At 70.5% G+C, this 57,671-nt stretch carries 50 protein-coding genes and 1 riboswitch (2 of these 51 running past the window's edge); of the genes, 23 read left to right on the top strand and 27 right to left on the bottom strand.

The window, feature by feature from the left end; all coding sequences use genetic code 11:
• Positions 1-50: the 5' end (the start) of a phage holin family protein gene (locus OG407_RS26670; RefSeq protein ID WP_327402826.1), read on the bottom strand. The gene continues 328 nt to the left of window position 1, outside the view; only the first 50 of its 378 coding nucleotides appear in the window; its start codon is at positions 48-50; its stop codon lies beyond the left edge, outside the window.
• 48 nt (positions 51-98) lie between these two features.
• Between OG407_RS26670 and OG407_RS26675 the strand changes: the two genes are divergently transcribed.
• The 4 genes from OG407_RS26675 (at position 99) to OG407_RS26690 (ending at position 2,665) form a co-directional block, all read left to right on the top strand.
• Positions 99-416 carry a cupin domain-containing protein gene (locus tag OG407_RS26675; protein ID WP_262060822.1) on the top strand — a complete coding sequence of 106 codons (318 nt, stop codon included), beginning with the start codon at positions 99-101 and terminating at the stop codon, positions 414-416.
• Positions 417-612: 196 nt separating this feature from the next.
• Complete coding sequence (locus OG407_RS26680; RefSeq protein ID WP_328681535.1) at positions 613-825, top strand: DUF5326 family protein; 213 nt, start codon at positions 613-615, stop codon at positions 823-825.
• 568 nt (positions 826-1,393) lie between these two features.
• Complete coding sequence (locus OG407_RS26685) at positions 1,394-2,128, top strand: IclR family transcriptional regulator (protein WP_405868614.1); 735 nt, start codon at positions 1,394-1,396, stop codon at positions 2,126-2,128.
• A 99-nt stretch (positions 2,129-2,227) separates the two neighbouring features.
• Positions 2,228-2,665 (top strand): SsgA family sporulation/cell division regulator, encoded by a 438-nt coding sequence (locus tag OG407_RS26690; protein ID WP_328681540.1) that lies wholly within the window; start codon positions 2,228-2,230, stop codon positions 2,663-2,665.
• A gap of 248 nt (positions 2,666-2,913) precedes the next feature.
• Here the strand turns inward: OG407_RS26690 and OG407_RS26695 are convergent, their stop codons facing one another.
• On the bottom strand, positions 2,914-4,437 hold the full coding sequence (locus OG407_RS26695; RefSeq protein WP_405861829.1) for a YibE/F family protein: 1,524 nt from the start codon (positions 4,435-4,437) through the stop codon (positions 2,914-2,916).
• A gap of 71 nt (positions 4,438-4,508) precedes the next feature.
• Positions 4,509-4,698: riboswitch (TPP riboswitch) on the top strand.
• Between OG407_RS26695 and thiC the strand changes: the two genes are divergently transcribed.
• Entirely contained in the window at positions 4,691-6,529 is a 1,839-nt protein-coding gene (gene thiC, locus OG407_RS26700) for a phosphomethylpyrimidine synthase ThiC (protein WP_405861831.1), read from the top strand. It overlaps the preceding riboswitch by 8 nt.
• Positions 6,530-6,595: 66 nt before the next feature.
• On the opposite strand, the gene OG407_RS26705 is transcribed toward thiC, so the two are convergent.
• Complete coding sequence (locus OG407_RS26705; RefSeq protein ID WP_405861833.1) at positions 6,596-7,825, bottom strand: serine hydrolase domain-containing protein; 1,230 nt, start codon at positions 7,823-7,825, stop codon at positions 6,596-6,598.
• Between the two features lie 240 nt (positions 7,826-8,065).
• Here OG407_RS26705 and OG407_RS26710 point away from each other — a divergent pair, with 240 nt between their 5' ends.
• The gene (locus tag OG407_RS26710; protein WP_405861835.1) at positions 8,066-9,094 is read left to right on the top strand and encodes a hypothetical protein; all 1,029 of its coding nucleotides are present in this window, start codon (positions 8,066-8,068) and stop codon (positions 9,092-9,094) included.
• A gap of 158 nt (positions 9,095-9,252) precedes the next feature.
• Here the strand turns inward: OG407_RS26710 and OG407_RS26715 are convergent, their stop codons facing one another.
• Together OG407_RS26715 and OG407_RS26720 are read right to left on the bottom strand one after the other, a co-directional pair.
• The gene (locus OG407_RS26715; protein WP_405861837.1) at positions 9,253-10,113 is read right to left on the bottom strand and encodes a hypothetical protein; all 861 of its coding nucleotides are present in this window, start codon (positions 10,111-10,113) and stop codon (positions 9,253-9,255) included.
• Positions 10,114-10,305: 192 nt separating this feature from the next.
• Positions 10,306-11,421: a metallophosphoesterase gene (locus tag OG407_RS26720; protein WP_405861839.1), complete on the bottom strand. Its 1,116-nt coding sequence runs from the start codon at positions 11,419-11,421 to the stop codon at positions 10,306-10,308.
• A gap of 553 nt (positions 11,422-11,974) precedes the next feature.
• On the opposite strand from OG407_RS26720, the gene OG407_RS26725 reads away from it, so the two are divergent.
• A complete protein-coding gene (locus OG407_RS26725) occupies positions 11,975-12,127 on the top strand; it encodes a hypothetical protein (RefSeq protein ID WP_405861841.1) in 153 nt (50 codons plus the stop codon).
• A gap of 359 nt (positions 12,128-12,486) precedes the next feature.
• Here OG407_RS26725 and OG407_RS26730 read toward each other — a convergent pair whose 3' ends face one another.
• Positions 12,487-13,599 carry a LacI family DNA-binding transcriptional regulator gene (locus tag OG407_RS26730; RefSeq protein ID WP_403589605.1) on the bottom strand — a complete coding sequence of 371 codons (1,113 nt, stop codon included), beginning with the start codon at positions 13,597-13,599 and terminating at the stop codon, positions 12,487-12,489.
• A gap of 626 nt (positions 13,600-14,225) precedes the next feature.
• On the opposite strand from OG407_RS26730, the gene hisC reads away from it, so the two are divergent.
• From hisC to OG407_RS26760, 6 genes are all read left to right on the top strand, one after another.
• A complete protein-coding gene (gene hisC, locus OG407_RS26735) occupies positions 14,226-15,305 on the top strand; it encodes a histidinol-phosphate transaminase (RefSeq protein ID WP_405861843.1) in 1,080 nt (359 codons plus the stop codon).
• A gap of 233 nt (positions 15,306-15,538) precedes the next feature.
• On the top strand, positions 15,539-17,047 hold the full coding sequence (locus OG407_RS26740) for a cytochrome ubiquinol oxidase subunit I (RefSeq protein ID WP_405861845.1): 1,509 nt from the start codon (positions 15,539-15,541) through the stop codon (positions 17,045-17,047).
• A gap of 21 nt (positions 17,048-17,068) precedes the next feature.
• Positions 17,069-18,073 (top strand): cytochrome d ubiquinol oxidase subunit II, encoded by a 1,005-nt coding sequence (gene cydB, locus OG407_RS26745; protein WP_403589611.1) that lies wholly within the window; start codon positions 17,069-17,071, stop codon positions 18,071-18,073.
• An 82-nt stretch (positions 18,074-18,155) separates the two neighbouring features.
• Positions 18,156-21,662: a thiol reductant ABC exporter subunit CydD gene (gene cydD, locus OG407_RS26750; protein ID WP_405861848.1), complete on the top strand. Its 3,507-nt coding sequence runs from the start codon at positions 18,156-18,158 to the stop codon at positions 21,660-21,662.
• Between the two features lie 61 nt (positions 21,663-21,723).
• Entirely contained in the window at positions 21,724-23,412 is a 1,689-nt protein-coding gene (locus OG407_RS26755; protein WP_405861850.1) for a GAF domain-containing sensor histidine kinase, read from the top strand.
• A gap of 461 nt (positions 23,413-23,873) precedes the next feature.
• Positions 23,874-24,917, top strand: a complete 1,044-nt coding sequence (locus OG407_RS26760; protein ID WP_405861852.1) for a M23 family metallopeptidase — start codon at positions 23,874-23,876, stop codon at positions 24,915-24,917.
• A gap of 80 nt (positions 24,918-24,997) precedes the next feature.
• Here the strand turns inward: OG407_RS26760 and OG407_RS26765 are convergent, their stop codons facing one another.
• The 8 genes from OG407_RS26765 to OG407_RS26800 all read right to left on the bottom strand — a co-directional run bounded on the left by OG407_RS26765 (position 24,998) and on the right by OG407_RS26800 (position 32,917).
• Complete coding sequence (locus tag OG407_RS26765; RefSeq protein ID WP_365301115.1) at positions 24,998-25,885, bottom strand: Cof-type HAD-IIB family hydrolase; 888 nt, start codon at positions 25,883-25,885, stop codon at positions 24,998-25,000.
• A 99-nt stretch (positions 25,886-25,984) separates the two neighbouring features.
• Positions 25,985-26,887 (bottom strand): LLM class flavin-dependent oxidoreductase, encoded by a 903-nt coding sequence (locus OG407_RS26770; protein WP_405861854.1) that lies wholly within the window; start codon positions 26,885-26,887, stop codon positions 25,985-25,987.
• Positions 26,888-26,929: 42 nt separating this feature from the next.
• The gene (locus tag OG407_RS26775; protein WP_405861856.1) at positions 26,930-27,388 is read right to left on the bottom strand and encodes a hypothetical protein; all 459 of its coding nucleotides are present in this window, start codon (positions 27,386-27,388) and stop codon (positions 26,930-26,932) included.
• 58 nt (positions 27,389-27,446) lie between these two features.
• Complete coding sequence (locus OG407_RS26780; protein WP_405861858.1) at positions 27,447-27,995, bottom strand: RNA 2'-phosphotransferase; 549 nt, start codon at positions 27,993-27,995, stop codon at positions 27,447-27,449.
• A gap of 122 nt (positions 27,996-28,117) precedes the next feature.
• Positions 28,118-29,044, bottom strand: coding sequence for a MerR family transcriptional regulator (locus OG407_RS26785; RefSeq protein ID WP_405868616.1), 927 nt, complete (start codon positions 29,042-29,044; stop codon positions 28,118-28,120).
• Between the two features lie 392 nt (positions 29,045-29,436).
• Positions 29,437-30,324 (bottom strand): metal-dependent hydrolase, encoded by an 888-nt coding sequence (locus OG407_RS26790; protein WP_405861860.1) that lies wholly within the window; start codon positions 30,322-30,324, stop codon positions 29,437-29,439.
• Positions 30,321-32,078 carry an SDR family oxidoreductase gene (locus OG407_RS26795; RefSeq protein ID WP_405861862.1) on the bottom strand — a complete coding sequence of 586 codons (1,758 nt, stop codon included), beginning with the start codon at positions 32,076-32,078 and terminating at the stop codon, positions 30,321-30,323. Before OG407_RS26795 ends, OG407_RS26790 begins: the two co-directional genes overlap by 4 nt.
• A complete protein-coding gene (locus OG407_RS26800; RefSeq protein ID WP_403589635.1) occupies positions 32,075-32,917 on the bottom strand; it encodes a M24 family metallopeptidase in 843 nt (280 codons plus the stop codon). The genes OG407_RS26795 and OG407_RS26800 overlap by 4 nt, the downstream gene beginning before the upstream one ends.
• Positions 32,918-33,163: 246 nt before the next feature.
• On the opposite strand from OG407_RS26800, the gene OG407_RS26805 reads away from it, so the two are divergent.
• From OG407_RS26805 to OG407_RS26825, 5 genes are all read left to right on the top strand, one after another.
• Complete coding sequence (locus tag OG407_RS26805) at positions 33,164-34,168, top strand: ABC transporter ATP-binding protein (RefSeq protein WP_405868618.1); 1,005 nt, start codon at positions 33,164-33,166, stop codon at positions 34,166-34,168.
• Entirely contained in the window at positions 34,158-35,066 is a 909-nt protein-coding gene (locus OG407_RS26810) for an ABC transporter permease subunit (protein ID WP_405861864.1), read from the top strand. The genes OG407_RS26805 and OG407_RS26810 overlap by 11 nt, the downstream gene beginning before the upstream one ends.
• Positions 35,063-35,974, top strand: coding sequence for an ABC transporter ATP-binding protein (locus OG407_RS26815; protein ID WP_366096692.1), 912 nt, complete (start codon positions 35,063-35,065; stop codon positions 35,972-35,974). The genes OG407_RS26810 and OG407_RS26815 overlap by 4 nt, the downstream gene beginning before the upstream one ends.
• An 11-nt stretch (positions 35,975-35,985) precedes the next feature.
• Entirely contained in the window at positions 35,986-36,705 is a 720-nt protein-coding gene (locus OG407_RS26820) for an ABC transporter permease (RefSeq protein ID WP_405861866.1), read from the top strand.
• 79 nt (positions 36,706-36,784) lie between these two features.
• On the top strand, positions 36,785-37,024 hold the full coding sequence (locus OG407_RS26825; protein WP_019055074.1) for a hypothetical protein: 240 nt from the start codon (positions 36,785-36,787) through the stop codon (positions 37,022-37,024).
• Positions 37,025-37,412: 388 nt separating this feature from the next.
• Here OG407_RS26825 and OG407_RS26830 read toward each other — a convergent pair whose 3' ends face one another.
• The 9 genes from OG407_RS26830 to OG407_RS26870 all read right to left on the bottom strand — a co-directional run bounded on the left by OG407_RS26830 (position 37,413) and on the right by OG407_RS26870 (position 47,410).
• Entirely contained in the window at positions 37,413-38,216 is an 804-nt protein-coding gene (locus tag OG407_RS26830; protein ID WP_405861868.1) for an HAD family hydrolase, read from the bottom strand.
• Entirely contained in the window at positions 38,213-39,490 is a 1,278-nt protein-coding gene (serS, locus tag OG407_RS26835; RefSeq protein ID WP_403589645.1) for a serine--tRNA ligase, read from the bottom strand. Before serS ends, OG407_RS26830 begins: the two co-directional genes overlap by 4 nt.
• 562 nt (positions 39,491-40,052) lie before the next feature.
• Positions 40,053-40,985 carry a prephenate dehydratase gene (gene pheA / locus OG407_RS26840; protein ID WP_405861871.1) on the bottom strand — a complete coding sequence of 311 codons (933 nt, stop codon included), beginning with the start codon at positions 40,983-40,985 and terminating at the stop codon, positions 40,053-40,055.
• Positions 40,986-41,057: 72 nt separating this feature from the next.
• Positions 41,058-42,356 carry an iron uptake transporter deferrochelatase/peroxidase subunit gene (gene efeB / locus OG407_RS26845; protein WP_405861873.1) on the bottom strand — a complete coding sequence of 433 codons (1,299 nt, stop codon included), beginning with the start codon at positions 42,354-42,356 and terminating at the stop codon, positions 41,058-41,060.
• Positions 42,357-42,364: 8 nt separating this feature from the next.
• Positions 42,365-44,470 (bottom strand): copper resistance CopC/CopD family protein, encoded by a 2,106-nt coding sequence (locus OG407_RS26850; RefSeq protein WP_405861875.1) that lies wholly within the window; start codon positions 44,468-44,470, stop codon positions 42,365-42,367.
• A 16-nt stretch (positions 44,471-44,486) separates the two neighbouring features.
• Entirely contained in the window at positions 44,487-44,930 is a 444-nt protein-coding gene (locus OG407_RS26855) for a copper chaperone PCu(A)C (protein ID WP_403589651.1), read from the bottom strand.
• The gene (locus OG407_RS26860) at positions 44,927-45,577 is read right to left on the bottom strand and encodes an SCO family protein (RefSeq protein WP_405861877.1); all 651 of its coding nucleotides are present in this window, start codon (positions 45,575-45,577) and stop codon (positions 44,927-44,929) included. The genes OG407_RS26855 and OG407_RS26860 overlap by 4 nt, the downstream gene beginning before the upstream one ends.
• 93 nt (positions 45,578-45,670) lie before the next feature.
• Positions 45,671-46,399, bottom strand: coding sequence for a YcnI family protein (locus tag OG407_RS26865; protein WP_405861879.1), 729 nt, complete (start codon positions 46,397-46,399; stop codon positions 45,671-45,673).
• A 174-nt stretch (positions 46,400-46,573) separates the two neighbouring features.
• Positions 46,574-47,410, bottom strand: coding sequence for a hypothetical protein (locus tag OG407_RS26870; RefSeq protein WP_405861881.1), 837 nt, complete (start codon positions 47,408-47,410; stop codon positions 46,574-46,576).
• A gap of 236 nt (positions 47,411-47,646) precedes the next feature.
• Between OG407_RS26870 and OG407_RS26875 the strand changes: the two genes are divergently transcribed.
• The 3 genes from OG407_RS26875 to OG407_RS26885 all read left to right on the top strand — a co-directional run bounded on the left by OG407_RS26875 (position 47,647) and on the right by OG407_RS26885 (position 50,007).
• Positions 47,647-48,093: an ATP-binding protein gene (locus OG407_RS26875; RefSeq protein ID WP_019055063.1), complete on the top strand. Its 447-nt coding sequence runs from the start codon at positions 47,647-47,649 to the stop codon at positions 48,091-48,093.
• Positions 48,094-48,237: 144 nt separating this feature from the next.
• The gene (locus OG407_RS26880; RefSeq protein WP_405861883.1) at positions 48,238-49,164 is read left to right on the top strand and encodes an intradiol ring-cleavage dioxygenase; all 927 of its coding nucleotides are present in this window, start codon (positions 48,238-48,240) and stop codon (positions 49,162-49,164) included.
• A gap of 9 nt (positions 49,165-49,173) precedes the next feature.
• Positions 49,174-50,007, top strand: coding sequence for a triphosphoribosyl-dephospho-CoA synthase (locus OG407_RS26885; RefSeq protein ID WP_405861885.1), 834 nt, complete (start codon positions 49,174-49,176; stop codon positions 50,005-50,007).
• Positions 50,008-50,035: 28 nt separating this feature from the next.
• Here OG407_RS26885 and OG407_RS26890 read toward each other — a convergent pair whose 3' ends face one another.
• From OG407_RS26890 to OG407_RS26905, 4 genes are all read right to left on the bottom strand, one after another.
• Positions 50,036-51,292 (bottom strand): MFS transporter, encoded by a 1,257-nt coding sequence (locus tag OG407_RS26890; RefSeq protein ID WP_405861887.1) that lies wholly within the window; start codon positions 51,290-51,292, stop codon positions 50,036-50,038.
• Between the two features lie 111 nt (positions 51,293-51,403).
• A complete protein-coding gene (locus tag OG407_RS26895) occupies positions 51,404-52,795 on the bottom strand; it encodes a PLP-dependent aminotransferase family protein (RefSeq protein ID WP_405861889.1) in 1,392 nt (463 codons plus the stop codon).
• A 129-nt stretch (positions 52,796-52,924) separates the two neighbouring features.
• Complete coding sequence (locus OG407_RS26900) at positions 52,925-54,391, bottom strand: aminopeptidase P family protein (RefSeq protein ID WP_405861891.1); 1,467 nt, start codon at positions 54,389-54,391, stop codon at positions 52,925-52,927.
• Between the two features lie 93 nt (positions 54,392-54,484).
• Positions 54,485-56,038, bottom strand: a complete 1,554-nt coding sequence (locus OG407_RS26905; protein ID WP_405868620.1) for a PP2C family protein-serine/threonine phosphatase — start codon at positions 56,036-56,038, stop codon at positions 54,485-54,487.
• Positions 56,039-56,500: 462 nt separating this feature from the next.
• Here OG407_RS26905 and OG407_RS26910 point away from each other — a divergent pair, with 462 nt between their 5' ends.
• Together OG407_RS26910 and OG407_RS26915 are read left to right on the top strand one after the other, a co-directional pair.
• Complete coding sequence (locus OG407_RS26910; RefSeq protein ID WP_405861893.1) at positions 56,501-57,166, top strand: bifunctional DNA primase/polymerase; 666 nt, start codon at positions 56,501-56,503, stop codon at positions 57,164-57,166.
• 56 nt (positions 57,167-57,222) lie between these two features.
• Positions 57,223-57,671 carry the 5' portion of a hypothetical protein gene (locus OG407_RS26915; RefSeq protein WP_405861895.1) on the top strand. 118 nt of this gene lie beyond the right edge of the window, so the window shows 449 of its 567 coding nt (coding positions 1-449); it begins with the start codon at positions 57,223-57,225; its stop codon lies beyond the right edge, outside the window.

The following is a 57,671-nucleotide window of genomic DNA, read 5'->3' on the forward strand; positions in this document are numbered from 1 at the left end:
ACCGCCAGGGCACCCGCGTTGGCGATCGTCTTGACTAGAAAATTCTTCATGTGTCTGATCGTGACAGAAGAGATCGACTCCGAGCGTGGACGAGGGCGATGAAGGCATTCCGGTTGGACGAACTGGAGGCGGAGCGCGCCGCCAACGATGGTGCGTACCTGCAGTTCCTGCGCGAGAAGAACATGTCGGTCGGCCTGTACGCGCTCGATTCCGGTGAGCACGACCGGCAGCAGCCGCACAACCAGGACGAGGTGTACTTCGTGGTGAGCGGCCGGGCCGCGATCACCGTCGGCATGGAGACCACCCAGGTGGCGCGTGGCAGCGTCGTCTATGTGCCGGCCGGGGTGGCCCACAAGTTCCACCACATCAGCGAGGACCTGCGGGTGCTGGTCGTGTTCTCGCCCCCGGAGGCCTGACTCTCCACCCGAAGCCTGACCCGCGTCTCAGGGTTCCCTAGGGGAACGGTCAGGGGTGGACAAGGGATGCGAGGCCCCCGTTTCGCCTTCGCCCGCCCTAGCATCGAGTGCAGGACATCAGAGATCCGGTACGGGAGTGCCGGACACAGACCGGACCCGGTACGAGCGACGGGCGGAGAGGTACAGGACGAGGACAATGCGAGAGATCTTCGCGGGACTGCCGTGGTGGGTGAAGTGGGTCGCGGTGCCGGTCATCGCCCTGGTCGTGTTCGGCGGGCTGATAGCGACCGTCGTGGGCTTTGTCATCGGACTGCTCTTCAAGGCGCTGGTCTTCGTGGCCCTGGTGGGCGGACTGGTCTACGTCGTGCGGAAGTTCACGTCGAGTTCCTCCTCACGCAGCGACTGGTGAGGTCCCGCTGGGGCGACCGGTGATCGGTAACAGGAATCACCGGTTCCCTCGGGCGGGGGAAGTTTCCCGGACAGGTGGTCTACGGGCGGTGACGGGCGGTTAAAGTCCGGAATTCGACGCGGGGACGAACCCCGCGGGCGGCGCACCCCCTCCCCGTGTTCCCCGCACGGGCTGCCCCCTCGCGCTCCGGGAGTGACCCTTGGCCACGGTTGACACCGCACCCGTAGAACCACACGCACGCCCCACCCTGCCCGTCCCGCCCACATGGCCGCGCTCGGTGGCGGTCCCCGCACACCTGCGGCCGGTGGCGCAGCCGGGTCCGGTGGAACGGTCCGGTGCGGTGGCTCAGCCAGTTTTGGTGGAACGTTCGGGTCCGGTGCCACAGTTGCGTCCGGTGTCACAGCCAAGGCCGGTAGTACAGCCAAGTCCGGTGGTACAGCAGCGCCCGGTGCCGACTCCGCCGAGGCAGCGCTCCGCGAGGGCCACCGACCAGCAGCCCTTCACCGCGGCCCCTGACCGGCGGCCCTCCGCGACGGCCGACGGCCCGCAGCAGTCCGCCGTCACCCTCATCGGCTCCGTCCAACGGGCGATGCGCCTGCTGGAGTCCGTCGCCGGACACGAACATGGCGCCCCCGCCAAGCAGTTGGCCCGCGAGACCGGCCTCGCCCTTCCCACGGCGTACCACCTGCTGCGCACCCTCGTGCACGAGGGATATCTCCGGCGCGACAAGGGGCTGTTCTTCCTCGGGGAGGCGGCCGAGCGGCTGAGCAGCAGCGGGGCGCAGGAGAAACGTCGCAGCACGATCGTCGACGCGTTGGCGCGGTGGCGGGATTTGATCGGTGCGCCTGTGTACTACGCGATGTACCGCGACGGCGAGATCGAGGTCCTGTGTGTCTCCGACACCTCCGGCAGTCCGGCGGTCGAGGAGTGGGCGGACTTCCGTGAGACGGGGCACGCGCACGCGATCGGCCAGTGTCTGCTGGCCCAGTTGGACGAGGACGTCCGCCGCGACCACCTCGACCGCTACCCCGTGCTGTCCCTCACGCCGTACACCGTGCGCGACGGCCATGCCCTGGTGCGGCGCCTGGACCGGATGCGGCGGACGGAGCTGGTGGTGGAGCGTCAGGAGTACGCGCTGGGGACGGTCTGCGCGGCGATTCCGATCACGCTCGGCGCCACGGCCGCCACGATGGCCCTCTCCCTGCCCGCGCATCAGGCCGACCGACTGCCGGGCGCGGCGCGGCAGTTGCAGGCCGAGGTCGGCAGGCTTCTGGGGTCGCTCGCGCTCTCTATCAGTATCTGAAAACTTACTCCTTGTGATCTAACGTGTACGTTAAGCAATATTCCTTCAGTGTCACGGGGATCATTCCCAGCCAGGCGACGGCAGTTGACGGGATAGGCGATGCGCGAGTCCGTACAGGCAGAGGTCATGATGAGCTTCCTCGTTTCCGAGGAGCTCTCCTTCCGTATCCCGGTCGAGCTGGGCTACGAGACGTGCGATCCGTACGCCGTGCGGCTGACCTTCCATTTGCCGGGGGACGCACCGGTGACCTGGACCTTCGGCCGCGAGCTGCTGATCGACGGGGTGGGTATGGCGTGCGGGGAGGGCGACGTGCGGATCGAGCCCGTCGACCCCGAGACGCTGGGCGAGGTGCTGATCCGGCTTCAGGTGGGCAGCGACCAGGCGCTGTTCCGCACCGGCGCGGCACCGCTCGTGGCGTTCCTCGACCGCACCGACCGGCTGGTTCCGCTCGGTCAGGAGGGCGCCCTCGCCGACTTCGACACCCACCTCGACGAGGCGCTGGACCGCATCCTGGCGGAGGAGCAGAGCGCGGGGTGAGGTGTCGTGTCGGCGGCGGGGTCGGGAGTTGGCGTAACGCTTCGCCACGGACTCTGAAGCCGCACGGGCCGTGAAGCCGCTGGAAGCGCCGGGAACCCTGAAGGGCCCTGTGGAGTTCTGAAGGCCTCGGGTGAGGTTGAAGTACCGCGGGTCCGGGGATCCGCAGTAACGCTTCTGCGTGGCTCCCTGGGGCGGTTCTCGCCGCCCGCCGCAGTGCCTGCGGTGAATCAATCAGCGCCCACGGCGTCTCAGTGCTTGCGGCGCCGGCCCTTCCCGCCGCGCGCCGGAGCGGGCTTGGCGTTCGGCGCCGCCGTGGCCGACGCGGCTGTCGTAGCCGAGCCCGGTCCAGCCGCACCCGCCGGAACCGCCTCGCGCCCCGGTCGGTCCGCCGAGACCACCAGGGCCGCGAGGGCCGTGGTGACCGGTACCGATGCGACCAGGCCGATGGAACCCACCAGCGTGCGCACGATCTCCTCGGCGACCAACTCGCTGTTGGCGACCGCGCCCACGCTGCTCTGCGCGATGGAGAAGAGCAGCAACAGGGGCAGCGCGGCGCCCGCGTAGGCGAGGACGAGCGTGTTGACGACCGACGCGATGTGGTCGCGGCCGATGCGGATGCCGGCGCGGTACAGCCCGCGCCAGCCCATCGCGGGGTTCGCCTCGTGCAGCTCCCAGACCGCCGATGTCTGGGTGACCGTCACATCGTCGAGCACGCCGAGCGAACCGATGATGACGCCGGCGAGCAGCAGACCGCTCATGTCGATGGACGGGTACAGCCCGTGGATCAGGCCCGTGTTGTCGTCCGTGTTGCCGGTCAGCGCGGCCCAGCCGATGAACACCGAGCCCAGGACGCCGATCAGCACCAGCGACATCAGGGTGCCGAGCACCGCCACCGATGTTCGGGCCGACAGGCCGTGGCACATGTAGAGGGCGATGAGCATGATGGCGCTCGATCCGACCACCGCCACGATCAGCGGGTTCGAGCCGTGCAGGATCGCGGGCAGGATGAAGAAGTTCAGGATCATGAAGCTGATGGCCAGCGCGACCAGCGCCATGACACCGCGCAGCCGGCCCACCACCACGACGGCCAGCGCGAAGATCCCGGCGAGCAGTGCCATCGGGAACTTACGGTTCACATCGGTGACGGAGTACTGCAGATCCCTGGGCGCGGAGGGCTCGTACGCGACCACGACCTTCTCGCCCTGATGCAACTGCCGTGACTGGTCGGGCTGCACGATCTCCGTGAACGTACGGCCCTTGTCCTTGCCGGTGGAGACCGTGACCGTGGCCTTCTTGCAGGTGCCGCCCGCTTCCTGCGCCGCAGAGGAGCCCTCGGCGGTGGAGGTGTCCCCGGTCGAGCCTCCGCCCGATGCGTTCACCGAGGCGCAGCTCACGCTGATGACCTTGGTGACCGTCGCCTGCTGTGTCTGCCGGTCGAAGCCGACCCCGGTGCGCTTGTGCGACGGGGCGCCGCCGGGCCAGAGCACCACCATGCCGACCACGACCGCCACCGTGAACGGGATCAGGATCGCCGCGATGACCTTCCGCAGATGCCGGGAGACGGGGGCGGCGGGGCCGTGGTTGTGCGAGTGACCGTGTCCTCCACCGCCTGCTCCGGAACTGTGCCCGCCGTCGCCACCCGGGCCGTGTCCACCGTCCCCACCCGAGCCGTGGTCGTGCCCGGAACCGGAGCCGTGGTCATCGCTGGGTCCGTGGTCGTGGCCATGCGGCCGCCCGGTCGGCGGGTACGGGGGCTGCTGTGTGGTGGTCACCGCCCGATCATCGCAAGAACGCCGGAGGCCCACTGTTCAGCGCGCCACTTATGACGCTAGCGTGGAGGCACCTTTGCACACGCGGGAGCTCGGAGCACCGGGCTGAGAGGGCGCTGACCTTCGTCTTTGCGCTGTTTCACGTGAAACGTCACCTGAATCGAGTGATGTTTCACATGAAACATCGACTGACGGAAGCCGCTGCGTCGACCGCCGAACCTGTTACCGGGTAATGCCGGCGTAGGGAGTAGGTCTCATGACCAACAAGGACGCACACACGTCTGCCGTCAGCCAGGACGAACAGCCCATTCCGGGCGAGGAGTTCGCGCGGGCCGAGCAGCCCACGGCGGCCGGAGAACCGGCGGAGGCCGAGCAGTCCATCGGCTGGCACAAGGGGTACGTCGCGGGCTCGCGCCCCGATCTTCGGGTGCCGGTCCGTCAGGTGCACCTCACCAATGGGCAGTCCGTGACGCTGTACGACACCTCCGGCCCGTACACCGATCCGCTCGTCGACACCGACGTCCGCAGGGGGCTGGCGCCGCTGCGGGAGAACTGGATCATCGCCCGCGGCGACACCGAGGAGTACGCGGGCCGGCCCGTCCGCCCCGAGGACGACGGGATCAAGCACACCTCACCGCGCGGTGGACTGCGCAACCTCGACGCGGTGTTCCCCGGCCGGCCGCGTCAGCCGCGGCGCGGGCGGGACGGCACGGCGGTCACGCAACTCGCCTACGCGCGACGGGGCGAGATCACGCCGGAGATGGAGTTCGTGGCCGTAAGGGAGAAGGTTTCGCCCGAGGTGGTCCGGGAGGAGATCGCGGCCGGGCGGGCGGTGCTGCCGGCCAACGTCAACCACCCCGAGATCGAGCCGATGATCATCGGTAAGCGGTTCCTGGTGAAGGTCAACGCCAACATCGGCAATTCCGCGGTCACTTCCTCCATCGAGGAGGAGGTCGAGAAGATGACCTGGGCGACCCATTGGGGCGCCGACACGGTCATGGACCTGTCCACCGGCCGCAATATCCACACCACCCGTGAGTGGGTGCTGCGCAACTCCCCCGTCCCCATCGGCACGGTGCCGCTCTACCAGGCGCTCGAAAAGGTCGACGGCCGCGCCGAGGAGCTGACCTGGGAGATCTACAAGGACACGGTCGTCGAACAGGCCGAGCAGGGCGTGGACTACATGACCGTCCACGCGGGCGTGCGGCTGCCGTTCGTACCGCTCACGGCGAACCGCAAGACGGGCATCGTCTCGCGCGGCGGCTCGATCATGGCGGCCTGGTGCCTCGCGCACCACAAGGAATCGTTCCTCTACGAGAACTTCGAGGAACTGAGCGAGATCCTCGCCGCCTACGACGTCACGTACTCGCTCGGCGACGGCCTGCGGCCGGGGTCGATCGCGGACGCCAACGACGAGGCGCAGTTCGCGGAGTTGCGGACGCTCGGGGAACTCAACACGATCGCGAAGCGTTTCAACGTACAGACCATGATCGAGGGCCCGGGACATGTCCCGATGCACAAGATCAAGGAGAACATCGACCTTCAGCAGGAGATCTGTGATGAAGCTCCGTTCTATACGCTCGGCCCGCTGACGACGGACGTCGCGCCGGCGTACGACCACATCACCTCCGGCATCGGTGCCGCGATGATCGCCTGGTGGGGCACGGCCATGCTCTGCTACGTCACGCCCAAAGAGCACTTGGGCCTGCCCAATCGTGACGACGTCAAGACCGGCGTCATCACCTACAAGATCGCCGCCCACGCAGCCGACCTCGCCAAGGGGCACCCCGGTGCGCAGGAATGGGACGACGCGCTGTCCGACGCCCGCTTCGAGTTCCGCTGGGAGGACCAGTTCAACCTGGCCCTCGACCCGGACACGGCACGGGAGTTCCACGACGAGACGCTTCCGGCGGAGCCGGCCAAGACGGCGCACTTCTGCTCCATGTGCGGGCCGAAGTTCTGCTCGATGAAGATCTCCCACGACATCCGGCGTGAGCACGGCGGGAGTCGGGAGGAGATCGAGGTCGGGATGGAGCAGAAGTCGAAGGAGTTCGCCGCGGCGGGCAACCGGGTGTACCTGCCGATCGCCGACTGACGGCGACCGGCCCGGCTCTCGCTCGGCTCTTGCTCAGCTCTCGATCGGCTCTCGGCCAGTTCTCGGTCAGTTCTTGGCGGGGTTCTCGCACAGGGCGTGGTCGACGAGGGTGCCTGTCGCGCGGTTGAGGGCGGTCAGGTCCGGGGGTGCGGTGGTGGTCGTGATGGAGACCGTCACCGCGCGCCTGCCGTCCGCGCTCACCGCGGGGCGGGTGTTGACGCCCGCGCCGTCGCCCTCGTGCGTGTAGTAGAAGCCGCCGCAGGTCAGCGGGATCTTGCGGAGGCCGAGACCGTAGGTTCCCTCGGGCATCTCGGCGACGTCCTCCGGGTCGTCGGTGCGCTGGACGGTCTGCCGCATCTCGCGCCACTGCTCGGCGGGCAGCAACCGGCCGTCGGCCAGGGCGCGGAAGAAGGTGTTCAGGTCGGCGGTGGTGCTGACCACACCGGAGTCCGCGGTGTGCTGGTAGCTGTGCTCGGTGACGTCGAGACGCTTGCCGTCGGCGGTCGTCAGATAGGCGTTCACATGTGGGTCGGGCAGGAACGGGTTGAGCCCGGGAATGGAGGTGTTCCGCAGTCCGAGCTTCGCGATGATCCGGTGCGCGACCAGGTCCTGCCAGCTCGCGCCGCCGGCCTTCTCGGCGATCATCCCGGCCAGCAGGTAGTTGGTGTTGGAGTACGCCCAACGGGTGGGCCCGCCCGGCCGGGGTACGAACACCGGCCGGTGCTTCATCGCCACCGCGACCAGGTCGGCCGTGGAGGTGGTGTCGTAGCGGTTCTCGTCGAAGTGGTTGATCAGCGCGTCCTGGATTTCCGGGTCGTCGATGTAGTCGTACAGGCCGCTGGTCTGGCGGAGGAGGTCGCGGACGGTGATGCGGCTGCCGTCGTTGCCGTTGCCGGCGACGACTCCGGGCAGCCAGTGTTCGACGGTGTCGTCGAGCGACAGGCGCTTCTCCGCGACGAGTTGGAGGACGACGGTCGCCACGAAGGTTTTTGTCGTGCTGGCCACGCGGAAGTGCGCGTTCCAGGGGATCGGGGCCGTGGAGCCGGCCGTGCGGGTGCCGATGCGGGCCATGAGCGGGGTGCCGTTCGGGCCGTCGACCCTGGCCAGCACGTTCACGTCGCCGCCGCCGGCCTTTCGTACGGCTGCGAGGTCCTGGCGGAGCGTGTGCTCGGTGTAGGACGACGGCTTCGGCGCGGTGTGCCCGGTGGTGGCGGTCGCGGCCAGGGGTGAGCCCAGGGCGAGGAGCGCTGCTGCCAGCACGGTTGCGCCGGTCTTCTTCGGCGACGGCATCTGCATGGTCGTATCCCCCGGTGTTCTGGTTCCTGGTCGGTGACGATCACCAGCCAACCGGATCTGTCGGCGCGAGGGGATGGGACTGTCCTCCGGATGGGGGGTGCACCTGGCCCCCCTTACGGCCTACGGGTTTGCCCCCGCCCGTAGATTCGTCTGTGGAGTGGAACTGCTCCGGGGGATGTTGGGTTGTGGGTTGTGGGTTGTGGGTTGTGGGTTGTGGGTTGTGGGTTGGGGGACTGGGGGATGGGGACCGTGATTTTTCTGCAGGTGACGGACGAGGCGCAGTCGCTGGCGTGGGACGGCGATGATCTGGTCGATGTCGTGGGTGGTCGGCGCTGGGGGCCTGATGGGGTGGAGCGCCAGGTCTCGGACGATCATGGGTATTCCTTCGACCGGAGCGTCAGCTCTCCGTCCGGCCGCTTCACCGTGGTCTACGACGAGCGGGGCACCGGGGCACTGTTGCTGGAGGGCGACCGGCCGGTCCGTGAGCTGGAGCGCAATGACGACTACGCCGAGGACTTCGACTATCCGGTCGCCCTCGGGGTCCTGCCGGACGGCCGTGAGGTACTGGTGCACTGCCCGGACCAGTACGACCTGCTTGAGATCGAGGACGCGGAAACGGGCGAGCGGCTCACGGTCGGCGACCGTACGCAGAACGACGTCCTCCACTCGCGGCTGGCGGTGTCTCCGGGTGGCACTCATCTGTTGTCGGCGGGCTGGGTGTGGCATCCGGACGGGATCGCCGAAGTCTTCGACCTGGACCGGGCGTTGAGGGATCCCGCTGTGCTCGACGCCCTTGGCGTGCCGTCCTTCTACCCGGGCAACAGTTCCGAGGTGATCTCGGCCTGCTGGCTCGACGGTGACCGCGTGGCGGTGGCGACCGGGGAGGAGTTCGTCGACGAGGAGCAGAGCGCGGAGACCGAAGGCCTGGGCAAACGGCAGTTGGGCGTGTGGTCGCTCTCCGGGAAGCGGTGGGTGCATCGCAACAGGGTCGACTTCCACATCGGCACGCTGATCCCGCGGGGTGACACGCTCGTCTCGCTGTACGGGCATCCGCGGCTGATCGATGTCACGACGGGGGCGTCGATGGCGGAGTGGCCGGCTGTGGAAGTGCCGAGCAGGGAGGGGAGTTACGGGGTCACCCACATCCCGACGCCCGTCGCGGCCCTGCACCCGGACGGCCGGCGGCTGGCTGTCGCGCAGGCCGAGAGCATCGCGGTCATCGATCTTCCTGAGAGGCGTCCTGAGGAGGCGTCCTCAGAGGAGTCCTGAGTGGAGTCCTGAGTGGAGTCCCGGCAGGGCTTACCGACGGGGCGTCCTGAGGGACTTGCTGTTCGAGGCGCGCAGCACTCGGCCGCCCCTGTGACCTGGTCACCCGGTGACCGGGCGTTCGGCTTGCGCTCCCCTGGTTGGGGGCGCAAGCCGAGGGGCTAGTCCGGCTGGTGTTCGGGCCCCCCGAAGTCCGGGCTGCTGAAGTCCGGGCTGGAGAAGCTCGGGCGGTGACCCGGCTCCGGGCCGTCGTCCGGGCTGGAGAAGCCCGGGCGGTCGTAGCCGAGGTTCGGCATGCGACTCGGGGCCTTGGGTGTCGTACGGCGGAGTGTCGCTGTGCTCGGCGCCGCGAGCGCCTCCTGGAGGAACGGCAGGAGGCCGCGTTCCAGGAGGGCGTCGTGCCAGGCATCCCTGGCGCGGGCCACTTCGCCGCCCGACTCGCCGTAGGGGCCGGTGTCGAGCGAGGGCCTGTTGCGCAGGGCGGTGAGCAGTAGGCCGACGGCGGCGACCAGGATCGCCGCGGCGGTCATGGCGCCGAACACCCAGCCGGCGGTGAGCATGGTCTTGGCGAACGCCGGCTCGGGGCTGAGCATCTTGAGGATGTAGCCCACGAGCAGGAATATCGCCGCGGCCGTGCCGGCGAGGACGGGGGTGAGGACGGCGGCGACGGCGATGGCGCCTGCACCCTCGGCCGCCTCCCCCAGGGTGGTGGCGAGCCCCATCGCGCCCACGCCGCCCGGCTCCGCGGAGTCGGTCTCGTGGACGGCCGACGGGGTGGACGGCGCCGGCCGGCGCAGTTCCTCGCGGACCTTCACATAGTGCTGGTACTCGGTCGCCGCGGCCGCCGTGATGAGCGCGGTGGCGTTCAGCGCCATGGTGCGCAGCTGTTCGGGGTTGAGCCGCTTGCCGACAGCGGCCAGTTCCGGGCGGGTAGGGGCGGAGCGCAGCGCCTCGTCGAGGATCCGCTCGTACTCCTGGCGGTCCTCGCTGTGCAGGTGCTGCGGAACGCTGTTCATGTGCATCCCCCGATGCTCCGTAGGGCTTGGGGCTCGCATGCCAACGAGCCGTCGGGCAGAAACGGAGGGGAGCCTGCTACGGATAAGCCGATGGTAGAGCGGCGACGGCATACGGTGACAGGGGGTTTCCAGAAATTGGCCCCTGGCCAGCGCTGTCGTCCGCCGGTCCTCCGGAGGGGACGACTGCCCGATAAACGCTCAGATATCCAGGGGCAGTTGCTGGACCAGCAGTTTTCCGGCCATGGTCACGCCGCCGTCCATCGCGATGGCCAGTCCCTCGGCGTAGACGTGCGGTCCCTCGACCACGGGACCGGCGGTGTCCTCGCCGTCCTCGGAGCCCACGTCGCCCAGGAGATACGGAATCGGGCTGTGGCCGTGCACGATCCGGGTGCCGCCGTACATGCCGAGCAGGGAACGGACGTGCTCGGCGCCGCCCTCGTCGCGGAAGGAGAAGCGCTTGGTGAGCTTGCGGAACACGTCCCAGACCTCGTCCGCGTCGTTGCGCGTGAGGGTCTCGCGGACGTTGTCGTTGACCGCCTCGATCGAGTCGCCGTAGTCGAGGTACGCGGTGGTGTCGGAGTGGACGAGCAGGTGGCCGTCGACCTGCTCCATGGCGTCCAGGCGGGCCATCCACTGCAGGTGGACGTCCTGGAGGCGGTCCATGTCGGTCTTCTGGCCGCCGTTGAGCAGCCAGGCCGCCTGGAAGGTGGCGGTGCCCGCGCCGGAGTTGACCGGGGTGTCGCCGAAGCGCTTCGCGCCGAGCAGGAGCAGCTCGTGGTTGCCCATGAGCGCCTTGCAGTAGCCGCCGGCCGCGGCGGCCTCGGCGGACAGCCGCATGACGAGGTCGATGACGCCGATGCCGTCGGGTCCGCGGTCGGTGAAGTCGCCGAGGAACCAGAGCCGCGCGGTGCCCGCGCACCAGCTGCCGGCCGCGTCGATCAGGCCCTTCTCCCGCAGGGCGGCCACCAGTTCGTCCAGGTAGCCGTGCACATCCCCTACGACGAACAGCGGACCGGGGCCCTCCGTCTGCTGCGGGACGGCCATCGACGCCGGGTCCACCGCGACCTGAACCGTGTCACCCCGACGGATGACGGGCAGATCGCGCTGCGTGGGCGTGTAGCCCTCCGGATAGACCTCGTCGAAGGCCTCGTCAAAGGCCTCCTCGTCGGGTCGTACGGCCTCGCCGGGCTGCGCGCTGTCGGCGTACGGACCGGTCTCGTGGACGTACGCGGGTACCCGGAAGTCGCGCAACGTCGCCGTCCGCTCCGTCTCGGGTCCCTGACCGGCCCCCTGAGTCATCGACCCCTCCACCATCGCGCCGCAGCTGCACCGCGTCGGACTGCCTGGTCGCAGCGGCCCGCGGTGTCGTGGGCCCATCATAGGAATGCGGATCGCGCCATGTGATGACCCAGGGGTGCTGAATCGGACCAGGACTCCGGTCCACCGCGGCTTTCGCCCCGATTGGGCAGGGGTTCGGCTGTTGGCCTTCTGCTTGACGGGGGGTGGGCGGGGGTTGGTTCGCGCCGTTGGGGCGGCTGGAAATCGTCGGTGGTGGTTGGTTGCGGTGGGGTGGGTGGGGGTGCGGGGGTGGTTGCACAGTCTCTGGTGAGGGATGTGGGGTGAGGGGCCAGGGGGGTGCAGGATGCCTGCGCTTTGGCGGTGCTCGGTATGCGCCCCGCCCGCCACGGTGCCGGTCTCATCGCCGGACCGGTCGGCCCTCGCGCCCGTGTCGACCGCGTGCCCGGCGCTGTGACGGTCGCCCGTTGCGTCGCCGGTCCCCACGGCACCCTGCCCGCCAGGGTGCCGATTCCACGGTCCGCCTTGCCGGCTCCGGTACGACCGTCAGTCCCGCCCGGGTACTGACCGAATGTCCGATGCCGGTACGGTCTCCACCGCCGGCCCTGCCCGGGAGGGCGCAGGCATCACCGTCCGCCCGGCCGACCCCGGCGCCGGGTGGGAGTCCCGGCACCGTTCGGCCCGCCACGGGCACTTGAGGGGGGTCCTGCGCGCCGCGGGCTGAGGGGAGTCCCCAGGTACCGCTCCGGCCATCCCCATGGCGCCTGGCGGCACCGCCTCGGCCGCGCTCGTGGCGTCCGGCGCGAGTACTCCGGGTCCTGCCTCGGCCGGATCGGGGTGGCGGGTGGGAGTCCCGGCCCCGTTCCGCTCGCGCCGGGTGCCGAGCCCGCCGGTCACGCCCACACCCACCCGGCGCGAGCGGAACGGCACCGACCCCACCCTGCCCCCCGGCACGCGACGGAACTCCGGACACCCCCGCATCCCTCACCCCGCCGAAGCCCACACCCACCGGAACAGCACCGACACCGACACGGACACCGGCGCCAGCACAGACTCTGCCTCCCGGGGTCACCCCGGCCGCCCCTACTTCCCCTCAGGCGACCGAGGCGGACTCACCGTCGTCCTCGGCGGGCGCCGCTGGGACGACGTCCGCACGATCAGTTCCGTCGGTATCACCTGCTCGATCGGCAGGTCGGACTCGACCCCCTCGATCGCGTCGATGAGGAGCTGCACCACCGCCGTACCGATCCGCCGCGGCTTCAGCGACAGCGTGGTGACCGGTGGCTCGGTGTTGGCGTACACCGTGGACTCGCTGCAGCACACGAGCAGCAGATCCTCCGGCACCCGCATCCCGTAACGCCGCGCCGCCGCCAGCAGATCCGTGCCGTTGGGGTCGAACAGGCCGTAGACCGCGTCGGGCCGGTCGGGCCGGGCGAGCAACCGGTCGGCGGCGACGGCCCCCGCGCACGGATCGTGCGCCGGATAGGACTCGTACACCGGATCCTGGCCCACCCGCTCACACCAACGCAGGTATGCGGTCGTCGAGAGGCGCGTGTACGTGTCCGTGCTCGTGCCCGTGAGCAGGCCGATCCGGCGGGCGCCGGCGTCGGCCAGGTGATCCAGGATGCCCAGGACCGCGGCCTCGTGATCGTTGTCGACCCAGGCGGTCACCGGGAGCGAGCCGGCCGGGCGGCCGTCGGAGACGACCGGTAAACCCTGCCGGACGAGCTCGCTGACCACCGGGTCCTGGTCGGACGGGTCGATGACGACCGTGCCGTCCAGGGCGACGTTCGACCACACGTCGTGGCGCGAGGTCGCGGGGAGGATCACGAGGGCGTAGCCGCGGGCGAGCGCGGCCGAGGTGGCGGCCCGCGCCATCTCGGCGAAGTACGCGAACTCGGTGAAGGTGAAAGGTTCATCCCCGTACGTCGTCACGGTCAGGCCGATGAGGCCGGACTTGCCGGTACGGAGTGTGCGAGCCGCCGCTGAGGGCCGATAGCCCAGCCGGTCGGCGACTTCGCGGACATGGCGTCGGGTGGCGTCCGGGAGCCGGCCCTTGCCGTTGAGGGCGTCGGAGACGGTCGTGATGGAGACTCCGGCCGCGGCGGCCACGTCTCTGATTCCCGCCCGGCCCGGCCGGCTTCCTCGACGAGAGGTTTCCGCGCGGCTCACCTGGTGCTTCCCTGCTGCTGTCATGGCGAGCCGATAGTAGGGCTCATGCGGTGGGGTAGTGCGGACGCATATGCACGCGTTGACAGGCACGTTTCTGCAAGGTCAAAAGCCGTCAACTACCTTAGAAACAAAGTCAGTTAAACGATGTGATGGCATTACGTGACTTGTCGACGCGCATGGGCCTGCCAAGCCCCCCATGTTTCGAAGAGGTCTCAACTCACCTGCACGAGGGATGCGCGCCACGGCGCGAGCTACCGGCGCATAGATATATGTACAGCGCGCCCCCGGTTCGTGCGCCTTCGTACGGTGTTGCCCCTGATGCGGATGGGACACGTGGGGCGACCCCGAGGCGACCCGGCAGACACCTGGCGACTGCTCACGCGGACTCCGGAGGTCGGCCACGCGGATCCCCGAGGCCGCTCACGCGGACGCCGATGACTCCTCACCCGTACGTCGATGACTGCTCACTCGTACGTCGATGCCGGGTTGCCCGTACATCGATGACGGGTTGCCTGTACGCCTGCGACCGCTCGCCCGTACGCCGGAGACCGCTCACCCGCACCGGACCTGTACGCCCCGGCGGCGAATCCTCATAAGGTGAGCAGTATTGATAGCCGGTGGTGCCGGTGGTGGTCACAAGGAGGACTGCGGTGAGCGAGACGAGCCCGAAGCTGCGCGCCGAGCTGGAGGGTATCCCCACCTACAAGCCGGGCAGGCCTGCCTCGGCGGACGGTCCGGTGGCCTACAAGCTGTCCTCCAACGAGAACCCGTACCCCCCGCTGCCCGGCGTGATGGAGAGCGTCACCGCGGCGGCCCTGAACTTCAACCGGTACCCCGACATGGCGTGCACCGGCCTGATGAACGAGCTGGCGGAACGGTTCGGCGTCCCCGTCTCCCACCTGGCCACCGGCACCGGCTCGGTCGGCGTCGCCCAGCAGCTGATCCAGGCGACCGCCGGACCCGGCGACGAGGTCATGTACGCCTGGCGCTCCTTCGAGGCGTACCCGATCATCACGCGGGTCAGCGGTGCCACGGCCGTGCAGGTGCCGCTGACCCCGGGCGACGTGCACGACCTGGACGCGATGGCCGACGCCGTCACCGACCGCACCCGGCTGATCTTCGTCTGCAACCCCAACAACCCGACGGGCACGGTCGTACGCCGGGCCGAGCTGGAGCGCTTCCTGGACCGGGTGCCCGGCGACGTGCTCGTCGTACTGGACGAGGCGTACCGGGAGTTCATCCGCGACATGGACGTGCCGGACGGCGTCCAGCTCTACCGCGACCGGCCGAACGTCTGCGTCCTGCGAACCTTCTCCAAGGCCTACGGCCTCGCCGGGCTGCGGGTCGGTTTCGCGATCGCCCACGAGCCGGTGGCGGCGGCGCTGCGCAAGACGGCCGTGCCCTTCGGGGTGAGCCAGCTCGCGCAGGACGCGGCGATCGCCTCGCTGCGCGCCGAGGACGAACTGCTCGGCCGCGTCGGCTCGTTGGTCGGCGAGCGCATCCGCGTGGCCGGCACGCTGCGCGCCCAGGGCTGGACGGTCCCGGAGACCCAGGCCAACTTCGTGTGGCTACGGCTGGGGGAGCGCACGCTCGACTTCGCGGCGGCCTGCGACCGGGCGGGCGTGGTGGTGCGGCCGTTCGCGGGCGAGGGCGTGCGGGTCACGATCGGGGAGACCGAGGGCAACGACATCTTCCTGAAGGTGGCGGAGGGGTTCCGCAAGGAGCTCTAGCCCTCGCGGATGTGAGGGTTCGTAACGAGTGACGTCAGGGGGGTTGCCATATGGGGACCCCCCTCCGTAATGGACTCCCGAAGGGGACCCCCCTTCCCCTGTCGAAAATCCGTACGTCATAATAGCTTGTGAATGTGAACGCGTTCACAAGCGTGTCCCGGTTCGTCCCATGATGTGTGCGACAAAAGGGGCAAACTGCCGCTGTACCACGGCGACGTAAGGAGACTGACGACGTGGAATTGGCTCTGGCGCCGGAGACACTGGCGCGATGGCAGTTCGGCATCACCACCGTCTACCACTTCCTGTTCATCCCCCTGACGATCTCGCTCGCCGCTCTCACGGCCGGGCTGCAGACCGCGTGGGTGCGCACGGAGAAGGAGAAGTACCTCAGGGCCACCAAGTTCTGGGGCAAGCTCTTCCTGATCAACATCGCCATGGGCGTCGTCACGGGCATCGTCCAGGAGTTCCAGTTCGGCATGAACTGGTCCACCTACTCGCGGTTCGTCGGTGACATCTTCGGTGCCCCGCTCGCCTTCGAGGCGCTGATCGCGTTCTTCTTCGAGTCCACCTTCATCGGGCTGTGGATCTTCGGCTGGGACAAGCTGCCCAAGCGGATCCACCTGGCCTGCATCTGGATGGTCTCGCTCGGCACGATCCTGTCGGCGTACTTCATCCTCGCGGCCAACTCGTGGATGCAGCACCCCGTCGGCTACAAGATCAACAAGGCGAAGGGCCGTGCCGAACTCACCGACTTCTGGCACGTGCTGACCCAGAACACCGCGCTCGCGCAGGCCTTCCACACGCTCTCCGCGTCGTTCCTGACCGGCGGCGCGTTCATGGTCGGCATCGCGGCCTTCCACCTGTTCCGCAAGAAGCACATCGCGGTGATGAAGAGCTCGCTGCGGCTGGGCCTGATCACCGTCGCCATCGCCGGCCTGCTCACCGCCGTCAGCGGTGACACCCTCGGCAAGGTCATGTTCAAGCAGCAGCCCATGAAGATGGCCGCCGCCGAGGCCCTGTGGAACGGCCAGGACTCCGCGCCGTTCTCGATCTTCGCCTACGGCGATGTCAGCAAGGGCCACAACAGCGTCGAGCTGTCGATCCCCGGGATACTGTCCTTCCTCGCCGACGACGACTTCAGCTCCTACGTCCCCGGCATTAACGACACCAACAAGGCCGAGCAGGCCAAGTACGGTCCCGGCGACTACCGGCCCATCATCCCCGTCACCTTCTGGGCGTTCCGCTGGATGATCGGCTTCGGCATGGCGTCCTTCGCCATCGGCCTGGCCGGACTCTGGCTGACCCGCAAGAAGTTCATGCTGCCCCAGCATCTGCGGGTCGCCGAGGACGAAGTGCCGAACATCGTCCTCTTCAAGAAGAAGGCCCTCGGCCCGAAACTCACCAAGCTCTACTGGCTCGTGTCGATCTGGACCCTCGGCTTCCCCTTGATCGCTAACTCCTGGGGCTGGATCTTCACCGAGATGGGCCGCCAGCCCTGGGTCGTCTACGGCCTCTTCCAGACCCGTGACGCGGTCTCCCCCAGCGTCTCCCAGGGCGAGGTCCTCACCTCGATGATCGTCTTCACCTCGCTCTACGCCGTCCTCGCCGTCATCGAGGTCAAGCTGCTCGCGAAGTACGTCAAGGCCGGCCCGCCCGAACTCACCGAGGCCGACCTCAACCCGCCCACGAAGATCGGCGGCGACTCCCAGGACGCCGACAAGCCGATGGCCTTCTCGTACTAGGCCGAGGGAGCTGCAACAGTCATGGAACTGCACGACGTCTGGTTCGTCCTCATCGCCGTCCTGTGGACCGGCTACTTCTTCCTGGAGGGCTTCGACTTCGGGGTCGGCATCCTCACCAAGCTGCTCGCCCGCGACCGCACCGAGAAGCGGGTCCTGATCAACACGATCGGCCCGGTCTGGGACGGCAACGAGGTCTGGCTGCTCAGCGCCGGCGGCGCGACCTTCGCCGCCTTCCCCGAGTGGTACGCCACCCTCTTCTCCGGCTTCTACCTCGCCCTGCTGATCATCCTGGTCTGCCTGATCGTCCGGGGCGTCGCCTTCGAGTACCGGGCGAAGCGGCCCGAGGAGAACTGGCAGCGCAACTGGGAGACGGCGATCTTCTGGACCTCGCTGCTCCCCGCGTTCCTGTGGGGCGTCGCCTTCGGCAACATCGTGCACGGCGTGAAGATCGACAAGAACTTCGAGTACGCCGGCACCTTCTGGGACCTGCTCAACCCGTACGCGATCCTCGGCGGCCTCGTCACGCTGACGCTCTTCACCTTCCACGGCGCGGTGTTCACGGCACTCAAGACCGTCGGGGACATCCGGGTGCGGGCGCGGAAGCTGGCCCTTCAAGTCGGCCTCGTCACCGCCCTGTTGGCGCTGGCCTTCCTGATCTGGACCCAGGTCGACAGCGGTGACGGCAAGAGTCTGGTCGCGCTGGTCGTGGCCGTCGTCGCCCTCGTCGCGGCGCTGGGGGCGATCCAACTCGGCCGTGAGGGCTGGTCGTTCGCGTTCTCCGGCCTCACCATCGTGGCCGCCGTCGCGATGCTCTTCCTGTCGCTCTTCCCGAACGTCATGCCGTCCTCGCTCAACCCGGACTGGAACCTCACGGTCACCAATGCCTCGTCGAGCCCGTACACCCTGAAGATCATGACCTGGTGCGCGGGGATCGCCACGCCGATCGTGCTGCTCTACCAGAGCTGGACGTACTGGGTGTTCCGCAAGCGGATCGGCACGCAACACATCGCCGAAGCCGCGCACTGAGTCCGAAGGGGAGGGTGCCTCACGTGTCCCGCAACTCGCGCGGTGATGTTTCACGTGAAACACCCTCCCCGGACCGAAGGGCATGTTTCACGTGAAACCAATCGATCCGCGCCTCCTCCGGTACGCCCGTGCCACCCGCTTCTTCCTGGTGGCAGTCGTCGGGCTCGGCGCCGTCGGGGCGGTGCTGGTCATCGCACAGGCGATGCTCATCGCCGAAGTGGTGGTCGGCGCCTTCCAGCACCACAAGTCGGTCACCGAACTCGGCACTCCCCTGCTGCTGTTGGCGTCAGTCGCCGTCGGCCGGGCCCTCGTCTCCTGGCTCACCGAACTCGCCGCCCACCGCGCCAGCGCCGCCGTGAAGTCGGAGCTACGGCGACGGCTGCTGGAGCGTTCCGTGGAGCTGGGCCCCGGCTGGCTGAGCGGGCAGCGGACCGGCTCGCTGGTCGCCCTCGCCACCCGGGGAGTCGACGCCCTCGACGACTACTTCTCGCGCTACCTCCCGCAGTTGGGGCTCGCGATCGTCGTCCCGGTGGCGGTGCTGGCGCGGATCGTCACCGAGGACTGGGTCTCGGCGGCGATCATCGTCGGCACGCTGCCGCTCATCCCCCTCTTCATGGTGATGATCGGCTGGGCCACCCAGTCCCGGATGGACCGGCAGTGGCAGTTGCTGTCCCGGCTCTCCGGGCACTTCCTGGACGTGGTCGCGGGGCTGCCGACCCTGAAGGTGTTCGGCCGGGCCAAGGCGCAGGCCGACTCGATCCGGCGCATCACCGGCGAGTACCGGCAGGCGACCATGCGGACCCTGCGGATCGCCTTCGTCTCCTCCTTCGCCCTGGAACTCCTCGCCACCCTCTCCGTGGCCCTGGTCGCCGTGACGATCGGCATGCGCCTCGTCCACGGCGACATGGACCTCTACATCGGTCTCGTCGTCCTCGTCCTGGCACCCGAGGCGTACCTGCCGCTGCGTCAGGTCGGCGCGCAGTACCACGCGGCGGCGGAGGGACTCGCCGCCGCCGAGGAGATCTTCTCCGTACTGGAGACACCGGTACCGGCCTCGGGCACCACCGAAGTGCCGTCGGACGCCCTGGCCTTCGAGGGCGTGACGGTCCGGTACCCCGGGCGGTCCGCAGACGCCGTATCGGACACGTCCTTCACCGTGGAACCCGGAGAGACGGTCGCCCTCGTCGGCCCGAGCGGTTCCGGCAAGTCCACTTTGTTGAACGCCCTATTGGGGTTCGTACGGCCCGCCGAGGGCCGGGTGCGGGTCGGGGGAGTAGATCTCACCGACGTCGACCTGGAGCGGTGGCGGTCGCGGATCGCCTGGGTGCCGCAACGGCCGCAGTTGTACGCCGGGACGATCGCCGAGAACGTACGGCTGGCCCGCCCCGACGCCGACGACACCGCCGTACGGCGGGCGTTGGCCGATGCCGGCGCCCTGGACTTCGTGGACGCGTTGCCCGAGGGCATCGGGAGCGTGCTCGGCGAGGACGGGGCCGGGCTGTCCGCCGGGCAGCGGCAACGGCTCGCCCTCGCCCGGGCCTTCCTCGCCGACCGGCCCGTCCTGCTCCTCGACGAACCCACGGCCGCGCTGGACGGAGCGACCGAGGCCGAAGTGGTCGAGGCGGTACGGCGGTTGGCGGTCGGGCGGACGGTTCTGCTCGTGGTGCACCGGCCGGCCCTGTTGGCTGTCGCGGACCGGGTGGTGCGGGTGACGGAGGGCACGGCCGCGGTTCGCGCGGAGGGCGTGCCGGTGGTCATCGATACACGCCCGGTCTCGCCGGAGGCGTCGGTGAGTTCCGTAGCTCCTGACGAACCCGAGACGCGGCTCGCCGCACACACGGGAGGTGTCCTCGCCCGGGTCCGTGCCATGTCCGGTGCCCGGCGTGGGCGTCTCGCCCTGGCTCTGCTGCTCGGAAGTCTCGCGCTGGGCAGTGCTGTTGGGCTCATGGGCACCTCGGGGTGGCTGATCTCGCGGGCCTCGCAGCAGCCGCCCGTGCTGTACCTGATGGTGGCCGTGACGGCGACGCGGACCTTCGGGATCGGGCGGGCCGTGTTCCGGTACGCGGAGCGGCTCGTGTCGCACGACGCGGTGCTGCGGATGCTGGCCGACACCCGGGTCGCCGTCTACCGGCGCCTTGAACGGCTGGCGCCCGCCGGGCTGCGCGACACCCGGCGCGGCGATCTGCTGTCCCGGCTCGTCGCCGACGTGGACGCGCTCCAGGACTACTGGCTGCGCTGGCTGCTGCCCGCCGGGGTCGCGGTCGCCGTCTCCGCCACGACGGTCGGCTTCACGGCCTGGCTGCTCCCCGAGGCCGGTGCCGCCCTCGCGGTCGGCCTCCTCGTGGCCGGCGTCGGCGTCCCCCTCGTGACCGGCGCCGTGGCCCGCCGTGCCGAACGGCGCTTGGCTCCCGCCCGCGGGGCACTCGCCACCCGCGTGACCGAACTGCTCACCGGCACCGCGGAGTTGACGGTCGCCGGCGCGCTGCCCGCCCGTACCGCCGAGGCCAAGCGGGCCGACAGCACACTCACCCGGATCGCCTCCCGAGCCGCCACCGCCACCGCGCTCGGCGACGGCCTCACCGCGCTGATCTCGGGCCTGACCGTCGCAGCCACGGCACTCGTGGCCGCCCAGGCCGTCGCAGCGGGACGACTCAGCGGTGTCCTCACGGCCGTCGTCGTCCTCACCCCACTCGCCGCCTTCGAGGCCGTCCTCGGACTGCCCCTCGCCGTGCAGTACCGGCAGCGGGTCCGCAAGAGCGCCGAGCGCGTGTACGAGGTACTGGACGCCCCCGAGCCCGTACGGGAACCGGAGCGGCCCCGCCAGGCACCCGCGACACCCTTCCCGCTCGTCGTCCAGGGACTGGCCGCCCGCCACACCGGGCAGGACCGGGACGCCCTCGCCGGGCTCGACCTGACACTGGAGAAGGGCCGCCGGGTCGCCGTCGTCGGCACCTCCGGGTCCGGCAAGACGACGCTGGCGCAGGTGCTGCTGCGCTTCCTGGACGCGGACGCGGGTTCGTACACCCTGGCCGGTGTGGACGCGTACGCCCTGGACGGCGACGACGTACGGCGGCTCGTCGGGCTGTGTGCGCAGGACGCGCACCTCTTCGACAGCTCGGTGCGCGAGAACCTGCTCCTCGCCAAGAAGGACGCGACCGAGGACGAACTGCGGGCCGCACTGGAACGCGCCCGGCTGAACGACTGGGCCGACGGGCTGCCCGACGGCCTCGACACCCTCGTCGGTGAACACGGGGCACGGCTCTCCGGCGGACAGCGGCAGCGGCTCGCGCTCGCCCGCGCGCTGCTCGCCGACTTCCCGGTCCTCGTGCTCGACGAACCCGCCGAACACCTGGACCTGGCGACCGCCGACGCGCTCACCGCCGATCTGCTGGCCGCCACGGAGGGCCGTACGACACTGCTCATCACGCACCGGCTCGCGGGCCTGGAGGACGTGGACGAGGTGATCGTGCTGGACGAGGGACGGGTCGTGCAGCGGGGACCGTACGCCGGACTGGCCTCCGTGGAGGGGCCGTTGCGGGGGATGGCGGAGCGGGAGGCGGAGTCGGAGCTGTTGGTGGCCGCCGGGTAGGGGGTCTGGTAGCCGAACCGCTCGACTTTCCGTGACAAAGGGGACTAATTAGGCTCGGGGTATGTCAGCCGCCCCGCGTCCCGGTCCCCCGCCGTCGCCCTCTCCGGGACTCTCGGCCGAACTGGCCGTCCGCGTGCCGCAGTTGCTGGAGGCGATGCGGTCCGTGGGGAGCGGGCTCGAACTGCACTCCACGCTGGAGCGGATCTGCGAGGCGGCGGCGACGCTGACGGACGCCCGGTACGCGGGGATCGGCGTCGTCGACGAGGACGGCGACGCGCTCGCCGACTTCGTCTTCCACGGGGTCGACGCGGGGACCGCGCGGCGCATCGGGCGGTTCCCCGACGGACACAAGGGGCTGCTCGGCGCGCTCATCCGGGAGTCGGCGCCGGTGCGGCTGGTGGATGTGACCGAGGACCCGCGGTCCTGGGGATTCCCCGACCACCACCCACGGATGCGTGGCTTCCTCGGAGTTCCCATCCGCGTCTCGGGAGAGGTCTTCGGGAACCTCTATCTGGGCGAGAAGCGCGGCGCGGACCTCTTCAACGACTACGACGTCAACATGGTCCGGGTGCTGGCGACCGAGGCCGGTATCGCCATCGGCAACGCCCGGTTGTACGAGGCCGCCAAGCAGCGCGAGCGGTGGATCGACGGGTCGGTGGCCGTCACGACCGCGCTGCTGTCCGGCGGGGACGCCGAGGACGCGCTGCAGGTCGTCGCGGAACGGGCCCGCCGGCTGTCCGGTTCGGCGGCCGGGATCGTGCTGCTGCCCGCGGCCGAGGGCGGCATGGAGATCGTCGCCGTGTCCTCGGAACAGCCGTCGGACCAGCTCGGCAGGGTCGTCGCGCCGGACAGCGAGATCATCGCGCAACTCCTCGACGGACGGCCGGTGTTCGTGGCGGACGCGGCCACCGATCCCCGGATGCTCAGCGCCCTCGCGCGCGCGTACGGGCCGATCATGGCGCTGCCCCTGCAGAGTGGCGGGCGCGTCCTGGGGGCACTGGTCACGCCCCGCGCGCAGGGCGAGCGGCCGTTCACGGAGGCCGAGCGCACCCTCGCGATCCAGTTCGCCTCGCAGGCCGCGCTCGCGCTGATGATGGCCGAGGCGCAGCGCGACCGGGAGCGGCTCGCGGTGTACGAGGACCGCGACCGGATCGCCCGTGACCTGCACGACCTGGTCATCCAACGGCTGTTCGCCACCGGGATGATGCTGGAGAGCGCCCAGCGCGGGGCGCTCGTCCCCGAGGTGCGGAACGGTGTGGCCAACGCCGTCGACGAACTCGACGTCACCATCCAGGAGATCCGCACCGCGATCTTCGCGCTCCAGCAGGACCCCGCCGAGGCGCCCTCCGGGCTGCGCACGCGGGTGCTGCGGGAGATCAACATGGCGGCCGTGCCGCTCGGTTTCAAGCCCGGGCACCGTTTCGTCGGCGCGGTCGACACGACGGTCGGCGACCTCACCGGCAAGAACCTCATCGCGGCCCTGCGCGAGGCTCTCTCCAACGCGTTCCGGCACGCGGAGGCGGCGCGCATCGAGGTCGTCGTCGACGCGACCGCGACCCTGCCGGACGGCCGCCCCGGCGTACGGCTCACCGTCGCGGACGACGGCGTCGGCATCCCGGCCGGCGGCCGGCGCAGCGGCCTGCACAACCTCAAGCGGCGAGCCGAATCCCTGGGCGGCGCCAGCTGGTACGGACCGGGCATCGGCGAGGACGGAGCCGGTACGACGGTGGTGTGGCAGGCACCCCACTGAGCCCTGTCGGGGCCCTGTCGGGGCCCTGTCGGGTGCGGCTTCCGCTGAGTCCGGTCGGGACCCTGTGCGCCGTGACTTTCCACTGAGGCCTGTCAGGCGCCCGTCCGGTGCGGTTTCTGCTGAGCCCCGGCGGGATCCTGTCGGGTGCGGCTTCCGCTGAGCCCGGTCGGGACCCTGTCCGCCGTGACTCCCAGCCGACCCCTGTCGGACACCCGTCCGGTGTGGCTTTCGCCGAGCCCTGTCGGACACCCGTCCGGTGTGGCTTTCGCCGAGCCCTGTCGGACACCCGTCCGGTGTGGCTTTCGCCGAGCCCTGTCGGACACCTGCCCGGTGTGGCTTTCGCCGAGCCCTGTCGGACACCTGCCCGCCGTGGCTCCCGCTGAGCCGTTCGCAGCAACGCGTCCCCCATGCGTACGACTTGAACAGGGCCCTCGTCCGCCGCGCGGGTCACGATCGCTGACATGCGCTCATCTCGCCGTCATCCGCTGCTCGTTCCGGTGCTGCTGTGTGCGCTCGCCGTGCTGGCGGCCCGCCCCGGCGACGACGACACCCACACCGCCGCCGGGGCCAGCGCGGAGGTGGCGCGGCTGTACCAGGACGCGGCGGTCGCGGCGGAGCGGTACGAGGCGGGGCGGCAGGCGGCCGACGCGCAACGGGCCCGCGCCCGGCGGGTCGAGGGTCAACTGGGCCGCGAACGGCGGGAGATCGCCCGGCTGCACGAGGACCTGGGCCGGATCGCCCGTGCCCAGTACCGCAGCGGCGGCGGTGTCCCGATGGCGGCCCGGATCATCCTCGCGGACAGCCCCGAGGATCTGATGCGCGATCAGCACGTCTTCTCCCAGGCGGATCTGGCCGTGGGCAACGCGATCGGCAGGAGTCACCGGGCCGAGGTGCGGCTCGCCGGTGACGAGGCGGAGGCCGCGTCGGTGTGGCGGACGCTGGAGAAGCGGAACGCCGAACTCGCCGAGCTGAAGCAGGGCATCCAGCGGAAGCTCGACGAGGCGCGCGGCCAGTTGCAGGGCCAGGCGGACGCCTCGGTCGCGGCGGGCAGTTGCCGGGGCGCCGTCCGCCTCGACCAACCGTCGAACCGGGTCACCGACCCGTGGGTCGCGCCGGTGGAGCCCGTCGAACTCTCCGCGGGCTTCGGCAGCGGCGGCTCCCGCTGGGCGAACCGCCACACCGGCCAGGACTTCGCGGTCCCCATCGGCACGCCGGTCCGGGCGGCAGGTGCGGGCCGGGTGGTGCGGGTGTCCTGCGGGGGCGCCTTCGGCATTGAGATCGTGATCGAGCACCCGGGCGGCTACTACACGCAGTACGCCCACCTCGCCGCCGTCACCGTCGATCAGGGGGACCGCGTCACCACCGGCCGGTGGATCGCCCAGTCCGGCACGACCGGCAACTCCACCGGCCCACATCTGCACTTCGAGGTGCGGGTCACCCCGGACATGGGATCGGCGGTCGATCCGCTGCCCTGGCTGGCCCAGCGGGGAGTCTCCGTCGGCTAGGGCACGTGCCGCTCGCGTAAGGGGCGCGCTCCAGGACAACGCCCGTTACCCACCTGCCGCCGTCACCGCGGTAACCGCCGTTATCGCCGCTCGGCCAGCATCCGCTCGATCACGACCGCCACGCCGTCCTCGTTGTTGTCGACGGTCCGCCCGGAGGCCGCCGCGAGCACGTCGGGGTGCGCGTTGCCCATCGCGTACGACTGTCCCGCCCAGGTGAGCATCTCGACGTCGTTCGGCATGTCCCCGAAGGCGACGACCTCCTCGGGCGCGATACCGCGCTCCGCACAGCACAGGGCGAGAGTGCTGGCCTTGGAGACGCCGGGCCCGCTGATCTCCAGCAGGGCGCTGGGGCTGGAGCGGGTGACGTTCGCGCGGTCGCCGAGGGCGAGGCGGGCGAGGTTCAGGAAGACGTCCGGATCCAGCTCGGGGTGGAACGCGAGGATCTTCAGCACCGGCTCGTCGGCCCCCGGGGCGTCCGGCGCGAGGAGTTTCTCGGCGGTGGCGAGGCTGTCCGGTATCTCCATGTGCAGCTTCGGATACGCCTGCTCCTGGTAGAAGCCGTACGTCAGCTCGATCGCGTACACCGTCCCGGGCGCCGCCTCGCGCACCAGGCGTACGGCGTCGAGGGCGTTCTCCCGGGCCAGTTCGCGGACCTTCACGAAGCGGTGGGCGCCGGGGCCGCCGTGCAGGTCGACCACGGCGGCGCCGTTGCCGCAGATCGCCAGGCCGTGGCCGTGCACGTGGTCGCTGACGACGTCCATCCAGCGGGCCGGGCGGCCGGTGACGAAGAAGACCTCGACACCCGCCTCCTCGGCTGCCGCCAGGGCCGCCACCGTGCGGGGGGACACCGACTTGTCGTCGCGCAGCAGGGTGCCGTCCAGGTCGGTGGCGATCAGCCGTGGCGGGACGGCGGAGGCCGGGGTCTCGGGCTGTCGAGTAGCTGAGGTCACCGGGCCATTCTCCCGCATATGCCCGCACGACTGTGCGGGAGTGCGCACAGGTGAGTGGATACCGCCCCTACCAGGGCTGTTGTACTCCACGCTCCTGACAGGGGCCGGGGTGCCGACTCAGCGGAGCTGGGTCGGAGCCTCCATGGCGATCTGCTCGAAGACCTTCTCGTCCGCGGCGAAGTCGGAGTCCGGGATCGGCCAGTGGATCACGAGGTCGGTGAAGCCCAGTTCCTGGTGCCGGCCCGCGAAATCGACGAAGGCGCCGAGGGACTCCAGCGGACGGCCGCGGTCCGGGGTGAACCCGGTGAGCAGGATCTTGTCGATCCCTGCCGCGTCCCGGCCGATCCCGGCGCAGGCGTCGGCCAGCTTGTCGACCTGCCCGCGCATGGCGTGAACCGACTGCTCAGGGGTGCCGTTCTCGAACAGCTTGGGGTCGCCGGTGGTCACCCACGCCTGTCCGTACCGGGCGGCGAGCTTCAGCCCACGCGGACCGGTGGCGGCCACCGCGAAGGGCAGCCGGGGCCGCTGCACACACCCCGGGATGTCGCGCGCCTCGTGCGCCGAGTAGAAGTCGCCCTTGTACGACACCGAGTCCTCGGTGAGCAGCCGGTCCAGCAGCGGAACGAACTCCCCGAACCGGTCGGCACGCTCACGCGGGGTCCACGGTTCCTGCCCGAGCGCGGTGGCGTCGAAGCCGGTGCCGCCCGCGCCGATGCCGAGGGTGACCCGCCCGTCGGAGACGTCGTCGAGCGAGATCAGTTCCTTGGCGAGGGTCACCGGGTGCCGGAAGTTCGGCGAGGTGACCAGGGTGCCCAGACGCATCCGCTCGGTCACGGCTGCGGCGGCGGTCAGCGTCGGTACGGCACCGAACCACGGGCCGTCCCGGAAGGTGCGCCAGGAGAGGTGGTCGTAGGTGAAGCCGGTGTGGAAGCCGAGTTGCTCCGCGCGCTGCCAGGATTCGCGGCTCCCCTCGTTCCAGCGGCGGTACGGGAGGATCACGGTGCTCAGGCGCAGGCTCATGATTCCCAGGCTATGCGGCTGTCCGTGTTTCACGTGAAACCGTCACCGTATGCGGCTGTTCAGCCACGGCGTGAGGGCGATCATCGAGATCCACTCCTTGTGCGTCCGGTCGCCGGGCAGTGGGACGACCAGGTTGCAACTGGGCGGGAAACGGCGGGCCTTGACGTAGGCGTGGCCGTCGAAGACCGAGCGGAGAAAGGCGGGGACGTCGTCGCGGGCGATGTCGGGGCAGGCGATGCCCTCGACCGTGATCAGCGCGTCGTCCTCGGGATAGAGCCGCACGCTCACCCGGGGCAGTCCGCCGAACTCGGCGAAGGCCTCGTGCGGGAGTGAGCCGTCCGGGTCCGTGGTGACGCCGAAGCCCGCGGAGGTGCGGCGGGAGGTCTGGTCGGCGCCGATGTCGTGGGTGACCTCGATCTCCCGCACGTACTCGGACGCGATGGCGCGGAGGGCGGTGACGGCGGCCTCGGTGCTGTGGAAGTGGTCCATACCACTGATCATGCCGGGGGTGGCGCGGCCGGGGCCATACCGGGGGCGGTAGTCCTCAGGCCGTGCGAGGTCAGTGGGGCGCGGGGAACCGCAGATACCGCACGGGTACGGCCTCCGTGAGCCAGACCCCGTTCTCGCTGACCCGGAAGACATGGCCGTCCTTGTGCATCGCGCCCGCGTCCACGGAGAGCACGACGGGGCGGCCGCGGCGGGCGCCTACGCGGGTCGCGGTCTCGCGGTCGGCGGAGAGGTGGACGGCGTGGCGGTTCATGGGCCGGAGCCCCTCGGCCCGGATCGCGTCCAGGTTGCGGCCGACCGTGCCGTGGAAGAGGTACGGCGGCGGGGTGGCCGGGGGCAGTCCGAGGTCGACCTCGATGCTGTGGCCCTGGCTGGCGCGGATACGGGTGCCCTCGATCGCGAAGCGGCGTTTGTCGTTCGTGGCCACCACGTGGTCGAGTTCTGCGCGGTCGAACCGGAACCCGTGTGCGGCGCAGGCGGCGATCAGCGTGTCGATCTCGACCCAGCCGGCCTCGTCGAGGGCGAGCCCGATCCGCTCGGGCTGGTGGCGCAGATGCCTGGAAAGGTACTTCGACACCTTCACGGTGCGTCTTTCATCCATCCGGTCAGCATGACGGGAGAGACGTGGATCACGCACTTTATTTTGCGGCCGATGTTTGATCCACAACCAACTGTAGTTATCCACAGGGGAATTGGCGTTTCTGTGGACAACTCCCTGTCATGTCACCCCTGTTCGTCAAGATCAGCTGGGGGCACACCATTTGGCATGAGCGCATCCAACGCCCTTGCCCGCAGCTCCCGTTCGGCCGCCAAGGCGATGAACTCGCCCGCCTTCTCCGGGCCAACCAGCCCCTCCACGGCCCGCATTGTCGTCTCGGGCACGGCCACGGAACGTGACGAGGACACGGGCCGCGACGACTCCGCCGCACCGAGGTGCCGGCGGAGCGACCGATTCGCGAACAGGCGCATAGCCCGGGCGAGTTCGGCGTCCACCGTCTGCTGCGCGAGGGGTCGCAGCCGTCGTACGAGCGAGGCCGCTTCGGTCGCGTCCGCGTCGGTCGGACGGTGCGAGCCGTCGAGGTAGCGGGCGAAGACGTGCTCGGTGGTGAACTCCAGGAAACGGGCGGCGATGTGCTCGACCTGGACCCTCAACTCCCTTAGGTGGGAGGAGATCGCGGGCAGCGGGACCCCGGAGGCGTACAACTCGACGGCCACCGCCAGCTCTTGGGGGCTCGGCACGAGGAAGGAGTCGGGGTCTCCGGGGACCGGCTCCAGCACGCCGAGTTCGACTGCCTCGGTGACGGCCGCGTCGTCCGGGCTGCCGCCGAAGCGCTGTTCCAGCTCGGCGCGCGAGATCCGCACCGCCTGCTCGTCCGTCCACGGCCCGTCCACCTCGGCGGCCAGCCCGAGCACCCCGCCCAGCCCCCGGCCCGCGTCCCAGGCGTCCAGCAACTCCTTGATGGACGCCAGGCCGTAGCCGCGGTCGAGCAGATCCGCGATCTGCCGGAGCCGGGCGAGATGGACATCGGCGTACACGTTGGCCCGGCCGCGTCGCTCGGGCCGGGGGAGCAGCCCGCGGTCCTGGTAGGCACGGATCGTGCGGACGGTGGCACCGCTGAGATGCGCGAGGTCTTCTATGCGGTAGGCGATCTTGTTGGGGCTGGGGCTGGGGCTGGGGCTGGGGCTGGGGCTGGGGCCGGGGTTGGAGTTGGAGTTGGAGTTGAGGTCGGGGCCGGAACGGGACTCGGCGTCGGACGCAGGCACGGAGCGGGACGCCGTCGCCGAATCAGTCCCGGACGCGGTCCCCAACGCGGTCCCGGACGCCGACGCGGACCCGGACCCGGACGCGGTCCCCAACGTGGTCCCGGTCCCGGAAGCGGACCCAGAACCGGAAGCGGACCCGGACGCAGACGCGGTCGCAGAACCCGACCCGACCTCCGCGCCAGACCCGACCCCCGCATCAGACCCGACCCCCGCATCAGACCCGACCGCCTCCCCCTCACCCGCCCGGAAATTCCCCTCGCCCTCACCCGCCCCGGAACTCACGCAACCCCCGCCCGAGCCGCCGGTGACCTCCGCAGGTACTCCACCGCCCGGTTCAACGATCCCTCCCGGGACGGGTGGTAGGAGCGGCGCAGGTAGCGGGGGACGGCCGCGCCGAGTGAGCGCCAGGTGGGCAACAGGCCTTTGTGTACGGCCCTGTTGTGTTCGGCGAGCGAGTAGCCGACGCGGCCCGCGAGTTGGGGGTCGCGGCGGATCAAGTAGGCCGTGCCCCAGGCCCATAGGGAGAGCATCACGGGGGCCGTCACCGCCATGCCGACGACGCGGCGGGCGTAGCGGGGGAGGCCGTGGCCGCCGCAGTGCTGGAACATGTCGTAGGCGACCGCGCGGTGTTCGACCTCCTCGGCGCCGTGCCAGCGCAGCAGGTCGAGCATGATCGCGTCGGCGCCGGCATGGTCCAACTCCTCGGCTGCCAGGATCCAGTCGCCCAGTACCGCCGTGAACTGTTCGATCGCCGCGACGACCGCCAGCCGGAAGCGCAGCCACTCCCGTTCCGGCACCGGTGCGCCGAGCGGCGGGCGTGCGCCGAGGAGTTGTTCGAAGAGGAAGTCGACGTACCGGGTGAAGTCGCCGGTGTCGAGCCGTTGGGCCGCGAGATGGTCCAGCACGTGCGCGTGCTGGACGCTGTGGGTGGCCTCCTGGCCCATGAACCCCTTGACGTCCGCGAGGAGTTCGGGGTCCCTGATCAGCGGCAGGCCCTCCTTGAAGACCTTCACGAACCACCGCTCCCCCGCCGGCAGCAGCAGATGCAGCACGTTGATGACGTGGGTGGCGGTCGGCTCGTCCGGGATCCAGTGCAGGGGCGTGCGCGTCCAGTCGAAGGCGACCCGGCGCGGGGCGATCGCGTGGTGTTCGTGCGCGGAGGTCACAGCGGCGGCTCCAGGCGGGCCATCGCCCGCAACGCGCGCGGGGCGAACCGGGACATCAGATGGGCGCCGCGCGCCTCCGGGGTGACGGGTACGACGGCCTGGTTGCGGACGACGGCGCGCAGGATCGCGTCGGCGACCTTCTCCGGCGGGTAGTTGCGCAGTCCGTAGAGCCGCGCGGACTTCTTCTGGCGCCGTTTCTCCTCGGCGGCGTCGACCCCGGCGAAGTGCGCGGTCGAGGTGATGTTGGTGTTGACGAGGCCGGGGCATATCGCCGAGACGCCGATCCCCTGGCCGGAGAGTTCCGCGCGGAGGCACTCGCTGAGCATCAGTACGGCGGCCTTGGAGGTGCTGTAGGCGGGCAGTGCTTTCGACGGCTGGAACGCCGCCGCCGACGCGGTGTTGACGATGTGGCCGCCCTGGCCGCGGTCGGCCATCTGTTTCCCGAAGAGGCGGCAGCCGTGGATCACGCCCCACAGGTTGACGTCCAGGACCTTCTTCCAGTCCTCCGGGGTGGTGTCGAAGAAGGAACCGGAGAGTCCGATTCCGGCGTTGTTCACCAGGACGTCGACCACGCCGTACTCGGCGGCGACCTTCGCGGCGAGCTTCTCCATGGCCTGCTCGTCGGAGACGTCGACCGTCTCCGCCCAGGCCTCGGGGGCGCCGATCAGTCGGGCGAGTTCGGCGGTGCGGGCCGCGCTCTCGGTGTCCCGGTCGACGGCCACCACGCGCGCGCCGGACTCGGCGAAGGCGAACGCCGTGGCCCGTCCGATGCCGCTGCCCGCGCCCGTGACCAGCACGAGCTGCCCGCCGAACCGCTGGACGTACTTCCCGGTCGCCGGCGTCGACCTGGGGCGCTCGCCCTCATGGGTGGTCACGAACTCCGTGATCCAGGAGGCGAGTTGATCGGGTCGCGTGCGCGGGATCCAGTGCTTGGCGGGCAGCGTGTGGCGCACCGCCCCCGGCGCCCACAGCTCCAGTTCGTCGTAGAGCTTCTCGGAGAGAAACGCGTCCCCCAGGGGCGTGACGAGCTGCACGGGCGCGTGCGCGTACGCGTCGGGGCGTGGCCTGCGCAGCCTGGCCCGGACGTTGTCCCGGTACAGCCAGGCGCCGTGGGCCGCGTCCGTGGGGAGCGACGAGGTCGGGTAGTCGCCGCGCGGGATCTTCTCGACGCGCTCCAGGATCTTCGGCCAGCGCTTGCCCAGGGGACCGCGCCAGGCGAGTTCGGGCAGCACGGGCGTGTGCAGCAGGTACACGTACCAGGACTTCGCGCCCTGGCCCAGGAGTTGGCCGACGCGGCGCGGGGTGGGCCGGGTCAGGCGCTTGTTGATCCAGTGCCCGAAGTGGTCGAGGGAGGGTCCGGACATCGACGTGAAGGAGGCGATCCGGCCCACCGTGCGCTCGACGGTGACGAACTCCCAGGACTGCACCGAGCCCCAGTCGTGCCCTACGAGGTGCACGGGCCGATCCGGGCTGACCGCGTCCGCGACTGCCAGGAAGTCGTCCGTGAGCTTCTCCAGGGTGAACCCGCCCCGCAGCGGCTCCGGTGCCGTCGACCGGCCGTGGCCCCGGACGTCGTAGAGCACGACGTGGAAGCGGTCCGCGAGCCGGGACGCGACCTCGGACCACACCTCCTTGCTGTCGGGATAGCCGTGCACCAGGACGACCGTGGGGCGCGAGGTGTCCCCCAACTCGGCCACGCACAGCTCGACTCCACCCGTCCGCACCCAGCGCTCGCGCGCACCCTCAAGCGTCACTTGTCCTCCGCCCAGCGCCGCACGTGCGGCAGATCGTCGTCCAGCCAGAAGGCACTCTGTTCGGGGTCCTCGGAGTCGGTGACGACCAGGATCTCCTCGAACTTGGCCCCCGTGCCCCGGAATCCGAGATGCGGTTCGACCGCCCACAGGCCGGGGTGCGGGGGATGGTCGGAGAAGCGGTACGGCGACCAGAGCGGCGACCAGCCGTCGCGGTGGCCGTGCAGCGCGTCGCTCGCGAGGCCCTTCAGGGACTGCGTGCCGAACCCGAACAGCCTTGGGGACCAAGGGCGTTCGGCGACCCGGTCGACCTTGTGCGCGATCACGCCGAAGGGGTACGCGCGGTGCCGGTTGGCGTAGCCCTGGCGGACCATGAGGCGGTCCACGTCCTCGTAGATCTCGCGCAGCGGGCGCCGCTCGCGCACCTCGCGCAGGAGCAGCGCGCGGTGCGCCTCCAGGTCGGCCATCAGCCGGTCCTGCACCGGATTGGCGCCCAGGGAGCCCGAATACCCGATGTCGGCCGTGAAGCCCTTGTACACGGGGGCCATGTCCAGGATGAACGGCATCCCGGGCTCAAGACGGCGGCCCGTGGGGAAGAACTGCAGCGGCACCCGGAAGTCCGTGAACGCCGTGCGGTCGCCGAACCAGGCGAAGGGCAGATGGAACCAGTCGCGCACACCCCGTGCGCGCAGCCACGACCGCTGCATCCGCGCCGCGTCGCGCTCGGTCACCCCGGGCTCCAGCCGGGCCGCCACGGCCTCGGCGCACTCGTACGCCAGCCGCTGGACCTCCCTGAACCCCCGCAGTTCCGCGGAGAGTTCGCGTGTCACCGCCGTAGTCATGCCACCGCCCCACCTGTCCACACCGACTGCGGTACGTGCTCGTAACTTGACACTCGTGAATGTGACAGTTGTTAGAGGCTGCGTCAATAGGCGTGATCTCCACCTGTGGACAAGTGCGCGGGCCGGTCGTGTAGCTCTCAAGTAGGGGCATCCCCTACGGACCCGTACGCCTGGAGTCTGACGCGAGTACAGCTCTGCGGGGTGACGACCGCAGTGGTCCGCGTCACTACCTTCGTAGACGTGACTGTGATCGCGACCGAAAGCCTGAGCAAGCGGTTCCCGCGGGTGACCGCGCTTGACCGGCTCTCCGTGGACGTCGGCCCCGGTGTGACGGGGCTCGTCGGTGCCAACGGAGCCGGCAAGTCGACCTTGATCAAGATCCTGCTGGGTCTGTCCCCCGCCTCCGAGGGCCGAGCCGAAGTGCTCGGCCTCGATGTCGCCACCAAGGGTGCCGACATCCGCGAGCGCGTCGGGTACATGCCGGAGCACGACTGTCTGCCGCCCGACGTCTCGGCCACCGAGTTCGTCGTCCACATGGCGCGCATGTCCGGCCTGCCGCCCACCGCGGCCCGCGAGCGCACCGCGGACACCCTGCGCCATGTCGGTCTGTACGAGGAGCGCTACCGCCCCATCGGCGGCTACTCGACGGGCATGAAGCAGCGCGTCAAGCTCGCGCAGGCCCTCGTCCACGACCCGCAGCTGGTCTTCCTGGACGAGCCGACCAACGGCCTCGACCCGGTCGGCCGTGACGAGATGCTCGGCCTCATCCGCCGTATCCACACGGACTTCGGCATCTCGGTGCTGGTGACCTCGCACCTGCTGGGCGAGCTGGAGCGCACCTGCGACCACGTCATCGTGGTCGACGGCGGCAAGCTCCTGCGCTCCAGCTCCACCACGGACTTCACCCAGATCACGACGACCCTGGCGATCGAGGTCACCGACACCGACGACCACCCGGACGGCAGCCGCGCGGTGCGCGACGCGCTCCACGCGCGCGGAGTGGACACCCACGACAGCAGCGGCCTGCCGGGCGCGGGCCACGTCCTCCTCCTCACGGCCACGGGCGAGGAGACGTACGACGTGGTCCGGGACGTGATCGCGGACCTCGGCATCGGACTGGTGCGCATGGAGCAGCGCAGGCACCACATCTCCGAGGTCTTCACCGACACCGGCACCGACACCGACACCGGCACCGACACGGGCGCCGGCCACGACGCAGAGCGGAAGGAGGCCGTAGGCCATGGCAATTGACCAGCCCCTGGTCCCCCAGCCGGGCGACCAGACCCGTATCCACAACATCGGCTACCGCCACTACGACGGCCCCCGCCTGGGCCGCGCCTACGCCCGCCGCTCGCTCTACTCGCAGTCCCTGCGCGGCTCCTACGGCCTCGGCCGCTCGGTGAAGTCCAAGGTGCTGCCGATGCTGCTGTTCGTGGTCATGTGCGTGCCCGCGGCCATCATGGTGGCCGTCGCGGTCGCCACGAAGGCCAAGGACCTGCCCGTCGACTACACGCGCTACGCGATCATCATGCAGGCCGTCATCGGCCTCTACGTCGCCTCGCAGGCACCCCAGTCGGTCTCGCGCGACCTGCGCTTCAAGACCGTGCCGCTGTACTTCTCGCGGCCGATCGAGACCGCCGACTACGTGCGGGCCAAGTTCGCGGCCCTGGCCTCGGCCATGCTCATCCTGACCGGGGCCCCGCTGATCGTGCTCTACGTAGGCGCCCTGCTCGCCAAGCTGGACTTCGCCGACCAGACCAAGGGCTTCGCCCAGGCACTCGTCTCCGTGACCCTCCTCTCGCTGCTCTTCGCCGGCATCGGCCTGGTCATCGCCGCGGTCACCCCGCGCCGCGGCTTCGGCATCGCGGCCGTCATCGCCGTCCTGACCATCTCCTCCGGCGCGGTCTCCACCCTCCAGGCGATCGCCGACGCGCAGAACTCCACGAGCGCCATCCCCTGGATCGGCCTCTTCTCGCCCGTCACCCTCATCGACGGCCTGCAGTCGGCGTTCCTGGGCGCGAGTTCGGCGTTCCCCGGAGGCGTCGGCCCCAGCCACGCGGAAGGCGTCGTCTACGTCCTCGCCGTCCTGGGCCTCATCGTCGCGACCTACGGCCTCCTGATCCGCCGCTACCGGAAGGTGGGCCTGTGACCACGCTCTCCATCGACCACGTCTCCCGCTGGTTCGGCAACGTGGTCGCCGTCAACGACATCACGATGAACGTCGGCCCCGGAGTCACCGGACTGCTCGGCCCCAACGGCGCCGGAAAGTCCACCCTCATCAACATGATGGGCGGCTTCCTCGCCCCCTCCACCGGCACCGTCACCCTCGACGGCCAGCAGGTCTGGCGCAACGAACAGATCTACAAGCACATCGGCATCGTTCCCGAGCGCGAGGCGATGTACGACTTCCTCACCGGACGCGAATTCGTCGTCGCCAACGCCGAGTTGCACGGCCTCGGCGCCAAGGCCGCCCAGAAGGCGCTGGCCACGGTCGAGATGGAGTACGCGCAGGACCGCAAGATCTCCACGTACTCCAAGGGCATGCGCCAGCGCGTGAAGATGGCCAGCGCCCTGGTGCACGACCCCTCGCTCCTGCTGCTCGACGAGCCCTTCAACGGCATGGACCCGCGCCAGCGCATGCAGCTCATGGACCTGCTGCGGCGGATGGGCGACGAGGGCCGCACGGTGCTGTTCTCGTCCCACATCCTCGAAGAGGTCGAGCAACTCGCCTGGCACATCGAGGTGGTGGTGGCCGGCAGGCACGCGGCCAGCGGTGACTTCCGCAAGATCCGCCGCCTGATGACCGACCGCCCGCACCGCTACCTGGTCCGCTCCAGCGACGACCGTGCCCTCGCGGCCGCGCTGATCGCCGACCCGTCGACGTCCGGCATCGAGGTCGACCTGGCCGAGGGCGCGCTGCGCATCCAGGCCGTCGACTTCGGCCGGTTCACGGTCCTGCTGCCCCGGGTGGCCAGGGACCACGGCATCCGGCTGCTCACGGTCTCGCCGTCGGACGAGTCGCTCGAATCAGTCTTCTCGTATCTCGTCGCGGCGTAGGAGGCCAAGAGATGTACGACCCCACAGTCGCCCGACTCACCTACCGGGCCCTGCTCGGCCGGCGCCGGGCCCTCATCCTGGGCGCCCTGCCCTTCCTGCTGATCATGATCTCCGTGGTAGTGCGCGGCCTCACCGGCGCCGACGACCAGACCGCGGTCGACGTCCTGGGCGGGCTCGGCCTCGCCACGATGGTGCCGATCATCGGCGTCATCGCGGGCACCGGCGCGATCGGACCGGAGATCGACGACGGCTCGGTGGTGTACCTGCTGTCCAAGCCGCTGAAGCGGCCCACGATCATCTTCACCAAGCTGATCGTGGCGGTCGGCGTCACCATGGTGTTCTCGGCGGTCCCCATGCTGATCGCCGGCCTCATCCTCAACGGCAACGGCCAGCAGATCGCCGTCGCCTACACGGTGGCCGCCCTGGTCGCGTCCATCGCCTACGCGGCCCTCTTCCTGCTGCTCGGCACGGTCTCCCGGCACGCGGTGGTCTTCGGACTCGTCTACGCCCTCGTCTGGGAAGCCCTGTTCGGCTCCCTGGTCGCCGGCGCCCGCACGCTGAGCGTCCAGCAGTGGTCCCTGGCCGTCGCCCACAAGGTCGCCGGCGGAGACCTGGTCACCTCGGACGTCGGGCTGACCACGGCCACGGTGTTCCTCGTCGTGGTCACCGCGGGAGCCACCTGGTTCGCCGGCCAGAAGCTGCGCTCGCTGAAGCTCGCCGGCGAGGAATGACAGGTCCTGATCTTGACGGGGGCTTCATCTCTGTCCGGGCACACTGGGCAAAGAGGACGGACGGCTAGGAGGAACGGGGATGGCCGGAGAGGCGACGTACGGCGGCGGTCAGGCGGAGTCCGGGGACGGCTGGGACAAGTTGGTCCTGGACGACGACTTCATACGGTCCGCCGAGACGGCCGAGCCGTCCGCCCGCGCGCGGATGCTCGCGGCGCGCTGGCGCGCGGAGTCCCCCGAGCCCCAGCCGTGGCGCTCTGATGAGCCGCCTGCTGGGTGGTTCTTCAGCAAGGCGCGGCGGCGTAAGTGGCGGCGGCGGTAGGGGTTCTTGCCGGTGCGTAGTCGTTTTGCTGCGGGTCGGTGGGGGCTGGTCGCGCAGTTCCCCGCGCCCCTTTAGGGGCGCCTGCCTGAGCCCTGGTTAATTCGGTGGCGTCCAACTCGGCGTACAGGCACAGTTGTTGTGTCGACGCCGGATCAGCCGGCGCCACTGACTGGGAGAGGAGCTGGACGATGTCGATGCACGACAGGACGTCCAACTCCCTTCAGGGCAGCCCGCGGCGGTCTCCGGAGTAGTTACCCTCCGTCGAGTCGCCCACCACGGGGAGCTGCCCGGGGCGGCCGCTTCGAGCACGCGACTCATTATCGCGTGGGCCGCCTTCCCTTTCGCCCCCGCTACCGGGGGCATTCTGCGCTGGGGCGGTTGCCCACACCTACGCGAGCAACCGCTCCAGCACCACCGCGATCCCGTCCTCCTCATTCGAGGACGTCACCTCGTCCGCCACCGCCTTGAGTTCCTCATGCGCGTTGGCCATCGCCACGCCGTGCGCCGCCCAGGCGAACATCGCGATGTCGTTGGGCATGTCGCCGAAGGCGATCGTGTCGGCGGACTTCAGGCCCAGGCGGCGGGCCGCGAGGGACAGGCCCGTGGCCTTGGAGAGGCCGAGCGGGAGGAGTTCGACGATGCCCGCGCCGGCCATCGCGACCGAGACGAAACCGCCCGCGGCCAGCTGCGCCGCCTCGGCGAGCTGGTCGTCCGTGAGGGTCGGGTGCTGGATGTAGATCTTGTTCAGCGGCGCAGCCCACAGCTCGGACACGTCCGAGAGGGGCGTCGACGGCAGTGTGCCCGTCACCGCGTACCCGTCGCCGACCAGCACCTCGCCGTCCAGGCCGTCCCGGCTCGCCGCGAGGTACAGCGGGCCGACCTCCGCCTCGATCTTGGCGAGTGCCAGCCCGGCCAGTTGGCGGTCCAGGGTGACCGAGGTCAGCAGGCGGTGCTCCCCGGCGTCGTAGACCTGCGCGCCCTGGCCGCAGACCGCGAGGCCGTCGTAGCCGAGGTCGTCGAGGATGTGCCGGGTCCAGGGGACCCCGCGGCCCGTCACGACGATGTGTGCCGCGCCCGCCGCGGTGGCCGCGGCGAGGGCGTCACGGGTGCGCGGGGAGATCGACTCGTCGGAGCGCAGAAGCGTTCCGTCGAGGTCGGTCGCGATCAGCCGGTACGGGAAGCCGGCCGTCACTTGGCGACCGGCGTCAGGAACTCACGGCCGCCCAGGTACGGACGCAGCACCTCGGGCACGCGCACGGAACCGTCGGGCAGCTGGTGGTTCTCCAGGATCGCCACGATCGTGCGCGGTACGGCGCACAGCGTGCCGTTGAGCGTGGCCAGCGGCTGGACCTTCTTGCCGTCACGCAGCCGTACGGACAGCCGGCGGGCCTGGAAGCTGTCGCAGTTGGAGGCCGAGGTCAGCTCGCGGTACTTGCCCTGGGTCGGGATCCACGCCTCGCAGTCGAACTTGCGGGACGCCGACGAACCCAGGTCGCCCGAGGCCACGTCGATGACCTGGAAGGGCAGTTCGAGGGCGGTGAGCCACTGCTTCTCCCAGTCCAGGAGCCGCTGGTGCTCGTTCTCCGCGTCCTCGGGGAGGACGTACGAGAACATCTCGACCTTGTCGAACTGGTGCACGCGGAAGATGCCCCGCGTGTCCTTGCCGTACGTGCCGGCCTCGCGGCGGAAGCACGGGGAGAAGCCCGCGTAGCGCAGCGGCAGCTTCTCCGCGTCGAGGATCTCGTCCATGTGGTACGCGGCGAGGGGGACCTCGGAGGTGCCGACGAGATAGAAGTCGTCCTTCTCCAGGTGGTACACGTTCTCCGCGGCCTGGCCGAGGAAGCCGGTGCCCTCCATGGCGCGCGGGCGGACCAGCGCCGGGGTCAGCATCGGGATGAAGCCGGCCTCCGTGGCCTGCGCGATCGCCGCGTTGACGAGCGCCAGCTCCAGGAGGGCGCCGACGCCGGTGAGGTAGTAGAAGCGCGAGCCGGAGACCTTGGCGCCGCGCTCGACGTCGATGGCGCCGAGCGCCTCGCCGAGCTCCAGGTGGTCCTTGGGCTCGAAGCCCTCGGCGGCGAAGTCGCGGATCGTGCCGTGCGTCTCCAGGACGACGAAGTCCTCCTCACCGCCGACGGGCACGTCGGGGTGCACGAGGTTGCCGAGCTGGAGCGCGAGGCGCTTGGTCTCCTCGTCCGCCTCGTGCTGCTCGGCGTCGGCCGCCTTGACGTCGGCGGCGAGCTGGCCCGTCTTCTTGAGCAGCTCGGCCTTCTCGTCGCCGGAGGCCTTGGGGATGAGCTTGCCGAGCGCCTTCTGCTCGGAACGCAGCTCGTCGAAGCGGACGCCGGACGACCTGCGCCGCTCGTCGGCGGACAGGAGAGCGTCGACGAGCGCGACGTCCTCTCCACGGGCGCGCTGGGACGCGCGCACACGGTCGGGGTCCTCACGGAGCAGGCGAAGGTCAATCACGCGGAACAGGCTACCGGTGCGGAGTTCCGGCTCACGACTCGATATTCCGAACTATGGCTTACGTCCAGTTATGGGGTAATTGCGCAGAGTGTTCTCGGGCGGCGACGCATGTCAATGAAAAGGCGTCCCGCTCCCTGGAACGGGGCAGCCGCGAGGCGGCCTGTTGACCCGAATCCCTTGTGGGAAACGGGACTTGAGGTCGCGGTTGTCCACAGGAATCCACATCCCGGAAGAGTTATCCACAGGGTGTGCGAAAGATCTGTGGACATCGAAAACGATCATTTCCAAAGAGTTTCGCGCGACGGGTATTTCCTGTCCCAAACGCACCTCCCACCCACTTTCGGGTGGAAATGCGTCGCTCCAAAGGATTGCCCGTAGGAAACAGGTGGACGAAGAGTGACCTACGCGCCGGTGGACGCGCAGGCGGCCTGTAGGGAGATTTGTCGACCGGATCGCACGTCGTTGTCGACTTGTCCCCAGGTCGAGAAGCGGACCTGTGGATAACTTCTGTGGATAACGAAGATACGCAGGTAGTACCGGGACGCGACGCAGGCACTACCGGTCAGAAACGGCCGTCCTGGCAGTGCGCGACCCAGTCGGCCGCGGCCAGGAACTCCTCGTCCGAGGTGGCCGGGAAGAGCGGCCGCACCCCGTCCACGCCGACGTCCGCGCGCGGGTACGAACCGAGGAAGCGCACCTGGAGACAGATCCGCTTGAGCCCCGCCAGCGCCTCGGCGACCCGGCGGTCGGAGATGTGCCCTTCGGCGTCGACGCAGAAGCAGTAGTTGCCGATGCCGGCGCCGGTCGGGCGGGACTGGAGCAGCATGAGGTTGATGCCCCGGGTGGCGAACTCGCCCAGCAGGTCGCGCAGCCCGCCCGGGTGGTCGTCGCGCTGCCAGATCACCACCGAGGTCTTGTCCGCGCCGGTCGGGGCGGCGGGGCGGGCGGGCCTGCCCACCAGCACGAACCGGGTCTGCGCGTTCTCCGCGTCGTGGATCTCGGTCTCCAGCGCTTCGAGACCGTACCGGGCGGCCGCGAACTCACCGGCGAACGCAGCGTCGTAGCGGCCCTCCTGGACCAGCCGGGCGGCGTCCGCGTTCGAGGCGGCCGACTCCCACAGGGCGTCCGGGAGGTTCGCCTTCATCCAGTTGCGGACCTGCGGCTGGGCGGCGGGGTGCGCGGAGACCGTCTTGATGTCGGACATCTTCGTGCCCGGCCGGACCAGCAGCGCGAAGGTGATCGACAGCAGCACCTCGCGGTAGATCATCAGCGGCGCACCCGCGACCAGCTCGTCCAGGGTGGTGGTGATGCCGCCCTCGACGGAGTTCTCGATCGGCACGAACGCGGCCTCTGCCTCGCCGGCGCGCACCGCGTCCAGCGCGGACTGCACCGACACGTACGGGATCAGCTCCCGGGTGGCCGCCTCGGGCAGCGTCCGCAGGGCGACTTCGGTGAAGGTGCCCTCAGGGCCGAGATACGCGTAGCTGGCTGGCATGGCTTCACCCTAATGGGCCTTGCGAAACCCGGTGCACCCTTCTCGAACCGGCCACCCCAACGGGCGACGGCCTCACCCCTCCAGCAACCGCTGCCCCACGTACTCGCCCTCCGCCGCCCCGCCCGGCACCGCGAACAGGCCGCTCGCCTCGTGCCGGATGTACGTCGAGAGGGCGTCCCCGCGGTCGAGTTTCCGCTGCACGGTGACGAAGCCGCGCAACGGGTCCGCCTGCCAGCACACGAAGAGGAGCCCGGCGTCCGGGGTGCCGTCCGCGGCGATGCCGTCGTGGTACGAGAAGGGGCGCCGGAGCATCGCGGCGCCCCCGTTCTGGTCGGGCCGGGCGATCCGGGCGTGCGCGTTGATGGGCACGACCAGGGCGCCCTTCGCATCGGTCTTCTCCAGGTCCATCGCGGTCGTCTCGCCGCCCCCGGACAGCGGCGCCCCGGTGGACTTGCGGCGCCCGACGACGTTCTCCTGGGCGCCCGTCGAGAGCTTCTCCCAGTCGTCGAGGAGCATGCGGATACGGCGTACGACGGCGTACGAGCCGTTCGCCATCCACGCCGGGTCGGTCGAGCCGGACGCCGGCACGAAGATCCGCTTGTCGAAGTCGGACTCGGCCGGCTTGGGGTTGCGGGTGCCGTCGAGCTGGCCCATCAGGTTGCGGGCCGTCATCTTGTGGGCCGTGGCGCCCGGCGTCCGGTTGAAGCCGTTCATCTGCCAGCGGACCTTGGCCGCGCTGCCCGCGTCCTTCTGGATCGTGCGCAGGGCGTGGAAGGCGACCAGCGCGTCATTGGCGCCGATCTGCACCCACAGGTCGCCGTTGCTGCGTGCCTTGTCGAGGTGGTCGGAGGAGAAGTCCGGCAGCGGATCGAGGGAGACAGGCCGCTGCTTCTCCAGTCCCGTACGGGAGAAGAAGGAGTTGCCGAAGCCGAAGGTGATCGTCAGCGACGAGGGCCCCGCGTCCCGGGCGACCTCCGTGTCGTCCTGCGCCGCCGCCTCGCCCGCCATCAGCCGTTGCGCGGTCGTCGACCAGCGGCGCAGCAGGGCCGCCGCCTCCTTGCGGCTCGCGCCCGCCGCCAGGTCGAAGGCGACGAGATGACCGCGTGCCTGGAGGCCCTCGGTGATGCCGGGCTGATGTTTCCCGTGAAACATTGCCATGTCCTCGCCCAGCGAGGTCAGCGGTGTGGCCCCGGCCGGCGCGGACGCGTACCCCACGGCCCCGCCCGCCGCACCGAGCACGAGCCCGGTGGCACCGGCCGTACCGAGGAGCCGGCGGCGGGAAATGCCCTCCCTAGGGGGGCCGTTCTCGGAAACGGCCTCCCCAGGAGGTGCCTCTGCGATGCGGGCCTCTGGAATGGACTGGTCAGGCATGGCGTGGTTCAGCCGATCTGCGCGTTCTTGTCGACGGTCGTCTGGTCGATGTCGGAGGTCCGCACGGTCACCGAGATCTTCCAGTCGCCCGCCATGGGGATCTGGATTCCGTTCGCGGCCCAGTGGCCGGTGGCGATGCGGTCGGGCGTCACGGGCAGCGGGCCGATCTTCTTCGCGGCGAGGGTGAAGGCGACCTTCACCTCGGGGACGTCGAAGGCCCGGCCGTTGGGGCGCTGCACATAGACGTGCATCTCGTTGCCGCCCACGCGCGCGGGGTCGAGGTCGAGCCGTATGACGCCCTTGCCGTCCGTGCCCCCGGTGTCGAAGGACATGTCCAGGGTCAGGGCGCCGGCGGACGAGGAGGAAGAGGACGAGGAGGACGACTTGGCCGCCTTGGCGTCCTCCTCCGTGCGGCCCGGCTCGGTGGCCGTCAGGGCCGTGGTGACGGCGAGGACGACGACGGCGACGGCGGCCTCGGCCAGCACGGACCGGCGCAGCCCGAAGCGGACCGGGTCGGCGTCCCGAAGTCGCTTCTGTCGGGTGGAGTCCACGGCGGCCTGCTGGCGGGCGAGTTGGGCGGCCCGCTTGGAACCGCCGGGCGCCTCGGAGTCGCCGTCGTTGGCGGACGCGGCCGCATCGGAATCGCCCTCGGTGGAGGTCGTGGCGCTGGAGACGCCGGTCCTCGCGGAGGTCGTAGCGCCGGAGACGCCGGCCTTGGCGGACGCGCTGGAGGTACCGGCCGCGGTGGACGTCGTAGCACTGGAGGCACTGGCCTCGGCGGACGCCGTAGAGCTGGAGTCGGCGGTCTTCGTGGACGCGCTGGCGTGTGCCTTCTCCTTCTCCGGCGCACGCTCCTCGACGACCGTCTCGGCCGTCGCGGTGGTCTCCGCCAGCTTGGCGGTCCAGCGCCGGGAGATCGACGCGATGCCGACGAGCAGCGCCACGAGGCCGATCTTCACGAGCAGCAGCTGTCCGTAGCCGGTGTCGGTGAACGCCGACCAGGAGCCGAGCTGGCGCCAGGACTGGTAGATGCCGGTCGCGACGAGCGCGAGGACGCTGCCGAACGCGATGCGCGAGAAGTTCTGTACGGCCGTCCGCCCGACCAGGTTGTCGGCGGGTGCCCGGTAGAGCGCGACGAGGAGGGCGGAGAGGCCGCCGAGCCAGATCGCGACGGCCAGCAGGTGGACGACGTCGACGGGCATCGCGATGCCCGGCTGGAGCCCGGTCGAGGCGTGCTCGGCCAGCGCCCAGCTCGCCGCGAGGCCGGCGGCCACCACACCGCCGCCGATCGCGAGACCGAAGGTGAGGTCCCGCTTCTCCTCGTCCTCCCGCTTGTCGTAGGCCCCGAAGAGGACGGCGATGAACAGCGCGGCGGCGGCGAGCAGCAGCAGCCGGGAGACGAGGGCCGCGCCGGTCTTGGTCTGGAGGACCTGGCCGAGGAGGTTCAGGTCGAAGATGTCGCCGAACTTCCCGGTCGTCGTGTACGAGCCGCGCACCAGCAGCAGCCAGAGCGTGGCCCCGGTGAGCGAGACCCAGCCGGAGACCACCAGCCGCTGCAGGGCGCGCACTCCGGCGCCGCGCTGCCAGCAGGCCAGGATGAAGGCGGCGCCGCCGACCATGACGATGAAGCCGGCGTACGACATGTAGCGCCCGAAGCCGTACAGCCCGCCGACGAGTCCGCCGCCGACGTCCTGTTCGGCCGACACGGAGACGGCGGTCTTCGAGGGGGAGCCGATCGAGAAGGTGAAGGCGCCGCCGACGGGGTGGCTGTCGGCGGACACGACCTGCCAGGCCACTGTGTAGGTGCCGTCGGGCAGGCCGCTGCGCACCTGGGTGGCGTAGGTCGTCCCGCTGATGTTGGACGGTTTGCCGACGTCGACGCGTTTGCCCTTCGGGTCGAGCACGCGCAGCGAGTCGTCGTTCGTCGCCACCTTCTCGGAGAAGGTGAGCGAGATCTGCGTCGGAGCCTTGTCGACCACCACCCCCGAACTGGGGTCGCTGCCGGTCAGCGCGGCGTGCGCGGAGGCCGTGCCCGCCCCGGCGAAGAGCATGCCGGTGACAGCCAGGAGCAGCAGCACCAGATTGCGGACGCGGGGGGTGATGGTCGTCTTCAAGGTGGGGGTCCCTCCCTCAGTGCCCGGTCGTGGGGTTGTACGTGGCCGACTTCACGGGCATCTCAACCGTGAGAGGGCCGGACTTGGCAAAGTGCAGCTTCACGGTCACGTGGTCGCCCTGCTTGAGCGTGTGCTTCAGCTTGTCGAACATCAGGTGGTTGCCCCCGCTCTTGAACACGAGTTGACCGTGTGCGGGCACATCGAGGGACTTCACCTCCTCCATCGCCTGGCCGACGGTCTCGTGCACGGAGACCGGGCCGAGGTCGCTGGTGACGGAGGTCAACTCGTCCTTCGCGCCGCCCTTGTTGGCGATGTCCAGGAAGCCCGCCGCCATGTCCGAGACCGGCTGGGGCATGTAGGCGGAGCCGACGGACAGCTGGGCCTTCGCGTCGGAGCCGCCGCAGCCGGTGAGGACCAGCGCGCCGGTCAGCACCGTGACGGGTACGGCGAACTGCCTCACGGCGTCTCCCCCTTGACGATCTTGGGGAGGTCCTTGGTGTAGTCGTCGACGGTGGTGTCCTGGCCGTAGAGCAGATAGCCGCCGTTGGTCTTCGGGGAGAACGCGACGACCTGGGTGCCGTGGACGGAGACCAGCTTGCCGTTCTTGTCCTTCGAGGTCGGCTCGATGGAGATGCCGATCGAGCGGGCGCCGGCCTGGATGGTGGCGAAGTCGCCGGTCAGGCCGACGAACTGGGTGTCGATGCCCTTGAGCCACTTGCCGAGCTCGGAGGGGGTGTCCCGCGCCGGGTCGGTGGTCACGAACACGACCAGCAGCTTGTCCTGCTCGGCCTTGGACAGCGACTTCTTGGCGACGGCGATGTTGTTCATGGTCAGCGGGCAGATGTCGGGGCAGTGGGTGTAGCCGAAGTAGATCAGCGTCGGCCGGCCCTTGGACTCCGCCCGGAAGTCGTACTTCTTGCCGTGCGTGTCCGTGAGGACCAGGTCCGGCTTCTCGAACGGGGTGTCGAGCACGGTGGCGGCCTGGGTCGCGGTGTCCTCGGAGACCACGGAGACGGGGCTCTGGCCGTCGTCGCCGCTGCCGCAGGCGGAGAGCGTCAGGGTGGCGGCGGTCAGCAGAACGGCCGCCGCGAACGTCTTCTTGCGCATAGAGAAATGTCCCAGTTGTGAGAGCTCCGGCGCGCACCGGGGTCGTACGCAAGAGTCGCACGGACCCCTGTGCGCACCATGAGCGGACGGGCCTCAGACGGTCGTACGCCGTCGGCCGGCGAGAACGCCGTACGCCACGCCCGCCGCGCCGACGGCGATGCCGACCACGCCGAGGACGCGGGCGGTGGTGTCGGAGGAATCGGCGGACGACGAGGTGGAGTCGGCGGCGGTGGTCTCGGTCTTCGCGGCCTTGTCGGAGGCGTCCTCGGCGGTCGCGCCGGAGGCGGAGGCGGAGGTCAGCGTGAGCGTCGGAGCCGGGTTCTCGGGCTCCTCCTCGCCGTCCTTCTGGACCTCGATCCAGCGCACGACCTGCTTGTCGGAGTACGTCTGCAGCGCCTTGAAGACGAGCTGGTCGGCGTCCGTGGGCAACATGCCCACGGAGACCGGGAACTTCTGGAAGTAGCCGGGCTCGACGCCCTTGCCGGTCGCGGTCCAGGTGACCTTGGTGACGGCCTCGGTGATCGTCTCGCCGTGCATCTCGGCGGGCTTGGCGAGCTTCGACTTGGTGACCTTCACGGTCCAGCCGCTGATCGGCTCCGGCATCACGGAGGCCAGCGGGTGGTCGGTCGGGAAGTTCACTTCCAGCTTGGTGGTCGAGGCGTCGTCACGCTCGTTCGGGACCTTGAAGTCGACGACCGCGTAGCCGCCCTTGACGGCCGCGCCCTCCGGCTGCACGGAGACGTGCGCGAAGGCGGGGGAGGACAGCACGAGCACGGCCGAGCCGGCGACGGCAGCGGCGGCGGCGATACGAGAGGTCTTCATGGAAAGGAGCACTCCACTTCGAGTTCGAGTGAGTTCCGGTGGTGAAGAGGGGGCGCGTGGTTCCCCGGGTGAAGCAGGGGTTTCCCGGCTGAAAAAGACGGGCACGCGCGTGTGCCGCACGACGGCGGCCTCTTCACGCACAGAAGGGAGTGCGGGGTCGGTGGTCGCGTCGCGTCAGGCGGCGAGGGTGTGTGCGGCGGCGGCCGGCGGGCCGCGGCGGATCACCGAGTGCTGGAGCGCGGTGGTGTGCGGCGCGGGCGGCGCGAACAGGGCACTACGGAGCGGACGCGGGCCCGCCTCGGGCGCCCCCGGCAGCCCGGCCCGCAGGGCACGCACCAGGGCGAGCGCACCGCGCAGGGACCGTACGAGCGCCCCTTCCGCGACTCCGTGCGCCGAGAGTTCCATCAGGCGCAGCAGCGCCAGGTCCCCGCGCCGCAGCAGCCAGCCCGCGGCGAGCGCCGCGAGGACGTGACCGAGCAGCATGGACAGGGACGGGAACAGCGACATCGAGGAGGCGGCGGAGGTGGACATGGCGTCCGCCGGGTGATGCATCGACCCCATGCCGCTCATCGAGCCCGTCGAGCCTGAGGTCGGCAACAGCCGCGCGTCGGTGAGGATCTGGTGGGCCTGCGCCGGGCTGATCGCCGCCGCGGTGGTCCCGCACAGGAGATGCGCGGCACGCGCGACGAGCGTGGCGTCGGAGGCCGAGAGGGAGTCGGCCGATGTGGTGGTGGCCGTCTGCCCGAGCCCGAACAGCGTGTGCAGCACGGTCTGTCCGACCGCGAGCGGCACCACGATCCCCGGCAGCGAGCGCGCCCGCCCGGCGAGCGGTGCCACGACGAGGAAGGTGGCGAGGAAGCCCGCGCCCAGTGTCCACAGCGGAACCGTGGCGCAGGAGGCGATCGCGTGACCGGCCGCGGCCAGCACGACACAGACCGCGGCGAACACCGCGGCCCGCAGGACCCGGAGTTCACCTCCGGAGCGCACCGTACGTGGGTGGGGGGCAGTCATGGCGGGCTCATCATCGCACCGGCTCCGTCGCCGCCATACGGCAGGTCCGCAACATCCGGTCCATAGTGTGTCGTAGCTCACAAAGATCACTCTCCGGCGTGAGCTACCTCCGGATACACCAATTACGTTTGGGACGCATCGCCCATATGGGCGGCATCACGTCAACTCCGTGCTTACACAGGGGCACTGGCGGCAATAGGTATCACTATGTCGAGCCGCGGCCGGGAGGCTGGAGCATGAGCATCTGGTGGTCACTCCATCTGAGGCGCGAGGCCGCGAGCGTGCCACTCGCCCGGCGACTGTTTCTCGGCACGATGGAGACCGCGGGCGTCGACCCGGACATCTCCTACGACCTCTCCGTCGCCCTGAGCGAGGCGTGCGCCAACGCCGTCGAGCACGGCGGCGACACCGCGCACGGCGCGCCCACGGAGGCGTACCGGGTCACTGCGTACCTCGACGGCGAGAAGTGTCGTATCGAGGTCGCGGACTCCGGCCCCGGTTTCGCCCGCACGCAGTCCGTCCGCCCCGCCCCGAGCGAGGCCGAGAACGGTCGCGGCCTGTGCCTCATCCAGGAACTCGCCGACCACGTCCACATCGGCAACAAACCGGGCGTGGGCGGCGCGGTGGTGAGCTTCGACAAGATCCTGAAGTGGCGGAAGGACGCGCCGCTGATGGCGGTGTAGTCGGCCGGGTCCGGCCGACTACAGGATCCAGGTCCGGGCGGCTTCAGGATCCGGATCCGGGCGGCTTCAGGTTTCTGAGGATTCTTACCTCGCGCACAGCCCAGGCCCACGCCCCTGACGGCTGCCGTCCATAACTTCGTGATCATGACGGGAAACCACACAGACAAAACCATCAGCCGGCGCCGCGCCCTCGCGGTGACCGGCGGGACGGTCGCGGCCGGCGGACTGGTCGCCGCCGGGTTCCAGTCGGCGTTCGCCGACACCGCCGACACGACGACCGACGCGGACGCGACGGCCTCGGCCAGTTCGACCAGTGGTGCGTGCATGACGCTGATGACGAGCGTCACGGAGGGCCCCTACTACCTCGACGGCGCCTTGGTGCGCAAGGACATCACCGAGGGCAAGGCGGGCGTCCCGCTCACCCTGCGGCTGACCGTCGTCGACGCCACGGACGGCTGCACCCCGGTCAAGGGCGCGGCCGTGGAGATCTGGCACTGCGACGCCTGGGGCTACTACTCCGGCTACACCACCGCCAACCCGGGCGGCTCGGCCCCCGCGGAGAGCGAGGAGGGCGATTCCGCCAACGACCTGACGTACCTCCGGGGTTACCAGGTCGCCAACGCCAACGGGGTCGTCAAGTTCGAGACGATCTTCCCGGGCTGGTACACACCCCGCACCTGCCACATCCACGTGAAGGTGCACACCGGCGGCGAGAAGGAGGACGGCACCTACGAGGGCGGCAAGGTCAACTACACCGGCCAGCTGTTCTTCGCCGACGACATCGCCGAGGAGATCTTCACCCTCGACCCGTACGCCAAGCACACGGGCTCGTACACCGTCCTCGCCGACGACATGGTCTACGACGGCGGTGGCGCCGCCAGCGGCCTGCTCACCCTCAAGGCCGTGCACAAGAAGGACCCGTCCAAGGGGTACAAGGGCTCACTGACCCTCGGCGTCGACCCGGACGCCGAGAGCACGGGCGCGGGCAGCGGCGGTACGCCCCCGAGCGGTGCCCCGACGGGTGCGCCGCCCAGCGACAGCCCCTCCCCTTCGGCCTCCGCCTCCTCGTAAGGTACGACGATGCAGAGCCGCGAGGACGATGCACTGGCGCGGGCCGCCGTGGACGCGCTCACCGGGCAACTGGCCCTGGCTCCCAAGCCGGGCCTGCCCGACCCGCGCGACCTGGCCGCCCGTACGACCCGCGTGGACCACAGCGCCCTGCGCTGGTCCGCCAAGGCGCTGGCACCCGGCCTCGCGGCGATGGCGGCCGCCGCCCGCCGCACCGGCGAGCCGACTCCCGTGCTCCGCGCGGAACTCGGCGCGATCGGCCGTTGCACGGAACACTCCGTGGCACTCGCCGGCGGCGGCCACCGGGGTGCGCTGTGGGCCCTCGGCCTCCTGGTCGCGGCGGCTGCCCTGGACCCCGACGCGGGGGCCAAGGACGTCGCCGCGACCGCGAAGCGCATCGCCGCCCACCCCGACCGCCGCGCCCCGCGCAGGCCCTCGCGCGGCTCGTCGATCTCGGCGAAGTACGGCGCGGCCGGTGCGCGGGGCGAGGCGAAGGCCGGATTCCCGCACGTACGGCGGGCGTTGGACTCCCTCGCCATGACCCGCGCGGCCGGGGCGACGGAGACACAGGCCCGCCTCGACGCCCTGCTCACGGTGATGTCCACCCTCCAGGACACCGAACTCCTGCACGCCGTGGGCCCGTTGGGTCTGCGGCACGTCCAGGCGGGGGCGCGGGGTGTCCTGGAGGCGGGCGGTACGGCGACGGAGGCCGGCGCGGAGGCCCTGACCGCCTTCGACACCGACCTGCACGCGCGCGAGTGGAGCCCTCGCGGAAGTGCGGGGCTCCTGGCGGGCGCGCTGTTCCTGGACTCCCTACCGGTCAACTCACTGGCGTGGGCCGCCTGAACCCGTAGAGGACCGAGACCGGTACCGGTCAACTCGCCAGTGCGGGCCGCCTGTTCACCCCGCCCGCATCTCCCGCGGCCTCGTCCGCCTCCCGACCCGCACCCGCCGCCCTCCGCGCCGCCGGCCCCATCGCGTACGACGCCACGACCGTCGCCCCGCCCAGCAGCAGCCAGCCCGGCGTCCCCCACTCAAGGAGGAGGGACGTGAGCACCAGGGGGCCCATCGTCCTGGCCACGGTGACGCCGGTGCCGAAGAAGCCCTGGTACTCGCCCACCCGGTCGGCCGGTGCCAGGTCGAAGGAGAGCTGCCAGGAACCCGCCGACTGCCCCATCTCGGCGGCCACTTGGAGCACCGCTCCGACCACCAGCGCCCCCACGGCCACCCACGGCGACGCGCCCGCCGACAGCGCGAACACCGCGCAGGCCGCCAGCATGATCCAGCCGGACCGCCGCACCGCGCGCGTGGCCGACGCGAGCCCCGTGATCCCGCGGGCCGTCCGCACCTGGAAGACCATCACCGCCCCGGTGTTGAGCACGAACAGCGCGGAGACCAGCCAGGTCGGCGCGTCCGTCCGCTCCGCGATCCACAGCGGCAGTCCGAGGCTGAGCAACGGCATCCGCAGCAGCAGCACGGTGTTGAGCAGCGTGACGACGACGTACGGCCGGTCCCGCAGCACCCCGGGACCGCCCGTCTTCCGCACCTGGACGCCCCGTACCGACGGCAGCCGCACCAGCAGCCCCGCGCACACCAGGAAGCTCACCGCGTCCAGCGCGAACACCCCGAGGTACGCCGACCGCGTCCCCGCCCGCAGCGCGAGCCCGCCGAGACCCGCGCCCACCGCGAGACCGGCGTTCAGCGTCGACTGGAGGTGTGCCAGCAGGCCGGTCCGCTCCCCGGCGGACACCAGCCCCGCCAGCAGCGCCTGCCGGGCCGCCGCGAGCCCCGACTGCGCCGAGGCGTAGGCACACGCGGCGATCACGAACGGCACGAATCCGCGTACGACGAGGAAGGACGCCACCGCGAGCCCCGTCGCCAGCGCCAGCAGCACCGCCGTACCGCGCGGCCCACGCCGGTCCGCCAGCCGCCCCAGCGGTACCCCGACCAGCGAACCGACGGCCCAGGCGAGGGTGAGCCCGAGGCCCACGCGCGCGGGGGCGAGCCCGACGACGTGGGTGAAGTACAGCGCCGAGGTCACGTAGTAGGCGCCGTCGCCGACCGAGTTGGTCAACTGGGCGAGTGCGAGGGTGCGTTGCGGGCCCGCGGGCGGGACGAGTGAGTTCGTCATGTGTACGACGGTAGAGCTCGGTTGGACCTGCCAGAAGGCCCAATCGGCCGCCCTGTCATTGGCCCAATTCAGCAGCCCGCCCGGGACTCACCCGGTACTCACCCGGCCCCCTCACGCCCCTTCCAGCACCCGGCCCAACACCTCCAGCGCCTCCGGATAGACGCGCTCCCGAGGCGTCCCGTACCCCACCACAAGCCCCTGAGGCCGCCCCTCGTCCCCGTCCGCCGCATGCCAGTGCTCCCCGAGCCGCCCGACCGCGAGCCCCTCCTTCTCGGCCCGCGCGAGCACCGCCTCCTCGTCGGCGACCTCCACCAGCGCGTGCAGCCCCGCCGCGATGCCGTAAACGTTTGCGTGCGCCCCCAGCCGGCCGAGGAGCTGGTCGCGGCGGCGCCGGTACCGCAGCCGGCACGCGCGCACGTGGCGGTCGTAGGCGTGGCTGTCGATCAGTTCGGCGAGTGCCAACTGGCCGATGGTCTCGGTGTGGTGGTCGCTGTGCAGCTTGGCGTCGGCGACCGCGTCGACCAGGTGCGGCGGCAGCACCATCCAGCCGAGCCGCAGGGCGGGCCCGAGGGTCTTGGACGCGGTCCCCAGGTACACGACCTGGCCCGGTGCCATCCCCTGGAGCGCGCCCACGGGCTGGCGGTCGTAGCGGAACTCCCCGTCGTAGTCGTCCTCGACGATCAGCCCGCCACGCGCGCGTGCCCAGTCGGTCAGTGCCCGTCTGCGCTCCGGGTGCAGGGTGACGCCGGTCGGGTACTGGTGGGCCGGGGTCACCACCACGGCCGCCGCGTTGCCCAACTCCTCGGCGCGGGCGCCCCGTTCGTCGACCCGTACGGGCACCACGCGCCCGCCGTTGTGCCGCACCACCTCCCGGTGGAACGGCAGCCCCGGGTCCTCCATGGCGACCTCGGCGACACCGCGCCCCGCCGCCGCGTCCAGCACGCGCGTGAGGAGCGCGAGTCCCTGCACGTACCCGGACGTGATCACGATCCGCTCCGGCGGCGCGATCACCCCGCGCGCCCGCCCCAGGTACCCCGACAGCGCGGTGCGCAGTTCGATACGGCCGCGCGGATCTCCGTAGTCGTACGCCAAGGAGGGTGCCGTCGCGATCGCGCGGCGCAGCGAGCGCAGCCAGGCCGCCGCCGGGAACATGCCGACGTCCGGGCTGCCGGGCCGCAGGTCGAAACGGGGTACACGCGCGCGTGCCGCCGCGCCCGGTGCCTCCGCGTCGACGGAGGGCAGCAGCGCGACCTGGGTGCCCGAGCCCTGGCGCGCGGTCAGGTAGCCCTCGGCGACGAGCTGGTCGTAGGCCGCCTTCGCGGTGCCCCGGGAGACGCCCAGTTCGGCCGCGAGCCGGCGGGTGGCGGGGAGGCGGGTCCCCGGGGCGAGCCGGCCGTCCCGTACGGCGTCCCGGAGCGCCCGTTCGAGACCGACCCGGCGGCCTCCCTCCGGGTCGGGTTCCAGGTGCAGGTCGACGCCGACGCCGGACCAGAAGTCGTTCACGAAAAAGCCCTCCCCCTAGGCGCGTTCATGAAAAAAGCCTCCCCCTGGGCATGCGATCGGCACACGAATGGCCGGGCACAGCAGGTGTGCCCGGCCATCAGTCTTGTATCAGGTGGCGGTCATCGGCCGTCAGCCTTTGAGGGACGCCATCCAGCCCTCGACCTCGGCCGAGGTGCGGGGCAGGCCGTCGGACAGGTTCCGGTTGCCGTCCTGGGTGACGAGGATGTCGTCCTCGATGCGGACGCCGATGCCGCGGTACTCCTCGGGGACGGTGAGGTCGTCCGCCTGGAAGTACAGGCCGGGCTCCACCGTGAGGACCATGCCGGGCTCCAGGGTGCCCTCGACATACGTCTCGGTCCGCGCGGCGGCGCAGTCGTGGACGTCCATGCCGAGCATGTGACCCGTGCCGTGCAGCGTCCACCGGCGCTGGAGGCCCAGCTCCAGGACGCGCTCCACAGGACCTTCGACGAGACCCCACTCGACGACCTTCTCGGCCAGCACGCGCTGTGCCGCGTCGTGGAAGTCGCGGTACTTGCCGCCCGGCTGCACCGCCGCGATACCGGCCTCCTGGGCCTCGTACACGGCGTCGTAGACCTTCTTCTGGACCTCGGTGAAGCGGCCGTTGATCGGCAGGGTGCGCGTCACGTCGGCGGTGTACAGGGTGTGCGTCTCGACGCCGGCGTCCAGGAGGAGCAGGTCGCCGGAGCGGACCGGGCCGTCGTTGCGCACCCAGTGCAGGGTGGTGGCGTGCGGGCCCGCGGCGCAGATCGAGCCGTAGCCGACGTCGTTGCCCTCCACGCGCGCGCGGAGGAAGAACGTGCCCTCGATGTAGCGCTCGCTCGTCGCCTCGGCCTTGTCGAGCACGCGCACGACGTCCTCGAAGCCGCGGACCGTCGAGTCGACGGCCTTCTGCAGCTCGCCGACCTCGAACTCGTCCTTGACCAGGCGTGCTTCGGAGAGGAAGACCCGCAGTTCCTCGTCGCGCTCGGCGGTGACCTTGTCGGTCAGCGCGGCCTCGATGCCGGCGTCGTGGCTCCGGACGACGCGCACGGGGCCGGTGGCTTCGCGCAGGGCGGCGGCCAGTTCGCGGACGTCGGAGGCGGGGATGCCGTAGAGCCGCTCGGCCTCGGTGAGGGAGTGGCGGCGGCCGACCCACAGTTCGCCCTGGCCGGAGAGCCAGAACTCGCCGTTCTCGCGGTCGGAGCGCGGCAGGAGGTAGATCGTCGCCTGGTGGCCCTCGGCGGCCGGCTCCAGGACGAGGACGCCGTCCTCGGTGAGGTTGCCGGTCAGGTACGCGTACTCGACCGACGCCCGGAAGGGGTACTCGGTGTCGTTCGAGCGGGTCTTCAGGTTCCCCGCCGGGATCACCAGGCGCTCGCCCGGGAAGCGCGCGGAGAGCGCGGCACGGCGGCGGGCGGTGTGCTCGGCCTGCTCGACGGGCCGCAGGTCGTGCAGCTCGGTGTCGGCCCAGCCGGACTTCATGCTGTCTGCGAGTTCGTCGGACACGCCGGGGTACAAGCCGTTCTTCCGCTTCTTGATGGGCTCTTCAGGCTCCGCTTCCGGGGTCTCCGGATTGAGCTCGTCGGCCACGGTCATCCTCCTAGATACGGCACTGGACCCCGTCCATCGTACGGTCGTACGGAAGGGGGCCCAGGGCCGTATGGCCTGTTACACATGGCTGTCCGGCGACTACTCGAAGCGAGCCGCCAGGAGGACGACGTCCTCGTCGCTGTCGGCCGTGTCGAGGCCGTCCGGCAGGACCGTGCGCAGCACGTGGTCGGCGATCGCGGCCGGGTCCTCGCGCAGCGCCTTGGGGACGCTGGCGGCCGCCGCGTGCAGGCGGGCGAAGGCGCGGTCCATGGGGTCGCCGGTGCGGTGCAGCAGCCCGTCGGTGTAGAGCAGCACGGTCTCGCCGGCCTCCGCCTCCAGCTCCACGCTCGGCGCCTCCCAGCAGGCGAGCATGCCGAGCGGCGCGGACACGGAGGTCTCCACGAACTCCGTGCGGCGCTCGCCGACCAGGAGCGGCGGGCTGTGTCCGGCGCCGGCCAGGGTGATCTTGCGCAGCGCGGGCTCGCAGTAGGCGAACAGGGCGGTGGCCGAGCGGGCGGGCTCGGTGAGTCTCAGGAGGAGTTCGAGGTCGGACAGGACCGCGACCGGGTCCTCGCCCTCCATCACCGCGTACGCCCGCAGCGACGCGCGGAGCCGGCCCATCGCGGCGATCGCGCTCGGCCCGGAGCCGGTCACCGAGCCGACCGCGAGGCCGAGCGCGGCATCGGGCAGCGGCAGCGCGTCGTACCAGTCGCCGCCACCGCGCGGACCCGTGCGGTGCAGCGCGGCGAGCTGCACACCGGCCACGCGGGGGAGCCGGGACGGCAGCAGCTCCTCGGCGATGGTCGTCATGCACGCGCGCGTGCGCTCGACTTCGAGGACCCGGGCCAGGTGCTCGGTGGCGTACCGGGCGTACAGGCCGACGAGGTGGCGCTGCCGCTCGACCGGCTCGGCGGGCTCGTCGTACAGCCACACGGCGGCTCCCAGGCGCCCGGCCGCGTCGGTCGCCAGGGGCAGCGCGTAACTGGCCGCGTAGCCGAGGCGTACGGCGACCTCGCGATGGCGCGGGTCGAGGGCGTCCTCGGCGAACAGGTCGGGGCGGACGATCTCGCCGCCCTCGCCCCCCGGGGTGCCGACAGGGCCGTCGAGGAGCTGGCCGTAGGACATCGCCCCGCGCGGGACGGTCTCGATGTGGCCGAGGTCGGAGCGGGCGAGGCCGAGGCCGATGGTGGTGTCGGGGCCCAGGCCGTCGCCGGGTTCCAGGACGACGAGTCCGCGGCGGGCGCCCACCAGGGCGGCTCCGGCGCGCAGCAGCTCCTGGAGTGCTTCGTCGAGTGCGTCCGTGCGTGCCAGCCGCTCCGTGAGTTCATGGAGGGTCGTGAGATCGGACACCCAGCCGGCGAGCCGGTCCTGGAGCAGGGCACCTGGCGCGTTCGGAGCGGTGTCAGGCGTGTTCTGGGTGTTCGAGGAGGGGCCCGGAGGGGTATCGGTGGCGGCAGGCGCGGGCGCGACAGTGTGTGCGGGCGAGGGAACCGTTGAATCGATTCCAGCCACTTTCGGAGGGTGCGGGGCGTTCATGGCGTCCGGCTTTCCGACCGGTGCGTATTGCTCAAAAGCATCGCAAACCCCCATGTCATTCTGCGCCGCTGGCAGTGTCTCCACATGTACACGCACTCGTGAGGGGATGTCCAGCATTGTCCTGCCGGGATTCCTGGTGTCCATGGGTCTACGGGTGCTATTTCGCTCTCCCCTTGCGGATTGGCAAAGTTGGCTTAAAACTGCATCAGGGGACGGTCCATTGCGGTCGACTGGGTTTGCTCGACGGAGCGTCACAGCGGTCGTGATGGGTACGTACTCGGAGAAGGCCAGGGGTGGCTGGGGGCCACCCGGAACCTGGTGAAGGACCCGGGCGTCTTAACCACCGACGATCGTGACCCATCCTCCCGTGGCGGAGGCGGAGAGAACTACGCGGGACGGCAAAACGCCAGACTTCGCCACCCCCAATCGCCACGCCCATGCTTTTCAAGCACGCACGGGTTCTCCCTGCCGAAGGCAGGGGTGTGATGCGCCAACAGGTACGCACAGTGAAGTGATCGACACATGATGTGATGTGGTCCTCGGTGTTGCCAGCGGTGCAACGGAAAGGAACGAGCGCTCATGCGCGAGATCCTCGGAAAGCGACGCAGGCTCCTGTCCAGGCGAGACAACAGGAGGTCTGAGATGCTCAGCGCGGCCCTGACCTTCGCGACAGAATGGCAATGGCCCGTACTCCCGGGCGTGGCACCGGACCCCCAGGGCCGGGCCCGTTGCGGCTGTCCGGACCCCGACTGCACAGTGCCCGGTGCACACCCCTTCGATCCCGGCCTCCTCGCGGCCACCACCGACGCCCGCATGGTGCGCTGGTGGTGGGGCAACCGACCCGCCGCGCCGATCGTCCTCGCCACCGGCGACAAGGCTCCCTGCGCGGTCAGCCTGCCCGCAGCCGCGGCCTCCCGGGCCCTCGCCGCGCTCGACGGCCAGGGCATGCGCCTCGGCCCGGTCGTCGCCGCGCCGACCCGCTGGTCGCTGCTCGTCAAGCCGTACTCCCTGGAGCAGTTGGGCGAGCTGCTCTACGCCAAGGACCACGTCCCCGGCTCGCTCCGCTTCCACGGCGAGGGCGGCTATCTCGCCTTGCCCCCCTCCGAGACCGGCCAGGGCCAGATCCGCTGGGAGCGCGCACCACTGCCCGGCTCGTCCTCGCCCTGGGTGCCCGACGTCGAGGCCGTGGTGGACGCCGTGGTCGAGGCCCTCACTCGTACGGGTGTGAGCGCGCCCGAGTTGTAGGGGTGTCGGGCGTGCGCGGGACATGGCGCCCGTAGTTGGTCGTTATCTTCCGACACATGAACCTTCGTCTGCTCGCCCTCGCGGGCGTCGCGGTGTGCGCGGTCGCGCTGCCGCTGGCCGTGGCGTCCGCGGGACCCGTACGCGACGAGGGTCACGCGGTCGTACGGTCCCTGGTCCACTCCTCGGATTCCTCCGGCTCCTCCGAAGGCGACGCCAAGGCGCCGTCCGTCGCGCCCTCGCCCGTCCGCTCCCCGCTGACGCTCGGCCTGGGACTGGCTACGGCGGCCCGCTGCGGACCCGAGCTCTCCTCCCCCGACGGCATCGAGGCGCAGACCTGTGTCATGACGCAGGGTGAGGACACCTGGGCGCGCACCTACTACCGGAACGCGACCGGCGACGACCTGGACTCGGTGCTGAGCCTCATGGGTCCGGCGGACCGCACCGTACAGATGCACTGCGTCGTGGCGGCCGAGGACGAGCCCGCGCTGTGCGAGACACCCCGGGA

It is taken from the genome of Streptomyces sp. NBC_01515 (assembly GCF_045040345.1).
GTDB lineage: Bacteria > Actinomycetota > Actinomycetes > Streptomycetales > Streptomycetaceae > Streptomyces.

Excerpts from the sequence above, each read along its gene's own strand:
- OG407_RS26705 (WP_405861833.1), bottom strand. The coding sequence starts at position 7,825 with ATGCAGATGCCGTCGCCGAAGAAGACCGGCGCAACCGTGCTGGCAGCA.
- OG407_RS26800 (WP_403589635.1), bottom strand. The coding sequence starts at position 32,917 with ATGACTACGGCGGTGACACGCGAACTCTCCGCGGAACTGCGGGGGTTC.
- OG407_RS26780 (WP_405861858.1), bottom strand. The coding sequence starts at position 27,995 with ATGGATGAAAGACGCACCGTGAAGGTGTCGAAGTACCTTTCCAGGCAT.
- OG407_RS26675 (WP_262060822.1), top strand. The coding sequence starts at position 99 with ATGAAGGCATTCCGGTTGGACGAACTGGAGGCGGAGCGCGCCGCCAAC.
- OG407_RS26755 (WP_405861850.1), top strand. The coding sequence starts at position 21,724 with ATGTCAGCCGCCCCGCGTCCCGGTCCCCCGCCGTCGCCCTCTCCGGGA.
- OG407_RS26880 (WP_405861883.1), top strand. The coding sequence starts at position 48,238 with ATGACGGGAAACCACACAGACAAAACCATCAGCCGGCGCCGCGCCCTC.
- OG407_RS26890 (WP_405861887.1), bottom strand. The coding sequence starts at position 51,292 with ATGACGAACTCACTCGTCCCGCCCGCGGGCCCGCAACGCACCCTCGCA.
- OG407_RS26680 (WP_328681535.1), top strand. The coding sequence starts at position 613 with ATGCGAGAGATCTTCGCGGGACTGCCGTGGTGGGTGAAGTGGGTCGCG.
- OG407_RS26725 (WP_405861841.1), top strand. The coding sequence starts at position 11,975 with ATGTCCGATGCCGGTACGGTCTCCACCGCCGGCCCTGCCCGGGAGGGC.
- OG407_RS26910 (WP_405861893.1), top strand. The coding sequence starts at position 56,501 with ATGCGCGAGATCCTCGGAAAGCGACGCAGGCTCCTGTCCAGGCGAGAC.
- OG407_RS26905 (WP_405868620.1), bottom strand. The coding sequence starts at position 56,038 with ATGCTGGACATCCCCTCACGAGTGCGTGTACATGTGGAGACACTGCCA.
- OG407_RS26865 (WP_405861879.1), bottom strand. The coding sequence starts at position 46,399 with ATGAAGACCTCTCGTATCGCCGCCGCCGCTGCCGTCGCCGGCTCGGCC.
- OG407_RS26760 (WP_405861852.1), top strand. The coding sequence starts at position 23,874 with ATGCGCTCATCTCGCCGTCATCCGCTGCTCGTTCCGGTGCTGCTGTGT.
- OG407_RS26765 (WP_365301115.1), bottom strand. The coding sequence starts at position 25,885 with ATGCGGGAGAATGGCCCGGTGACCTCAGCTACTCGACAGCCCGAGACC.
- cydD (WP_405861848.1), top strand. The coding sequence starts at position 18,156 with ATGTTTCACGTGAAACCAATCGATCCGCGCCTCCTCCGGTACGCCCGT.
- cydB (WP_403589611.1), top strand. The coding sequence starts at position 17,069 with ATGGAACTGCACGACGTCTGGTTCGTCCTCATCGCCGTCCTGTGGACC.
- OG407_RS26710 (WP_405861835.1), top strand. The coding sequence starts at position 8,066 with ATGGGGACCGTGATTTTTCTGCAGGTGACGGACGAGGCGCAGTCGCTG.
- OG407_RS26860 (WP_405861877.1), bottom strand. The coding sequence starts at position 45,577 with ATGCGCAAGAAGACGTTCGCGGCGGCCGTTCTGCTGACCGCCGCCACC.
- OG407_RS26715 (WP_405861837.1), bottom strand. The coding sequence starts at position 10,113 with ATGCACATGAACAGCGTTCCGCAGCACCTGCACAGCGAGGACCGCCAG.
- OG407_RS26810 (WP_405861864.1), top strand. The coding sequence starts at position 34,158 with ATGGCAATTGACCAGCCCCTGGTCCCCCAGCCGGGCGACCAGACCCGT.
- OG407_RS26820 (WP_405861866.1), top strand. The coding sequence starts at position 35,986 with ATGTACGACCCCACAGTCGCCCGACTCACCTACCGGGCCCTGCTCGGC.
- OG407_RS26770 (WP_405861854.1), bottom strand. The coding sequence starts at position 26,887 with ATGAGCCTGCGCCTGAGCACCGTGATCCTCCCGTACCGCCGCTGGAAC.
- pheA (WP_405861871.1), bottom strand. The coding sequence starts at position 40,985 with ATGCCAGCCAGCTACGCGTATCTCGGCCCTGAGGGCACCTTCACCGAA.
- OG407_RS26825 (WP_019055074.1), top strand. The coding sequence starts at position 36,785 with ATGGCCGGAGAGGCGACGTACGGCGGCGGTCAGGCGGAGTCCGGGGAC.
- thiC (WP_405861831.1), top strand. The coding sequence starts at position 4,691 with ATGACCAACAAGGACGCACACACGTCTGCCGTCAGCCAGGACGAACAG.
- OG407_RS26730 (WP_403589605.1), bottom strand. The coding sequence starts at position 13,599 with ATGACAGCAGCAGGGAAGCACCAGGTGAGCCGCGCGGAAACCTCTCGT.
- OG407_RS26775 (WP_405861856.1), bottom strand. The coding sequence starts at position 27,388 with ATGATCAGTGGTATGGACCACTTCCACAGCACCGAGGCCGCCGTCACC.
- OG407_RS26870 (WP_405861881.1), bottom strand. The coding sequence starts at position 47,410 with ATGACTGCCCCCCACCCACGTACGGTGCGCTCCGGAGGTGAACTCCGG.
- OG407_RS26690 (WP_328681540.1), top strand. The coding sequence starts at position 2,228 with ATGCGCGAGTCCGTACAGGCAGAGGTCATGATGAGCTTCCTCGTTTCC.
- OG407_RS26885 (WP_405861885.1), top strand. The coding sequence starts at position 49,174 with ATGCAGAGCCGCGAGGACGATGCACTGGCGCGGGCCGCCGTGGACGCG.
- efeB (WP_405861873.1), bottom strand. The coding sequence starts at position 42,356 with ATGCCTGACCAGTCCATTCCAGAGGCCCGCATCGCAGAGGCACCTCCT.
- OG407_RS26900 (WP_405861891.1), bottom strand. The coding sequence starts at position 54,391 with ATGACCGTGGCCGACGAGCTCAATCCGGAGACCCCGGAAGCGGAGCCT.
- OG407_RS26720 (WP_405861839.1), bottom strand. The coding sequence starts at position 11,421 with ATGGTGGAGGGGTCGATGACTCAGGGGGCCGGTCAGGGACCCGAGACG.
- OG407_RS26875 (WP_019055063.1), top strand. The coding sequence starts at position 47,647 with ATGAGCATCTGGTGGTCACTCCATCTGAGGCGCGAGGCCGCGAGCGTG.